49 protein-coding genes (2 of these 49 only partly in view) are annotated in these 57,010 nt (G+C 72.2%); 28 read left to right on the top strand and 21 right to left on the bottom strand.

Annotated features, from left to right (window positions below; genetic code table 11):
* A protein-coding gene (locus EDF50_RS14925; RefSeq protein WP_123520292.1) for a carboxylesterase/lipase family protein crosses the window boundary here: on the bottom strand, positions 1-428 show its beginning. 1,132 nt of this gene lie to the left of the window's left edge; 428 of the gene's 1,560 nt are visible here — the first part of the coding sequence; it begins with the start codon at positions 426-428; the stop codon falls past the left edge of the window.
* Positions 429-572: 144 nt separating this feature from the next.
* Between EDF50_RS14925 and EDF50_RS14920 the strand changes: the two genes are divergently transcribed.
* Together EDF50_RS14920 and EDF50_RS14915 are read left to right on the top strand one after the other, a co-directional pair.
* Positions 573-2,321: a sodium:proton antiporter gene (locus tag EDF50_RS14920; RefSeq protein ID WP_123520291.1), complete on the top strand. Its 1,749-nt coding sequence runs from the start codon at positions 573-575 to the stop codon at positions 2,319-2,321.
* A gap of 82 nt (positions 2,322-2,403) precedes the next feature.
* Positions 2,404-3,753 carry an ABC transporter permease gene (locus tag EDF50_RS14915; protein WP_123520290.1) on the top strand — a complete coding sequence of 450 codons (1,350 nt, stop codon included), beginning with the start codon at positions 2,404-2,406 and terminating at the stop codon, positions 3,751-3,753.
* A gap of 245 nt (positions 3,754-3,998) precedes the next feature.
* Here the strand turns inward: EDF50_RS14915 and EDF50_RS14910 are convergent, their stop codons facing one another.
* Both EDF50_RS14910 and EDF50_RS14905 read right to left on the bottom strand, forming a co-directional pair.
* On the bottom strand, positions 3,999-4,298 hold the full coding sequence (locus EDF50_RS14910) for a hypothetical protein (protein ID WP_123520289.1): 300 nt from the start codon (positions 4,296-4,298) through the stop codon (positions 3,999-4,001).
* A 129-nt stretch (positions 4,299-4,427) separates the two neighbouring features.
* Positions 4,428-4,925 (bottom strand): 8-oxo-dGTP diphosphatase, encoded by a 498-nt coding sequence (locus EDF50_RS14905; protein ID WP_123520288.1) that lies wholly within the window; start codon positions 4,923-4,925, stop codon positions 4,428-4,430.
* A gap of 102 nt (positions 4,926-5,027) precedes the next feature.
* Here EDF50_RS14905 and EDF50_RS14900 point away from each other — a divergent pair, with 102 nt between their 5' ends.
* The 5 genes from EDF50_RS14900 to EDF50_RS14880 all read left to right on the top strand — a co-directional run bounded on the left by EDF50_RS14900 (position 5,028) and on the right by EDF50_RS14880 (position 9,006).
* A complete protein-coding gene (locus EDF50_RS14900; protein WP_233570665.1) occupies positions 5,028-5,381 on the top strand; it encodes a hypothetical protein in 354 nt (117 codons plus the stop codon).
* A 49-nt stretch (positions 5,382-5,430) separates the two neighbouring features.
* Positions 5,431-5,961, top strand: coding sequence for a hypothetical protein (locus EDF50_RS14895; RefSeq protein ID WP_043596432.1), 531 nt, complete (start codon positions 5,431-5,433; stop codon positions 5,959-5,961).
* A gap of 92 nt (positions 5,962-6,053) precedes the next feature.
* Positions 6,054-6,332 carry a hypothetical protein gene (locus EDF50_RS14890; protein WP_148076849.1) on the top strand — a complete coding sequence of 93 codons (279 nt, stop codon included), beginning with the start codon at positions 6,054-6,056 and terminating at the stop codon, positions 6,330-6,332.
* A 20-nt stretch (positions 6,333-6,352) separates the two neighbouring features.
* Entirely contained in the window at positions 6,353-8,461 is a 2,109-nt protein-coding gene (locus tag EDF50_RS14885) for a S9 family peptidase (protein WP_123520286.1), read from the top strand.
* On the top strand, positions 8,431-9,006 hold the full coding sequence (locus tag EDF50_RS14880) for a DUF1697 domain-containing protein (RefSeq protein ID WP_158612742.1): 576 nt from the start codon (positions 8,431-8,433) through the stop codon (positions 9,004-9,006). The genes EDF50_RS14885 and EDF50_RS14880 overlap by 31 nt, the downstream gene beginning before the upstream one ends.
* Positions 9,007-9,131: 125 nt before the next feature.
* Here the strand turns inward: EDF50_RS14880 and EDF50_RS14875 are convergent, their stop codons facing one another.
* Complete coding sequence (locus EDF50_RS14875) at positions 9,132-10,742, bottom strand: CYTH and CHAD domain-containing protein (RefSeq protein WP_123520284.1); 1,611 nt, start codon at positions 10,740-10,742, stop codon at positions 9,132-9,134.
* 75 nt (positions 10,743-10,817) lie between these two features.
* Between EDF50_RS14875 and EDF50_RS14870 the strand changes: the two genes are divergently transcribed.
* The gene (locus EDF50_RS14870) at positions 10,818-12,173 is read left to right on the top strand and encodes a phosphotransferase (RefSeq protein ID WP_123520283.1); all 1,356 of its coding nucleotides are present in this window, start codon (positions 10,818-10,820) and stop codon (positions 12,171-12,173) included.
* Between the two features lie 98 nt (positions 12,174-12,271).
* Here EDF50_RS14870 and EDF50_RS14865 read toward each other — a convergent pair whose 3' ends face one another.
* Positions 12,272-14,029 (bottom strand): pyruvate dehydrogenase, encoded by a 1,758-nt coding sequence (locus EDF50_RS14865; protein WP_123520282.1) that lies wholly within the window; start codon positions 14,027-14,029, stop codon positions 12,272-12,274.
* An 83-nt stretch (positions 14,030-14,112) separates the two neighbouring features.
* Between EDF50_RS14865 and EDF50_RS14860 the strand changes: the two genes are divergently transcribed.
* A complete protein-coding gene (locus EDF50_RS14860) occupies positions 14,113-14,385 on the top strand; it encodes a mycoredoxin (RefSeq protein ID WP_071257214.1) in 273 nt (90 codons plus the stop codon).
* Positions 14,386-14,393: 8 nt separating this feature from the next.
* On the top strand, positions 14,394-15,437 hold the full coding sequence (locus EDF50_RS14855) for an NAD-dependent epimerase/dehydratase family protein (RefSeq protein WP_233570664.1): 1,044 nt from the start codon (positions 14,394-14,396) through the stop codon (positions 15,435-15,437).
* A gap of 90 nt (positions 15,438-15,527) precedes the next feature.
* Here EDF50_RS14855 and EDF50_RS14850 read toward each other — a convergent pair whose 3' ends face one another.
* The gene (locus tag EDF50_RS14850) at positions 15,528-15,923 is read right to left on the bottom strand and encodes a VOC family protein (RefSeq protein ID WP_123520281.1); all 396 of its coding nucleotides are present in this window, start codon (positions 15,921-15,923) and stop codon (positions 15,528-15,530) included.
* Positions 15,924-16,076: 153 nt separating this feature from the next.
* Between EDF50_RS14850 and EDF50_RS16725 the strand changes: the two genes are divergently transcribed.
* Positions 16,077-17,030, top strand: a complete 954-nt coding sequence (locus tag EDF50_RS16725; RefSeq protein ID WP_158612741.1) for a hypothetical protein — start codon at positions 16,077-16,079, stop codon at positions 17,028-17,030.
* Between the two features lie 55 nt (positions 17,031-17,085).
* On the opposite strand, the gene EDF50_RS14835 is transcribed toward EDF50_RS16725, so the two are convergent.
* The 3 genes from EDF50_RS14835 to EDF50_RS14825 form a co-directional block, all read right to left on the bottom strand.
* The gene (locus tag EDF50_RS14835) at positions 17,086-19,218 is read right to left on the bottom strand and encodes a DEAD/DEAH box helicase (protein ID WP_123520278.1); all 2,133 of its coding nucleotides are present in this window, start codon (positions 19,216-19,218) and stop codon (positions 17,086-17,088) included.
* A gap of 409 nt (positions 19,219-19,627) precedes the next feature.
* Positions 19,628-21,100 (bottom strand): FAD-dependent oxidoreductase, encoded by a 1,473-nt coding sequence (locus EDF50_RS14830; protein ID WP_123520369.1) that lies wholly within the window; start codon positions 21,098-21,100, stop codon positions 19,628-19,630.
* 118 nt (positions 21,101-21,218) lie between these two features.
* Positions 21,219-22,415: a phosphotransferase family protein gene (locus tag EDF50_RS14825; RefSeq protein WP_123520277.1), complete on the bottom strand. Its 1,197-nt coding sequence runs from the start codon at positions 22,413-22,415 to the stop codon at positions 21,219-21,221.
* 119 nt (positions 22,416-22,534) lie between these two features.
* Between EDF50_RS14825 and EDF50_RS14820 the strand changes: the two genes are divergently transcribed.
* Entirely contained in the window at positions 22,535-23,611 is a 1,077-nt protein-coding gene (locus EDF50_RS14820; protein WP_123520276.1) for an aromatic acid exporter family protein, read from the top strand.
* A 9-nt stretch (positions 23,612-23,620) separates the two neighbouring features.
* Positions 23,621-24,574, top strand: a complete 954-nt coding sequence (locus EDF50_RS14815) for an alpha/beta fold hydrolase (protein ID WP_123520275.1) — start codon at positions 23,621-23,623, stop codon at positions 24,572-24,574.
* Here EDF50_RS14815 and EDF50_RS14810 read toward each other — a convergent pair.
* Together EDF50_RS14810 and EDF50_RS14805 are read right to left on the bottom strand one after the other, a co-directional pair.
* Entirely contained in the window at positions 24,571-25,287 is a 717-nt protein-coding gene (locus EDF50_RS14810; protein WP_123520274.1) for a triacylglycerol lipase, read from the bottom strand. The genes EDF50_RS14815 and EDF50_RS14810 overlap by 4 nt on opposite strands.
* A 19-nt stretch (positions 25,288-25,306) precedes the next feature.
* On the bottom strand, positions 25,307-25,681 hold the full coding sequence (locus tag EDF50_RS14805; RefSeq protein WP_123520273.1) for a hypothetical protein: 375 nt from the start codon (positions 25,679-25,681) through the stop codon (positions 25,307-25,309).
* 302 nt (positions 25,682-25,983) lie between these two features.
* Here EDF50_RS14805 and EDF50_RS14800 point away from each other — a divergent pair, with 302 nt between their 5' ends.
* Both EDF50_RS14800 and EDF50_RS14795 read left to right on the top strand, forming a co-directional pair.
* Positions 25,984-26,523 carry a Dps family protein gene (locus EDF50_RS14800; RefSeq protein ID WP_123520272.1) on the top strand — a complete coding sequence of 180 codons (540 nt, stop codon included), beginning with the start codon at positions 25,984-25,986 and terminating at the stop codon, positions 26,521-26,523.
* 85 nt (positions 26,524-26,608) lie between these two features.
* Positions 26,609-27,790 (top strand): NAD(P)/FAD-dependent oxidoreductase, encoded by a 1,182-nt coding sequence (locus EDF50_RS14795; RefSeq protein WP_123520271.1) that lies wholly within the window; start codon positions 26,609-26,611, stop codon positions 27,788-27,790.
* Between the two features lie 66 nt (positions 27,791-27,856).
* Here EDF50_RS14795 and EDF50_RS14790 read toward each other — a convergent pair whose 3' ends face one another.
* Positions 27,857-28,729 carry an SMP-30/gluconolactonase/LRE family protein gene (locus tag EDF50_RS14790; RefSeq protein WP_123520270.1) on the bottom strand — a complete coding sequence of 291 codons (873 nt, stop codon included), beginning with the start codon at positions 28,727-28,729 and terminating at the stop codon, positions 27,857-27,859.
* A gap of 239 nt (positions 28,730-28,968) precedes the next feature.
* Between EDF50_RS14790 and EDF50_RS14785 the strand changes: the two genes are divergently transcribed.
* From EDF50_RS14785 to EDF50_RS14775, 3 genes are read left to right on the top strand one after another with little or no spacing between them, the layout of a single operon-like run.
* A complete protein-coding gene (locus tag EDF50_RS14785; RefSeq protein WP_233570674.1) occupies positions 28,969-30,789 on the top strand; it encodes a glycoside hydrolase family 15 protein in 1,821 nt (606 codons plus the stop codon).
* A complete protein-coding gene (locus tag EDF50_RS14780) occupies positions 30,786-33,185 on the top strand; it encodes a phosphoketolase (protein WP_199738820.1) in 2,400 nt (799 codons plus the stop codon). Before EDF50_RS14785 ends, EDF50_RS14780 begins: the two co-directional genes overlap by 4 nt.
* A gap of 41 nt (positions 33,186-33,226) precedes the next feature.
* Positions 33,227-33,505: a Rho termination factor N-terminal domain-containing protein gene (locus EDF50_RS14775; RefSeq protein WP_123520267.1), complete on the top strand. Its 279-nt coding sequence runs from the start codon at positions 33,227-33,229 to the stop codon at positions 33,503-33,505.
* Between the two features lie 9 nt (positions 33,506-33,514).
* Here the strand turns inward: EDF50_RS14775 and EDF50_RS14770 are convergent, their stop codons facing one another.
* On the bottom strand, positions 33,515-34,549 hold the full coding sequence (locus EDF50_RS14770; RefSeq protein ID WP_123520368.1) for a Ku protein: 1,035 nt from the start codon (positions 34,547-34,549) through the stop codon (positions 33,515-33,517).
* A gap of 93 nt (positions 34,550-34,642) precedes the next feature.
* Between EDF50_RS14770 and EDF50_RS14765 the strand changes: the two genes are divergently transcribed.
* The 5 genes from EDF50_RS14765 to EDF50_RS14745 all read left to right on the top strand — a co-directional run bounded on the left by EDF50_RS14765 (position 34,643) and on the right by EDF50_RS14745 (position 45,575).
* Entirely contained in the window at positions 34,643-35,530 is an 888-nt protein-coding gene (locus EDF50_RS14765; protein WP_055973592.1) for an SDR family oxidoreductase, read from the top strand.
* 190 nt (positions 35,531-35,720) lie between these two features.
* Complete coding sequence (locus EDF50_RS14760; protein WP_123520266.1) at positions 35,721-38,312, top strand: ATP-dependent DNA ligase; 2,592 nt, start codon at positions 35,721-35,723, stop codon at positions 38,310-38,312.
* 118 nt (positions 38,313-38,430) lie between these two features.
* Positions 38,431-39,870 (top strand): MFS transporter, encoded by a 1,440-nt coding sequence (locus tag EDF50_RS14755; protein ID WP_123520265.1) that lies wholly within the window; start codon positions 38,431-38,433, stop codon positions 39,868-39,870.
* Positions 39,871-40,032: 162 nt separating this feature from the next.
* Positions 40,033-45,135, top strand: coding sequence for a glycoside hydrolase family 3 N-terminal domain-containing protein (locus EDF50_RS14750; RefSeq protein WP_123520264.1), 5,103 nt, complete (start codon positions 40,033-40,035; stop codon positions 45,133-45,135).
* A gap of 56 nt (positions 45,136-45,191) precedes the next feature.
* A complete protein-coding gene (locus tag EDF50_RS14745; RefSeq protein ID WP_123520263.1) occupies positions 45,192-45,575 on the top strand; it encodes a GNAT family N-acetyltransferase in 384 nt (127 codons plus the stop codon).
* 49 nt (positions 45,576-45,624) lie between these two features.
* On the opposite strand, the gene EDF50_RS14740 is transcribed toward EDF50_RS14745, so the two are convergent.
* From EDF50_RS14740 to EDF50_RS14730, 3 genes are all read right to left on the bottom strand, one after another.
* The gene (locus EDF50_RS14740) at positions 45,625-46,905 is read right to left on the bottom strand and encodes an alcohol dehydrogenase catalytic domain-containing protein (protein WP_148076848.1); all 1,281 of its coding nucleotides are present in this window, start codon (positions 46,903-46,905) and stop codon (positions 45,625-45,627) included.
* A gap of 210 nt (positions 46,906-47,115) precedes the next feature.
* On the bottom strand, positions 47,116-47,601 hold the full coding sequence (locus EDF50_RS14735; protein WP_233570673.1) for a gluconokinase: 486 nt from the start codon (positions 47,599-47,601) through the stop codon (positions 47,116-47,118).
* A 107-nt stretch (positions 47,602-47,708) separates the two neighbouring features.
* A complete protein-coding gene (locus EDF50_RS14730) occupies positions 47,709-49,100 on the bottom strand; it encodes a GntP family permease (protein ID WP_123520260.1) in 1,392 nt (463 codons plus the stop codon).
* A 214-nt stretch (positions 49,101-49,314) separates the two neighbouring features.
* Between EDF50_RS14730 and EDF50_RS14725 the strand changes: the two genes are divergently transcribed.
* Complete coding sequence (locus tag EDF50_RS14725) at positions 49,315-50,049, top strand: FadR/GntR family transcriptional regulator (RefSeq protein WP_123520259.1); 735 nt, start codon at positions 49,315-49,317, stop codon at positions 50,047-50,049.
* Between the two features lie 163 nt (positions 50,050-50,212).
* Positions 50,213-50,524: a hypothetical protein gene (locus EDF50_RS14720; protein ID WP_123520258.1), complete on the top strand. Its 312-nt coding sequence runs from the start codon at positions 50,213-50,215 to the stop codon at positions 50,522-50,524.
* Between the two features lie 22 nt (positions 50,525-50,546).
* Here the strand turns inward: EDF50_RS14720 and EDF50_RS14715 are convergent, their stop codons facing one another.
* The 3 genes from EDF50_RS14715 to EDF50_RS14705 form a co-directional block, all read right to left on the bottom strand.
* Entirely contained in the window at positions 50,547-51,023 is a 477-nt protein-coding gene (locus EDF50_RS14715) for a MarR family winged helix-turn-helix transcriptional regulator (RefSeq protein ID WP_123520257.1), read from the bottom strand.
* Positions 51,020-51,259: a hypothetical protein gene (locus EDF50_RS14710; protein WP_123520256.1), complete on the bottom strand. Its 240-nt coding sequence runs from the start codon at positions 51,257-51,259 to the stop codon at positions 51,020-51,022. Before EDF50_RS14710 ends, EDF50_RS14715 begins: the two co-directional genes overlap by 4 nt.
* 121 nt (positions 51,260-51,380) lie before the next feature.
* Positions 51,381-52,097, bottom strand: coding sequence for a general stress protein (locus tag EDF50_RS14705; RefSeq protein ID WP_233570663.1), 717 nt, complete (start codon positions 52,095-52,097; stop codon positions 51,381-51,383).
* A 211-nt stretch (positions 52,098-52,308) separates the two neighbouring features.
* On the opposite strand from EDF50_RS14705, the gene EDF50_RS14700 reads away from it, so the two are divergent.
* Complete coding sequence (locus EDF50_RS14700) at positions 52,309-53,046, top strand: HAD family hydrolase (RefSeq protein ID WP_123520255.1); 738 nt, start codon at positions 52,309-52,311, stop codon at positions 53,044-53,046.
* A gap of 62 nt (positions 53,047-53,108) precedes the next feature.
* On the opposite strand, the gene EDF50_RS14695 is transcribed toward EDF50_RS14700, so the two are convergent.
* Entirely contained in the window at positions 53,109-54,509 is a 1,401-nt protein-coding gene (locus EDF50_RS14695) for an NtaA/DmoA family FMN-dependent monooxygenase (protein WP_123520254.1), read from the bottom strand.
* 68 nt (positions 54,510-54,577) lie between these two features.
* The gene (locus EDF50_RS14690) at positions 54,578-55,177 is read right to left on the bottom strand and encodes a TetR/AcrR family transcriptional regulator (RefSeq protein WP_123520253.1); all 600 of its coding nucleotides are present in this window, start codon (positions 55,175-55,177) and stop codon (positions 54,578-54,580) included.
* A 119-nt stretch (positions 55,178-55,296) separates the two neighbouring features.
* Here EDF50_RS14690 and EDF50_RS14685 point away from each other — a divergent pair, with 119 nt between their 5' ends.
* Together EDF50_RS14685 and EDF50_RS14680 are read left to right on the top strand one after the other, a co-directional pair.
* On the top strand, positions 55,297-56,427 hold the full coding sequence (locus tag EDF50_RS14685; protein ID WP_123520252.1) for an ABC transporter substrate-binding protein: 1,131 nt from the start codon (positions 55,297-55,299) through the stop codon (positions 56,425-56,427).
* Positions 56,424-57,010, top strand: the 5' portion of a protein-coding gene (locus tag EDF50_RS14680; RefSeq protein ID WP_233570662.1) for an ABC transporter ATP-binding protein. 262 nt of this gene lie beyond the right edge of the window; the window shows 587 of its 849 coding nt (coding positions 1-587); its start codon is at positions 56,424-56,426; the stop codon falls past the right edge of the window. Before EDF50_RS14685 ends, EDF50_RS14680 begins: the two co-directional genes overlap by 4 nt.

The raw sequence follows: 57,010 nt of genomic DNA, 5'->3' as shown, positions 1-57,010 counted from the left end.
ACGTAGACGATGCCGCCCTCGCGGACGAGCGTCTCGCCCTGTCTCGGGAACTCTCGCGACGACCCCACGCTGTACGCGCCTCCGTGGATGAAGACGAGGACGGGCAGCCCGTCGCCCGACGCGGTCCCGTCGGGCGCGATCACGTTGACCGTGAGGCAGTCCTCGCTCAGCGGCGTGGTCGCGTCGACGCCGACGAACTGCACGCGGTCCTGCGGGGCGGCGGGGCCGAACCGGCCGGCGTCGCGGACTCCTGCCCACGCCGCCGGCGGCTCGGGAGCCCGGAACCGGAGGCGCCCCACGGGTGGCGCCGCGAAGGGGATGCCACGCCAGGCGAGCACGCCACGCTCCCGCACGCCTCGGACCTCGCCCGAGCGGGTGGAGCGGACGAGGTCGGGGGCCGGGACGGTCGCCCGGGGCTGTGCGGTCACGCAGCGATGCTACGGGGGGCCCTGCGACGGACCGGGGCCGTTCACCCGACGTTCTCCTAGGGGGTGCCTGAGAGGATGGGGTGAACTTTGCAGTGCGTGCACGACACCCGCCTGCCCGCGACGACTGGACGGAGCCCTGCTCACATGGAACTCGGCGAGCTGCTGATCATCTTGACCGGGTCGCTCGTCGTGACCGCCTTCGCCCGGTGGCGGGGGCTGCCCGCCCCGCTGTTGACGGTGGGCATCGCCCTGCTCGTCTCGTTGATCCCCGGCGTTCCCGACATCGAGATCGACTCCGAGGTCATCCTGACCGTCGTCCTGCCCCCACTGCTCTACTCGGCGGCGCTCGACGTCTCCCTGCTGAACTTCCGCGAGAGCCGCGTCCAGATCGCGCGTCTGGGCGTGGGGGCCGTGGTCGTCACGGCCTTCGCCGTCGGGGGCGTCGCCTACGTGATGATCCCCGACATGACCCTCCCGGCCGCACTCCTCGTCGGGGCGGTGGTCGCGCCTCCTGACGCCGTGTCGGCGGCCGCCATCGGCCGCAAGCTCGGACTGCCGCGCAAGGTGATGACCGTGCTGTCGGGCGAGAGCCTGATCAACGACGCCGCGTCGCTCACCCTCGTCAAGGTGTTCCTGGCGATCGTGGGAGGCGCGAGCCTGACGCTGTGGGACGACCTCGGCATCTTCGGCCTCGCGATCGGCGTGGGCGTGGCGGTGGGTCTGGCCCTCGGCTTCGTCGCCCACCGGGTGCGCATGCGCATCGACGACCCCGTGGTCGAGAACGTCATCGGGCTGCTGTTGCCGTTCATCGCCTACATCGCCGCCGAGGAGTTGAGCGGCTCGGGCGTGCTCGCGGTCGTGGCCGCCGGGCTCTACGTCGGGTTCAACTCACCGCGCACGGGCTACGCGACCCGCCTGCAGGAACGCCCGTTCTGGTCGGCGGCCGACGTGGTGCTCGAGGGCTTCGTCTTCGCACTGATCGGCCTGCAGCTGCGGGCCGTCGTCCTCGACGTCAGCGAGAGCGAGCGCGGCCTCGGCCAGAGCGTCGGCGTCGCCCTCGCCGTCCTGGCCGTGGTCGTGCTCGTGCGACCGGTCTTCGTGTTCGGCACGTACTACGCGGCCCGGGCCGGCCGGTACCTCTTCCTCTCGACGGTGCTGAGGAAGCTCCGGCGCGTGCCCGCCCTCCGCCGACTCCGGCGAGCGCCGGCGCTGCGGACGGTGCGCTACCACCCGCAGCCCCGCATGGACTGGCGACAGCTGAGCGTCATCTCGTGGACCGGCATGCGGGGCGTGGTCACCCTCGCGGCCGCAGTGTCGATCCCGGCGATCACCGAGTCGAGCATCCCCGTGCCGGCGCGCGACACCATGTTCCTCATCGCGTTCATCGTCACGGTCGGCACCCTGCTGCTGCAGGGGCTGACGCTGCCCTTCGTCATCAGGGTGCTCGGCGTCCGCGACGACACCCAGCGCGACCGCGACCTCGCCGCCGAGCTGGCGATCTTCGCGACGAGCACGGACGAGACCATGGCCCACGTCGCCGAGCGTCGCGCCGACTGGGAGAAGCGCTGGGGGCCCGAGCTCACCGAGCGCGCCGTCCAGCTCTCGACGACGCGGCTGCTGCGGCAGAACGAGGCGCTGCAGCGCACGGCCCTCGACGACGCCGACGAACGGGACGCCTCGGGGGCGACCGCCGCCCAGCGCGCGCGCCGTCGTGCCGCGCCCCAGGCACTCGGCTCAATCCGGCGCGAACTGCTCGCCAAGCGACGCGAGGTGGTGCTGCGCGAGCGGGATGCCGGCGCCCTCGACGAAGAGGTCATGAGGCGCGTTCTGCTCGGGTTGGACGCCGAGGAGCTCGCCATGGACACCTCGGCCTTCACGAGCACCAGGTCGTGAGGCCGCCTCGGCGTATCGTGACCCGCACCGGTGGCGGGACGGTGACAGGGTGAGACGACGCAGAGCAGGAGGGCACGGGACGGTGGCGACCACGACGAACCAGGCGACGACCGGTGGCGTGGGCGGACCCCCGAAGCCCGAGCTCGGTCGCTACCGCCGGTGGTACTCGACGCTCCACCCGTCCTTGCAGTTGATCGGTCTGCAGCTCTGGTTGCCGCTCTTCTTCATCGTCGGCTTCTGCCTGTGCTACATCGCGGCCTTCCACGCGCCCCACCCGCACGACGTCCCCGTCGCGGTCGTCGGATCGTCGTCGGTCGCCGCCGACCTGCAGACGGGCCTCGACGATGCCCGCCCCGGTGTGATCGACGTCCGCGCGTACGGCTCGGCCGACGAGGCCGAGCAGGCGGTGCTCGCCGGTCACGTCGCCGTGGCCTACGACCCCGCCGACACCACGATCTACACGGCGAGCGCCCACCAGTACCAGGTCGCCGCGCTGATCCCCGCGACGATCACGCCGGTGCTCGAGGCAGGGGGCGTCACGCCCACCGTCACCGACCTGGCGCCACTGCCGGCGAACGACGAGTACGGCACCGTGTCGATGTACCTGATGCTCTCGTGGTGCATCGGCGGCTACATGGTCGCCATGTTCATCGGGCTGATGGGCGCCCCGCTCCGTCACCGCACCCGGATGACCGTCATCGGCGTCGGGGGCGGCGTCATCTCGCTCGTGACGAACGTGCTCGCCGGGCCGGTGATCGGGGCCGTCGACGGGCACTTCGTGCCGCTCTTCTTCATCGCCTGGGCCTGGATCATCGCCATCGGCCTCGCCGTCAACGGCATCAGCTACTTCGTGGGGCGGTTTGTCGCCTTGCCGGCCATGATCGTCTTCGTCTTCTTGTCGATGCCGTCGTCCGGTGCCGCGTACCCCGCGTGGTTCATGCCCCAGCCGTTCGCCTGGCTCAACGCCGTCGTGGTCGGCAGCGGCATCACCGAGATGCTCAAGCGCGTGCTCTACGGCGTGGGCCCCGGGTACGGCCGCGGGGTCACGATGATGCTCTGCTACGCCGCGCTCGGCGTCGTCCTGATGGTCGTGGGCAAGCGGTGGTGGGAAAACCGTCGCATCGCCCGCATCGTGTCGGGCCGCACCACGATGTTCGCCGACGCCCAGAACGCGAACCGTGAGTTCCTCACGGCCGAGCGCGACGAGGTGCTCGCCCGGCACGGCCTGGTGGCGACCGACACGGGCACGATCAACACGATCCCGGCGGGCGAGCGCGATGACCTCGGCGATCCCGGGGAACGCGGCGACATGTTCCTCGGCGCACCGGGTGGGCTCGAGAACGACGAGCTGTCGACGCGACCCGTCCGCGTCGTGTCGACCGATCGGGTCGAGGCGGCGCGTCCCGGTCACGACCACGGCACGACGGGCTGAGGCGGCACCCTCGACCCTCGTGACCGCCTCTCGGTCACGCTGGCACCGCAGTGCGGTCCCGACGTCGCCGAACGCTTCGTGGGTACGCCTGGATCGCGGTCGTCGGCGCCGCGCTCACGGGCGTCGTCGACTTCTTCGTGCGCGCGGGCCTGTCCCGGACCAGGGCACGGCGCGGAGGCCGACTCCGGGCCGTGCGCCGTCGGGGGCTGCGCGACGAGAGGCAGGACTCCTGGGCGAGGGACCGCTCAGACGAGTCGGGTCTCGGCGGCCGAGGCACGCCGTTCGGCCAGCTCGACGGCCGCGAGGCGCTCGACGCGGTGCCACCGTGCGGCCGTCGCGGCCATCCCCGCGACGAGCGCGACGATCCCCAGGCTCGACAGGGCGAGCAGGGTGCCCCCGAAGGCCGCACCCATGACCACCGCGACGAGGCCGAGGGCCCAGGCGACGGCCGGAAGCCAGATGGGCATCGAGCGGGCCCGGACGGCCTGGGGGGCGCCGTCCAGCGCCCGGAACGGGGTCGTCGTGAGGCCGTCGTAGCTGGTCATGTCGCTCCCCGTGAAGTTCCGTCGGACGGCGGGGGTGTCCCCCGGAAACCATCTCGAAATCGACGATAGGGGGAACGCTCGTCGGCCGCGCCCCCCTCTGCGAGGGGCACCCGTCGGGACACGAAGCCCCTAGGGGCCGGCGTGTCCTTCGGGGAGCGACCCCTCGGAGGCGACCGTCGCGAGGTCCGCCGCGAACACGAACGTCCGGGCGACTCGTCCCCCGGCGAGCACTCCGGGCAGCCAGCGCGACGCGTCGTCCCACATCTCGTCGAGGGGCAGGTCGTCCAGACCGAACCACCGCGGCGCCAGCTCGTCGCTCTCGACCGGCTCGCCCTGCCACCGGGTGCCCACGAACACCGTCGACCGCTGGCTCCAGCTCTCACGGTGCGGGAACAGGTAGAGCAGATCGCCCCGTCGGTCGAGATCGGAGGCGGCCACCTCGACCCCGCTCTCCTCCGCGACCTCGCGGACCGCCGCCTCCTCGACGCGTTCTCCCGGCTCGAGCTTGCCGCCGAGCCCGACCCAGCGGCCCGTGCCGAGTCCACGCTTCTTGCGGCCCAACAGCACCTCGAGACGCCCTTCGTGCTCTCGCAACAAGTAGGTGACGCAGACGCGGTAGACCGGCATGCCGGAAGGCTATCGGCTGCCGTCCCGCCCCACGGCGGACGGCAGGAGGCGCGGGGCGCGTCCCCGGGAACGGCTCGGCGGCTCGCGCGTAGGCTCGTCGGCATGTCCGACGCACGATCGAGCGGGAGGCGACGCCCCGGGCCCGAGTTCCGCGGCGCCGGTCGCAGCCTCGAGGTGCTGCGCGCCGAGGCACACGACGAGCTCGCCGCCCTCATCGAACTGCGCTGCCGCAACGGCGAGGACCCCTGGGACGTCATTCCCGGGCTGCCCACCGTCGACGAGCAGGTCGTCATCTCGTTGCGGGCCGACGCCCTGGGCTCCGACGGCGTGCCGACCGCCACGGGGCTCGGGCTCGCCGACGAGCTCGGCTACCTGCGCACCATCGCGCTCTGGCACCCCGAGTTGTCGCGGGCCGTCTGGTCGCTCATGGGGCGGCTGGACGACGCCTCGCACTGACCGCCGCACCCGCGACCCGGTTGTCGGTGGTGCGCCGTAGCGTGACCCCATGAGCTGGTGGGACGTCGTGACGGTGACCGTGGGTGCCTTCGTGGGTGCCGGGGCGGCGTTCGCGTCGAACCTGCTCGTGCGGCTGATCGAGTCGCGTCGTCGCGAGGCGTCGGCCCTCAACGAGCTCATCACCGAGATCCACTTCCGGCGCGTGCTGCGACGCGTGGCCCCGCGGCTCAGCCCCAACCCACGAGCCCTCGACCCGGTCTACGAGCAGGCGCGCCATTCGATCTCGGCCCTGCGGGGCGAGATCCGACGGGCGCGGCGAGCGCTCCGCCCGCGTTCGTCGGCCCTGCCCGTGCTCAACGAGATGACCCTCGCCTGCAACACCTTCCTCGACGACAGCGACGACGCGCCCGAGCGCTACCGGCTGCACCTCATGCAGCTGCACGCGCGCCTGAACGCCTCGGTGCGCCGGCTGCGTTCCGACCGCCGCTCCATCTCCGACCTCGAACCCGGCGAGGCGCACCTCGGAGCCACCGTGCAGGGGCTCACGGCACCGACCACGGCCTTGCCGGTCGACGACTGACCGTCGGCTTGATGGGTGAGCCGCGGCAGGGCCGGCCGACGACCGACGGGCCGGCCGGGCGACGCCGAGGAGGCGCGGGTAGCGTCCCCGACATGAGCGACCGCGACGAGACCACGACTCCCGACACCACGGCACCCCGCGACGGCGCGTCGGCCGCGCCCGACCCCGCCGGGCACGACGTCGACGCGACGTACACCGTCCGCGGCACGCACTCCGAGTCGGCCGCCGAGAAGGCCGGCACGCCTGAGCAGGCCGTGGACGAGGCGCGCGAGGGCGAGGCGCCCGACCCGGCCGACGTGCACGTCGCCTCGGACGAGTACCCCGAGGTGCCGGCCTTCGGCGGCATCACGGCGAGCGATCGCTCGATCTGAGCCGCCGTTAGGCTCGGGTGATGGCCTCCGTTCCCGCTCCCCGCGCCCCCCAGAAGCCCGTCACCCGCTCGCACCACGGTCACGACTTCGTCGACGACTACGAGTGGCTCCGTGCGAAGGACGACCCCGAGGTCGTCGCGCACCTCGAGGCCGAGAACGCGCACACCGAGGCCGAGACGGCCCACCTCGCCGATCTGCGACGGACCGTCTTCGACGAGATCAAGGGTCGGGTGCAAGAGACCGACCTCGGGGTCCCCGTCCGTGAGGGCTCGTGGTGGTACTACTCGCGGACGGCCGAGGGGCAGCAGTACGGCATCCACTGCCGTGCGCCGATCTCGGGGCCCGACGACTGGACGCCCCCGTCGATCGAAGCCGGCACGGCCGCTGACGGCGAGCAGGTCCTGCTCGACGGCAACGTCGAGGCCGAGGGACACGACTTCTTCTCGATCGGCAGCTTCGACGTCTCACCCGACGGCTCGCTGCTCGCCTACGCGGTCGACGTCGAGGGCGACGAGCGCTACACCCTGCGCATCCGCGACCTGACGACCGGCCGCGACCTCGACGACGTGGTCACCGGCACGGCCGCCGGAGCCCTGTTCGACGCCACCGGCCGCTTCGTCTTCTACCCCACCGTCGACGAGTCCTGGCGGCCCGACACCATCTGGCGTCACGAGGTCGGGCAGCCCGGCGACGACGTCACCGTGTTCACCGAGACCGACGACCGCTACTGGATCGGCGTCGGGCTCACCCGCAGCCGTCAGTACCTCGTCGTCGACGTCGGCTCGAAGATCACGAGTGAGACGTGGCTGCTCGACGCGGCCGACCCGACCGGCGAGTTCCGCGTCGTCTGGCCGCGCCGCGAGGGCGTCGAGTACGACGTCGAGCACGCGATCGTCGCCGGCAGCGATCGCCTCCTGATCGTCCACAACGACGGTGCCGAGAACTTCGAGCTGGTCGACGTTCCCGCCGACGACCCCACCTCGAGGACCGACCGCCGCGTGATCGTCGAGCACCGCGCCTCCGTCCGGCTCGAATCGGTCGACGCGTTCGCCGGCCACCTCGTGGTCGAGTACCGCCGCGACGCCCTGCCGCGGTTCGCCGTCGTACCGCTCGGCCCCGACGGCTACGGCGAGGTCGCCGAGGTCGGGTTCGACGAGCCGCTGTTCGCCGCCGGCGTGGGCGGCAACCCCGAGTTCGAGCAGCCGACCGTCCGTTTCGGCTACACCTCGTTCGTCACGCCGTCGACGGTCTACGACCTCGACGTGCGCACGGGCGAGCGTCACCTGCTGAAACGCCAGAACGTGCTCGGCGGCTACGACCCGGCGGACTACGACCAGGCCCGGGAGTGGGCGACGGCGACCGACGGCACGCGCGTGCCCGTCTCGCTCGTCTGGCGTCGGGACGCCGTCCCCGCCGACGGACCGTCGCCGCTGCACCTCTACGGCTACGGCTCGTACGAGCACAGCATCGACCCGGGCTTCAGCGTGGCCCGGCTGTCGCTGCTCGACCGCGGTGTCGTGTTCGCCGTCGCTCACGTCCGCGGCGGGGGCGAGCTGGGCCGATCGTGGTACGAGCACGGCAAGACGCTGACGAAGAAGAACACCTTCACCGACTTCGTCGCGGTCGCCGACCACCTGATCTCGGAGGGGCGGACGACGCCCGAGCTCATGGTGGCCGAGGGCGGCAGCGCGGGCGGGCTGCTGATGGGTGCCGTCGCGAACATAGCCCCCGACCGGTTCGCGGGCATCGTCGCGGCCGTCCCGTTCGTCGACGCCCTGACGAGCATCCTCGACCCCGACCTGCCGCTCACCGTGATCGAGTGGGACGAGTGGGGCGACCCGTTGCACGATGCCGAGGTCTACGAGTACATGCGCGGCTACAGCCCGTACGAGAACGTCCGGGACGACGTGACGTACCCGCGCATCCTCGCCGTGACCTCGATCAACGACACCCGCGTGCTCTACGTCGAGCCCGCCAAGTGGGTCGCGAGGCTGCGTGAGGTCGGCGCGCCGGTGCTGCTCAAGACCGAGATGTCGGCCGGGCACGGCGGCGTCAGCGGCCGGTACGAGTCCTGGCGCGAACGGGCGTTCGAGATCGCGTGGATCCTCGACGTGCTCGGGCGCGCCTGACCGTCGTGGAGCTCGTCGCCCTGCTGCGCGGCGTCAACGTCGGCACGGCCAAACGGGTGGCCATGGCCGACCTACGCCGCGTGGCCGCCGAGCTCGGCTTCGAGCGCCCCGAGACCCTGCTGAACAGCGGCAACCTGGTCTTCGGCGCGGCGTCGCCACCCGGCCCCGACACCGCGACGGGACTGCGGGCGGCCATCGCTCTGGCCACCGGTGTCGAGGCCGACCTGGTGCTGATCCCCGCCGAGCGGTTCGGCGTGCTGGCCGCGGCGAACCCGCTACGTCACGACGGGCGCGAGCCGAAGCTGTTGTCGGTGGCGTTCGCCGGGGTGCCCGGCGCGCTCGACGGGGTCGCGCCTCCGGACGTCGACCTGGGCGACGAAGAACTCGTGGTCACCCCCGACGCCGTGTACCAGTGGCTGCCCGCCGGGGTGCTCGCCTCTCGGGTGCCCGGCGCGTGGTGGCGCGGCCTGCCGACCCCGGTCACGGCCCGCAACGACGCCACCGTCCGCAAGCTCGAGGCGTTGCTCGCCCGCCGCCCGGCCTGACCTCGTCCCGCACCTCGGGCCTGTGCAGATCGCGACCACCAGGCGCCGACACGCCGCTCATGTCCCCAGAGGCACAGCGTGTCGAGCGGCGGATGTCGGGTCCGGCCCGCTGCCCGGCCCCGCGGTCAGAGTCGTCGGGCCGCGCGGCGGAAGCGGCGGAGGGCGTCGTCGGCCCGGGCGACCTCGAGGGTGGCCAACACGCCGTGACCGAACGTGTCCTCGCCCGCCCGGTGCGCGACCGCCGCGACCTCCCGCAGCGTGCGCACCGCGGCGAGGGCGTCCCGGTGCTCGCCGAGCGCCTCCTGCACGGCCCGGGCACGACGGGCACGGCCACGACCCGATCCGCTGCGGACCCGGTCGGCCTCGAGGGCGTACCTCAACCGTCGAGCCGCCTTCCGGGCGTCGTGCAGGGCGGCGAGGGCCTCCACGCCGCTCTCGTGGTCCGTCGCGTCCAGGGCCGCGAGCCCCGCTCGGACCACCCGCTTCGTGCGCTTCCGCTCGGCCTGCAGCCTCGCGGCCGAGAGCTCGACCGCCGGGTCCGCCGCGTGGTCCCCCGTCGCCGGAGCCGCCACGAGCGCGTCCACCGCGTCCAGCAGATCGAACCAGGTGCCCGAGTCGAGCAGGCGTCGCACGTCGCCGACGGCCTCGCCGAGGCGTTCGCCGAGCCCGACCTCGAGCCGTCCCGTGGCCTGGACGGTCACGAACCCCGTCGGAGCCGAGGAGGCGCGGGTCGCCACCCGCCCCCGGGCCACCTCGACGTCGCGCGCGGCCCCCGACACGTGGCCGACGTGGACCGCACCCGCCACGACGGTCGCGGCCAGCCCGGGGTCGAGGACGTCGTCCCACACCGTCAGGAGGGCGCGCAGCCGCCGCGTCGTCGTCCGGAGCCGGCGCACCGCGTCCGGCTCGTCGTCCCGCACGGCGGCGTCGATCGCGAGCAGCTCGTCGCGCAGGCCCGCCGCGGCGGAGGCGACGAAGGCCGCCGCCGAGTTCTTCTTCGGGGCCCTGGCGGACGAGGACGTCGACGGGTCGACCCCGCCCGTGCCGCCGCCCGACGGGGATCGGCCGCCCGCCGGCTCCGAGCCCAGCCCACGGGCAAGCTTCGACTTCGACGACGACACCGACGCCCCGGCGGCCTCGAGCCGCTCGGCGACCGCGTCGAGCAGTCGCTCACCCTCGGCGCCGTCGACTCCCGACGCCAGTTCGACCTCCCACTCGCGCCAGGTGCGCAGCACGGCGGTGTCGGGGTTCGAGGCCCGCACGACGTCGTCGGCCAGCTCGGCCACGTCGCGACCCGAGCCGTCGAGCAGCCGGGTCGTCGTGCGCGTCGTCTCGAGACGGAGGACGGGATGGAGGGGCCGGCCACGCAGCCGCGCCTCGACGAGGCGTCGGAGGGCGTCCGGCACCGGCTCGTCGGGGTCGCCGAGCGGCCAGTGCACCTCGCGGCGACCGGACGTGCCGGCCGACGGCGGCAGCTTGAGGTGCCAACCGGCGTCGCCACCTCCCTCGCGCCTCCTGAGGGTCGTCCGGGCCCCGAGCAGGGTGTGGTCGACGGTGTCCCAGTAGGTCGCGGCGAGCTCGACGGGGTCGTCGTGCTCGGCACCGCCGACGACGAGCGCGTCGGGTTCGCCGTCGCCACCGGCTCCGACCAGGTCGGGCACGCCGGCGCTCTCGTGGACGTCGTACTTGCGCTCGATCTCGGTCTGTTCGGTGCGGCGGGGGGATGCGGAGCTCATGCCCTCCGTTCTAGTCGAGGGGGCTGGCCGGCCGCCTGCCGGGCCTCGCAGGTCGGCCCGGCGTAGGGTCGTCGCATGAGCGACGTGGCCCCGAGTCTTGCCGGATGGATGGCGCGTCAGCGCTGGTACGCGACGAAGGGCCGCACGCCCGCCCTGCGGGTGATCGGGTCGTTCGAGGCCGAGGTGGACGACGCCCTCGCCATGACGCTGCTGATCATCGACGAGGCCGCGGACGTCCCCGTCCTGTACCAGGTGCCGCTCGTCAGTCGTGCGACTCCCCTGCCCGGTGGCGACGCGGCCTTCATCGGCTCGGCCGACGGCCGCTACCTCTACGACGGACCGCACGACCCGGCCTACGCCCGTGAGCTGCTGCGCTCGATGTCCGCCGAGGCGCACGTCGTCGGTGCGGACGTCACCGTGGACGGCACGCGCATCGTCGACCCCGGGCAGGTGCGCCGGTCGCGCGTCCTCTCGGGCGAGCAGTCGAACACGTCGATCGTCTACGACGTCGAGGGCGGTCCGGTCGACCAGGTCATCGCGAAGGTCTTCCGCGTGCTGCACCACGGCGACAACCCCGACGTCACCACCCAGGCCGCCCTCACCCGGGGCGGATCGACGCACGTCCCCTCGTCGTTCGGCTCGTTGCGGGCCACCTGGCCCGACGTGGGGCGCGACGGCGGCACCGCCACCGGCCACCTCGCCTTCTCGCAGGAGTTCCTGCCGGGTCTCGAGGACGCCTGGCGCGTGGCGCTGACCGCCGCGGCCGACGGCACCGACTTCACCGCCGAGGCGCACGCGCTCGGCGTGGCGGTGGCCGAGGTCCACGCGACCCTCGCCGCCGACCTCGGCACGGTCCCCGCCGGTGGTGACGAGATCGCCGGGGCCCTGACGAGCATGCGTCGCCGCATCACGACCGCGGCGCGCGAGGTGCCGCAGATCGCCGAGCACGCCGACGCCATCGGAGCGGTCTACGACGCCGCCGAGCACCTGCACTGGCCCGACCTGCAGCGCATCCACGGCGATCTGCACCTCGGACAGGCCCTGCTGTCGCCCGAGCGCGGCTGGATGCTGATCGACTTCGAGGGCGAGCCCCTCCGCCCCATGCCCGAACGCTCGCGACCCGACCTGCCGATCCGTGACATCGCCGGCATGCTGAGGTCGTTCGACTACGTGGCAGGGTCCCTCGCCCAGGAGGCCGTCCCGGTCGACGCGAAGGCCTGGGCGCACGACGCGCGCCGGGCGTTCGTCGACGGCTACGTGGCCTCGTCCGGTGTCGACGTGCGGGCCGCCCGTGCCCTCCTCGATGCGTTCGAGATCGACAAGGCCGTGTACGAGGCGATCTACGAGAGCCGCAACCGGCCCGACTGGATCGACATCCCGCTCGCGGCGGTGGCCCGTCTCGCGGCGCGGAGCGCCCCCGCCGCCGGCTGAGCCGGGCGGGTCGGGTCGCCGGGCGTCCCGGCGGTCCGGCACCGCGCCTCCTGAGTTCTCGTCGACGAGGGCGAGGTGCAGGAGGCGCGGCCGCCGCCTCAGGGTCGGGGGACGTTTCGCAGGTTCGACCGCGCCATGGCCACGGCCTCGCCGGCCCCGCCGTTCATGACGATCTTCGACATGGCCAGCGAGAAGGCCTTGACCTGCGCGCCCGTGATCGTCGGCGGCAGCGACAGCGCCTTGGGATCGGTCGCGATGTCGACGAGCGCGGGGCCGTCGTGCTCGAAGGCCGCCTCGTACGCGGCCCGGAGGTCGCGGGGATCGTCGACGTGGACGGCGTGGATGCCGATCGCCCGCGCGACGGCCGCGTAGTCCGTGTAGGGCACGTCGACGCCGAAGTCGGGGAATCCGTCGACCAGCATCTCGAGCTTCACGAGACCGAGCGTCGAGTTGTTGAACACCACGATCTTGACGGGCAGCTGGTACATCTGCGCCGTGACGAGCTCACCCATCAGCATCGACAGCCCGCCGTCGCCCGAGATCGAGACGACCTGGCGGTCGGGGTACGCCATCTGCGCGCCGAGCGCGTGCGGCAGGGCGTTGGCCATCGAGCCGTGCAGGTACGAGCCGAAGATGCGGCGGCGAGGGGTCGGCGTGACGTACCGGGCGGCCCAGACGTTGCCCATGCCCGTGTCGGCGGTGAAGATCGCGTTGTCGGCGGCGACCTCGTCGAGCAACGAGGCCGCGTACTCGGGGTGGATCGGCCGCATCTTCTCGACGTTCTTCGTGTAGGCCCCGACGGCCCCGGTCATCAGCTTCTCGTGCTTCTTGAGCGTCTTCTCGAGGAACTTCCGGTTCTCCTTACGGGTCACCAGCGGCATGAGCGCCCGGAGGGTCGGGGCGATCGCGCCGTGCACGGGCACCTGCACGTCGGCGCGACGACCGATGACGGCGGCGTCGACGTCCACCTGCGCGATGGTCACCTTCGAGGCGTCCGGCAGGAACTGCGGATACGGGAAGTCGGTGCCGAGCAGCACGAGCAGGTCGGCGTCGTGGATGCCGGCGTGGGCGGCCCCGTAGCCCAGCAGGCCGGTCATGCCGACGTCGAACGGGTTGTCGTACTGGATGACGTCCTTGCCGCGCAGGCTGTGCCCGATCGGGGCGCCCACGACGTCGGCCAGCGCGATGATCTCGTCGTGCGAACCGCGGCCGCCCTCACCGACGAAGAACGCCACGGTGTCGGCCCGGTCGATCGCGTCGGCCAGGGCCTGAACGTCGTGCCGGTCGGGCACGAGCTCGGGCGGGCGGACGCTGACGTAGGCAGGCACCTTGCCGCCCGCCTCGAGCTCGGCGACGTCGCCCGGCAGAGTGATGACGCTGACGCCCTCGCCCGCCAGGGTGTGCCGGATCGCGCTCGCGACCACCGTCGGCGACTGCTCGGCCGTCGAGATCATCTCGGTGTACCCCGAGCACTCGACGAAGAGGCGGTCGGGGTGCGTCTCCTGGAAGTAGTCCGAACCGATCATCGTGCTCGGGATGTGGCTCGCGATGGCCAGGACCTTGGCGCGGCTGCGGTGGGCGTCGTACAAGCCGTTGATCAGGTGCAGGTTGCCCGGCCCGCACGACCCGGCGCAGACGGCGAGTTCGCCACTCATCTGGGCGTCGCCCGAGGCCATGAACGCCGCGGCCTCCTCGTTGCGGACGTGGATCCAGTCGATCCCGCCCTTCGCCGAACCACCGGTGCGACGCACGGCGTCGACGATGGGGTTGAGGCTGTCCCCGACGATGCCGTAGATGCGGCGGACCCCGGCGGTGACGAGCTGGGCGATGATCTGGTCGGCGACCGTGTCTGCCATGGTGTTCCCTTCGTGGAGCGTGCTGGTACGCCTCCCAGCCAACTCCCCCGGCGCTCACCGACGACCGGGCTTAGCCTGGGATGATGAGCGACATCGCGAGCACGTACGTCCCCGAGTCCGGCAGCATCACCATGTTCAGCACCTCGTGGTGCGGCTACTGCGCCCGACTCAAGCAGCAACTCGGCAAGCAGGGCATCGCCTTCACCGAGGTCAACATCGAAGAGGTGCCCGGCACGGCCGAGATCGTCGAGAAGGCCAACGGCGGCAACCAGACCGTGCCGACGATCGTCTACCCCGACGGCTCGACGGCGACGAACCCGTCGCTCGCCGACGTGCAGGCGAAGCTCGGGCTCTGACCGCCGTCGTGAGTTCCCTGGCCACGCCCGCCGGGGCGCCCCGGCCCCTGCGACTGCTCGTGCTGGGCGGGACCGCCTGGCTCGGTGGTGAGATCGCCTCGGCCGCCCTCGGTCGCGGCCACGAGGTCACCTGCCTCGCCCGTGGATCGTCCGGCACGGTCCCCGACGGCGCCGTCTTCGTCGGCTCCGACCGGAGCGCCTCCGGGGCCTACGACCCCGTGATCGCCGACGGGCGACGCTGGGACGCGGTCGTCGACCTGAGCCGTGACCCGTCGCACGTCCGCGAGGCCGTCGCGGTCCTCGAGCCGGCCAGCGCCTCCTTCGCCTTCGTGTCGAGCGTCAGCGTCTACGACGACACCGCCACGACCGGGGGCGACGAATCGGCCGCCCTCGTCGACGCCGACGAGTCGGACTACGGCGGGTCGAAGGTCGCCGGCGAACGTGCCGTCGTCGGGGCGTTCGGCGCCGACCGGTCGCTGATCGTGCGGGCCGGCCTGATCGGCGGCCCTGGCGACCACACGGGTCGAACGGGATGGTGGCCGCTCCGCTTCGCCGGGGGCGCCGGAGCCTCCGGGTCCGACCCGGTGCTCGTGCCCGACGTCCCCGGACTCGAGGTGCAGCCCGTCGACGTGCGCGACCTGGCGACCTGGATCGTGGTCTCGGTCGAACGAGGCCTCTCGGGGACGTACGACGCGGTCGGCGACCGGCAGTCCTTGACCGACCACCTCGCCGCGGCTCGGCGGGTCTCCGGCCACACGGGCGAGATCGTGCCCGTCGACGAGGCCTGGCTCGAGGCCCACGAGGTGAACCCCTGGGCCGGGCCCCGGTCGATGCCGCTCTGGGTGCCCGTCAGCACGCATGCCGGCTTCGGCTCGCGGTCAGGAGGCGCGGGCCGGGCCGCGGGCCTCGTGCCGCGCCCCGTGGACGAGACGCTGCGCGACGTCCTCGCCTGGGAGCTCTCGCGTCCCGGCCCGGTCGGCCCCCACGGCGCGGGGTTGACGTCCGCCGACGAACGCGACCTGCTCGTCGCCGCCCGCGACCGCCGCCGCTGACGCCGCACCGCACCGCATTTCGTGCAGCACACACCATCTAGTCGCGGCGCGGCGCACGAGACGCGGTGCGATCCCGGCAGGCGGCCCGGGTCAGCTCTGTGCGGGTGGGGCGAAGAACTCGATCTGGTTGCCGTCGGGGTCCTTGATCATCAGGGCGTGGCCGAAGTCGACGTCCTGCAGGTCGGACTCGATGCCGACCGACGTCGCGTGCTGTTGCCAGGCGACGATGCCGTCGCGGTCGCTGACGGCGAGGCCGATGTGGTCGAGCCCGGGGACGGTCGGGTCGAACGTCGCGGACGACCCGTCGGTGTAAGCCGTCACCCCGAGGATCTGGCCGTTGCCGACGGAGAAGATGCGACGGTCCAGTCCGTCGAGCTCGATGCGGCCGACCGGGCCGGCGCCCAGCAGCTTCTCGTAGAAGGCCAGGCTGGTGTCGAGGTCGGAGACGGTGATGGCGACGTGGGCGTAGCCGGACAGTTCGGGCATGGAGTGCTCCTTCGGTGGTCGGGTGTTCTCCCGCCACCGAACTCGCGTGTCCTGGGAGGGGCCTCTCGTCCCCCGCTCAGTCGTCCCCCGAATCCGTCCACAGGGCGGCCCGATTCGATGTCGGAGTCCTCCGGCGCCCGAGACGATCGACGCGTGCCCACCGACGAACCAGACCTCCGTTCCTTCCTCATCCGGTCACGGTTCGACGACCCGACGGAACGCCGTGCCCACGCACGTGGCGAACTCGTGCGTGTCGCGCCGGGGCGCTACGTCGAGTCGGCGGCCTGGCGCGGCCTGCGTCGGGAGGAGCGCCACGCCCTCCGAACGGTGGCCGCGGTCGGCCGGATGCGCGACGAGGTCGTCGTGTCTCACACCTCGGCGGCCGCCGTGTGGGGCATGCCGGTGCTGGGCCCGCCGCTGGCCCGCGTCTCGACGACCGACCCGTCGCGCACGCGGACCCACACGGGTGCGCACGTGACGAGGCATGCGGCACGGCTGCCGTCGGATGAGATCACCCGTCATCGGGGTCTCTTCGTGACCACGCCGGCCCGGACCGCCGTGGACGTCGCCCTGACCGCGACGCGCAGCCAAGCCGTGGCCGTCCTCGACCACTGCCTGCGACGTCGGTTGTGCACGCTGGACGAGTACCAGGCATGCCTGCTGGGACGCGACCGTGTCCGGGGCTCGACCCGCGCCTCCTGGGTCGCCGAGTTCGCCAGCCCCTTGGCCGGTTCCGCCGGCGAATCGGTCTACCGGGTCGCCCTCGACGGTCTCGGATTCCCGACACCCCGTCTGCAGGACCGGCACGTCGACGACGAGGGGCTCATCGGTTACACCGACTTCGGGTGGGAGGCGTACGGCGTGTACGACGAGTTCGACGGATTCGTGAAGTACCTCGACCGCGAGATGCGGCAGGGGCGTACAGCGGAGGAGATCGTGGTCCTCGAGAAGGTCCGTGAAGACCGGCTGAGGAGTCTGCCTTACGTGAACCGGGTGACACGCACCATCTGGCGCGACCTCGCGCGACCGCAGCGGATCGTCACGCGGCTCGAGCGAGCGGGCGTCCCACGCGTCCACACCGCGAATCGTGCACGGCACCTTGACTAGTCACGGTGCCGTGCACGAAACGCGGTGCGTTGCGAGGCGGCGGGGTGAAGCCGGGTCAGGCCTCGAGGGCGTCGGTGAGCAGGGCGACCAAGGCCGAGAGCTGCACGTCGGCCGAGTCGACGACCTCGGAGTCGTCACCGTCGAGCGCGCGGGCGGCGAGACCGGCCTTGCTGTCGATCAGCTCGGCGATCTTCGTGTCGATCGTCTGTGCCGCGATGACGCGCCACGCGGTGACGGGCTCTGCCTGACCGATGCGGTGCACACGGTCGATCGCCTGCGTCTGCTCGGCGTCCGTCCACGACAACTCGGCCAGCACGACGTTCGACGCGACCTGCAGGTTGAGCCCGACGCCGGCCGCCGTGAGCGAGCAGACGACGACCTCGACCTCGGGATCGTCGACGAAGGCGTCGATCTGCCGCTGACGGACGGCCGGGGTCTGGTCGCCTCGGATCGACGAGTACTTGATGCCGCGCTTGGCGAAGGTGGCCTCGGCGACGTCCATGACGTCGATGTGCTTGGCGAAGAACACGACCTTGCCGACGTTGCGGGCCAGCTGCGCCGTGTAGTCGGCCGCGAGGCCGGCCTTCGCCTGACCGATGCGGCGCACCATGCTGAAGACGTTCTCACCCGTGCTCGACGCGCTGGCGTCCTCGAGCTCCCACTTGGCGACCTGGCGGACGAGGTCGTGGTCGATGCCCTCGACCCGGACCCCCGACGTGCGGGTGCTGAGCGCGGTGCGGTACTTCTGCACCATGCGGCGGGCGAGCTCACGCTCGGCGTCGCGGATCGAGCGGCCCACCTCGTCGTCGAGCTCGACCGGCAGGTCGGCGATGCGGCGGGCGGGGATGTCGGAGGCGACGTCGACCTTCTTGCGGCGGACGATGCCGAGGTCGATCACGATCTCGCGCGCCGACGAGAAGAACCCGGGGTCGGCGGGCGTCAGGCCGACCTCCTCGAGACGTTCCATCAGCTCGGCGTTCGGCTTCTTGTCGCCGATCCAGCCGAGGAACTCCCAGATGGCGCGGAAGTCCTCGATGTCGTTGATCAACGGCGTGCCGGTCAGCGCCATCAGCAACGGGTGCGCGGTGCGCGCACGGATGCGCTGGGCGAGCTGCAGCACGTGACGCGAGCGCTGCGACTCCTTGTTCTTGATGAAGTGGGCCTCGTCGACGATCATGCCCTTGAAGCCCAGGTCGCCGAGCCAGCCGACGTGACGGTCGAGCACCTCGTAGTTCACGATGACGACGTCGGCGAACGCGTCGAGCTTCTCGCCGTCGCCGTGGATGACGGTCGCCGAACGCGTCGGCGTCCACAGCTGCACCTCACGGGCCCAGTTGGTCTTGACGACGTTCGGCACGACGACGAGCAGCGGGTAGGCGGACGCCGCCTGCGCGGCGAGCAGCGCTTGCGCGGTCTTGCCGAGGCCGGGCTCGTCGGCGAGCAGGTAGGTGCGGTGGCCCTGGCGCGCGGACTCGACGAGCTGAGCCTGGTGGTGCATGAGGGTCGCGCCCGCGGGTGCGTCGACGGTGGTCGGCTCGGGCAGCGGCATGCAGGCCGAGCCGCCGCCGGCGCCGTACTCGAACGACTTGAACAGCGGGCCGAAGAGCTCCCAGTTGGCGAGTCGACGCGGGTGTGCCTCACGAGCGACCTCGGCGAGCGCGAAGTCGGGCGGCAGGAACGGGTTCGCCAGCTGACGCGAGATGACCGACTGCGGCACCACCTGCCGCTCGGAGGCCACGGCCACGGGTGCGGCCTCGGTGACGATGATCTGCTGCTCGGGTTCGAGCTCGAGACCGGCCGACATCTGCATGTCGCGCTTGAGGGTCTTGGCGGCCTCGCTGACGGTCGCCGCCTCGCCCAGCAAGGTGATCAGCGACGTGTCGCGGGCGGCGGTCTTGGCGAGGATCTGGGCGACGCCGTCGAGACGCTTCATCTGCTCGGCTCGCTCGGACTCGCTGATGTCCTTGTCGACCTTCACCCGCGCCCGCTCTTCACGCATGAGCAGGGCGATGACCTGGAACTTGGTGCGGCTCGAGGGCTTGACCTGACCGCGTTGCGCGGCGGCCTCGACCTCACGCACGGCACGGGCCAGGACGGGGATCAGCCCGTCGTTGTCGACCTCGCGGCGACGGTTCGGACGCTGGGCGGTGCGGGTGCCACCCGATTGACGCTGGCCTGGTCGAGCCAAGGCTCCTCCTCGTGGTCGACGCGGGACGTCGACGGTGCTGTGCCGCCATGTCGGCGGTGGGTGCTGCGCGGGGCACCGAGAGGCTCGGCGACCCGGACGGACGGCGACCGAGACGGTCGCGCCGGATGCGTGCGGGGCGGGGGTGCCGCGCGGTGGACAGCTGTACCGGCTTCGTGACGGGCGACCTTCGTGGCGGGCAGTCCGACGACGGCACGTGCCCCGAAGCCCCGTCACGCCGAGGTGTCGACTCGCACCGGAGGAGGCGCGGACCGGAGAACACCCGGGCGGTGAAGCTGGGGACAGTTTACGCGTACGACGCGCCGCTACGCCACCAGCGCCTCCTCGTGTCTCGCGGTCCGGTGACGGCGGGTCCGCGGCGGGCCCCTCGCGGCGCGTCGATCGGGAGGCGTCAGCCGCGGCGGCGCAGTCCGCGCGTCGCGGGGCCCTCGAGCACGCTGCCGTCGGCGGCGAAGCGCGAGCCGTGCAGCGGGCAGTCCCACGACCGTTCCGAGTCGTTCCAGGCGACGATGCCGACGAGGTGCGGACAGATCGCCGACACGGTGCAGACCTCGCCGTCGACGGTCGAGCGGGCGACCGGGGCGAAGCCGCCCGAGCGACCGACCTCGCCCTGCCCCTCGGCCGGTGCCACGGCGACCAGCCGGTTGCTCATCGCGCCGGCCCAGCCCTTGGCCGCCCACCAGGCGTCGGCCGCGTTGATCCCGATGCCGGACGCGATCGCGATCGGCGTGGTGACCCGCTTGTGCAGCGTGGTCATCCACGGCTGCGGGTCGCCGAGCACGTCCGAGACGAGGGTCATCGCCGCCTGGACCGCATTCGTCAGCCCCCAGTGCTCGTAACCGGTCGCGAGGTAGATGCGCCCACGACCTCGGGGCAGCCAGCCGACGAAGGGCACGTGGTGCGGCGTGCCGTAGTCCTGGCCGCTCCACGAATGGGTCAGCCGGGCACCGGGCCAGTGGCGCGTCGTCCAGTCGACGAGGTCGTCGACCAGCGCTGTCGTCGAGGAGGCGCGGCCCACCGGGTGCCGGTTGCCCCCGGTCACGAGGCGGTCGCCCACCGCGGAGAACGACCGCGTGGGCCCGTCGACCGCCTGGTACATGCCGTCGGGCAGGTCGTCCGCGCCGTCGAAGGCGAGGCCGTAGGAGCGCTCGCTGCGCAACTTGGCGAAGTAGAGGCCGCGGTCCAGCACCGGGCTGCCGGTCGTGACGTGCACCCGGCGGCTGCGGACGTCGGGGCCGTCGCTGTGGGTCACCGCGGGGCTCGACGCGTCGACCCCGGTGACGCGCACCCCCTCGACGACGATGCCGCCGAGCGCCCGGACGTCCGCCACGAGCGCGGCGATCGCCTGCATCGGGTCGAACTGCGCCTGCTCGGGCAGCCGCAGACCGCCCGTGGTGCCGAACGGCAGGTCGAGGCCGAACTCCTTGACGACGGGTAGACCGGCCTTGCGGGCGACGAGGTACTCGTCGTCCACCGTGGCGATCCCGCCGCGGGTCGTCGCGTAGCTGAACGCGTCCCGGCGCTCGACCTCGACGCCGGCCTCGTCCAGGTAGTCGACCATCCAGTCGAAGCCCGCCCGGTTGCCCGCGACGTAGGCGTCCACGACGCTCTGATAGGTGTTCGTGCGGATGCGCTGGAGCTGCTTGCCCTGCAGCAGTGACATCGACGCCGTGCCGCTGCCGCTCGCGACGCTGCCCACCGAGCGCGCCTCCAGGACGGCGACGCGGTGGCCGCGCCGGGCGAAGAGCAGGGCGGTGACCAGTCCGGTCAGGCCACCGCCGACGATCACGTCGTCGTAGAGGGTCTCGGGGTCGATCCTGTCGGTCGTGACGTCGGGCGCGGCGTCGAGCCAGGGTGACGGCATGGGGGCCTCCGGGGTGCGCGGACGGGTGCTGCGCGCCACGGTAGGCCCGTCCACCGCTCCGTGTGTCTCCTCCGGTCGAGTTGTCCGCCCCGGTCGGACCGGGGAGGCGCGCGACGGGTCAGGCGGGGCGGGCGAGGGTGCCCGCGGCCGCGCCGATCAGTTGAACGGCCTTGCGGCGGCCGGTGTCGGTGCCGAGCGTGGCCTGTCCTCCGGCGTGGGCGAGCAGCTGCGACGCGACGCCGGGTGCGAGCCGGTCGGCGAGGCCGGGCATGCGTTCGACCCAGGCGCTCGTGACGTCGTCGGCCAGGCGCTCGCAGGCCCGGGCCTCCGCCTCGTCCCCGTTGCCGCGATGCCACTGCCCGGTGACGACCAGGTGGGCGACGAGGGCGGCGGCGTCGCGGGCCGGGTGCCCGAGCCCCGCGGTGTCGACGTCGAGCAGCCCGGTGACCCGCCAGGGCTCGGACGGGTGCACGAAGAGCTGCTCGAGGTGCAGGTCACCGTGGATCACGGTCAGGACGTCCGAGGCGATGGAGGCGCGGCGTCGGTCGATCTCGTCGTAGAGACGGTCGATCTCGGTCGCCCGGTCGGGCAGCGCGGCGCGCAACGTCGAACGGTGCCAGGCCCCGTGGTCGAGGGCGTCGGACTGTGCCCGAGCGGTCACGTCGACCCGGGCGATGCGCGTGCCGAGGTCGACCATCTGCTCGACGAAGCGGGGGTCGTCGGCGAGCTCGACGACGCGCCGGCCGGCCGGGACGCCCGGGACGCGCTCGAGCACCAACAGGCCGTCCGGTCGGGACGCGAGCACGGCCGGCACGGGCAGTCCCTGCATCCGGAACGACTCGTGCAGGGCGACGATCGGCCCGACACGGTCCGGCCGGACCACCTTGAGGAAGACGGTCGTCTCGGCCGCGTCGAGTCGGATCACGGCCCGCTTGCCCGGCCGGTACGCCGCGACGCTCAGCCGCGGCTCGGTCACGACGACACCGAGGGCCGCGAGCGCGTCGGCCACGCGGTCGGGGTACGTGGCCCCGGCGAGCGCCGGCAGCATGGGGTCGGCCGGGTAGGCCCAGACCGCGAGCGGCTGTCCGGTGACGGGATCGCGGGTGAGCACGGAGGAGCCGTCGACGGCCCTCGTGTCGGTGTCGATGAAGGTGAGCACGGTCGACGCCCCGCCGGCGGGGTCGACCGTGTCGACCTCGTAGCCGTAGAGGAACCCGGCGCCCGAGGGCTCGACCGAGTGGGCTCGGAAGGCGACGACGGTCAGCCCCGAGTTCGCGAACGCGGCGGGGAGCACCTCGGCGGAGTTGGGCCACACGGGGACGCAGTCAACCAGCACCCGACCCGATCGGCGGGGAGGCGCGGGCGAGGTGACCGTTTCGTGACCTGACGCGACGTCGCGACCGACGCCGCGCCTCCCCGTCTACCCTGGGGGTCGTGAAGATCGTCTCGCGCATCCGCCAGACGAAGCGCACACCTCTGCTGCAGGTGGTGAAGACCAGCGTCGCCGTCATGGCCGCCTGGTTCGCGTCGGTGGCCCTGCTGCAGCAGCCGTTGCCCATCTTCGCGGCGATCGCGGCCCTGCTCGTGGTGCTGCCCAGCGTCAACCAGTCCTTCGTCCGCGGTCTCGAACGCAGCGTCGGCGTCGTCGCCGGCGTGCTGATCGCTTTCGCGGCCGGGCAGCTGTTCGGCGACGCGACGTGGATCCTGCTGGCGATCGTCGTCGTGAGCCTGCTCGTGGCGTGGGCGTTCCGGCTGACCCCGAGCTCGGCGAACCAGGTGCCGATCTCGGCGATGCTCGTGCTGGCGATCGGCGCCCAGACCCCGGACTACGCGCTCGACCGGGTGCTCGAGACGATCATCGGCGCGGCGATCGCCCTCGCGATCAACGCGCTCGTGGTGCCGCCCGTCGCGCTGGCCCCGGCGCACCTCGCGGTCGGCCGCTTGGCCCGCGACATCGCGTCCGTGCTCGACGAGACCGCCGCCGTGCTCGACGAACCGGTCGACGCGTCCCGGCTGACCGCGGGGCTGACGAAGGCCCGCGAGCTGAGGGCCACCCAGGCCCGAGCCGTCGACGCGGTCACCGCAGGCGAGGAGAGCCTGCAGCTCAACCCCCGCGCGAGTCGCAACCGCAGCGTACTCGAGGCCGACGCGGCACTGCTCCGTCGCCTGACGGTGCTGGTCAACCGCGTGGTCGGCATGGTGCGGTCGGTCCACGACAACTACGACCCGGGGCTGGCCGACGACCCCGTGGTGCAGAGCATCGCCGAAGACCTGCGGCGTGCCGCCCACGACGTGCGCCGGTTGGCGCGGACCACCGAGGAGGCGCTCCCCGCCGGGCGCGCCTCCCGCGTCCCCGACCCCGCCGACGGGCACGCGAGGGGCGTCGGGCACGACGACGGCCCTGCCCTCACGTCGCCGGTGAGCGTGCTGCGGCCCGACCCGGACAACTGGGTGCTGGTCGGATCGCTGCTCGAGGACCTGAGGCGCGTGCGGGAAGAGATCATCGGGTAGCATCCGACGATGCGACGGGGCCGGGCGACAGGGGTGGCTCCGACCGTCGACCGGTACGCCCCGTTCGACCTGGTGACCGATCCCCGGGCCCTCGGGCTCACCCGCGAGACGATCGAGACCGCGCACGGCCGGACGATCGTGCACCACGCGGCGTCCCCGGCCGACCGGTCGGCACGACGTCGGGCGACCGTCATGCTCCACGGGGCGGCCGGTTCGTGGACGACCTGGACCCCCCTGCTGCAGGCCGCCCGCGAGGTGGACGCGGTCGTCTCCCGCCCGGTGCTCGTCGACCTGCCCGGCTGGGGCGGCTCGCCCGAGCCCGAGCCCGGTCTCGACGTCGAGTCGGCCGCCGCCGTGGTGGTCGAGGTCGCCGAGGCCCTGGGCGTCACCGAGTTCGACCTCGTCGGCCACTCGATGGGCGCGTTCGTCGCCCTCCACCTGGCCGCCGTCCGACCCGACCTCGTGCTCAGCGTCTCGGTCGTGTCGGCCACCTCCTTCTCGGCGATCGACGCCGTCACCCACCCGGTGCGCGGTCTCGTGCGGTTACCCGCGTTCACGCTGCTGCGCGCCGCCTTCGGGGCGCTGCCCCGCGCCTCCGCGTCCCTGCTGCGGGGTGCCGCCCGCATCGGCCTCCTGCGTGTGCTGTCCTCGCCCGTGTTCCGACACGTCGACCGCGTCCCGAGTTCGGTGCTCCGCGCGTTCGTCGCCGAGCTGCGGCCCCGGGGCTTCCTCGCGGCCTCGCGGTCGGGTCAGGGGTACGACGCCTCGCGCTGGCGCGCCATCGACTGCGACGTGGCCGCGGTGAGCGGGGCCGACGACGTCTTCGCCCGCACGTCCGACCTGGCCCGGCTGGCAGAGGTCGTGCGGCACGCCCGCACGACGTCGCTCGCCGACTGCGGCCACTTCGCCCACGTCGAACGGCCCCACGAGACCCTGCGCGCCCTGGGTTGGGTCGAGGGCTAGGACGCCCCGGCCTCGACCTCGCGCACGATCATCGCCACGCACCGCGCGTGACCCAGCGGCCGGAAGTGCCCGTCGACCGGGAACTCGAGGTTGACCGCCCCCGGCAGCACGCTGCCCTCGGTGACGTGGGCGTCGAATCGCGACGCCATCGACGTGATGGTCCGGTTCGCCTCCCGTCGGTCCGCGAGTCGTCGCAACTCGGCGTCGCGGGGCGAGAACACCCTCAGCGTCTTGTTGGGCAGCACCGTCGACCAGCGGGTGCCCGAGAACGGGCTGTTCACGGCGACCATGCGGGTGATGCGCCGGTCGCGATCCGTCGCGACCATCATCGTCTTGCCGACCAGTCCGCCCTTGCTGTGCGCCAGCACGACCACGTCCCGCAGGTCGTGCGCGTCGAGGATGCGCTGGGCGAGCTCGGCGGTCGCGGCGATCGGGCGACGGTTGTGCCCCATGCCCGGCACGACGACGATCGGGTGACCCAGGTCGTTCAGCCGGTCGGCGACCGGGCGGAGGAACCGCCAGGTCTCGTAGACGCCCGGCAACAGGAGCACCGGTTCGCGGTCGCCGTCGCGATACCGCCTCGGCACGACCCGGCCGGACCGGGTCACGAGGTGCACCCACCAGACGTACCGGTAGTCGAGCACGATGGTGCGGACGAACCGCCAGAGGCCGACCCGGCGCCGTCCGTGCCCGCGCGACGGTGTGGAGCTCATGCCGCCACGCTAGGCGACGTCAGGCGGCCGTGCCCACCAGGGGCAGCTCACCCCAGGGCTCGCCCTCGGGCCAGGCGATCGACCCGACCGCGTCGCGGGCCATCTCGAGCGTGAGGTCCCACCGGCCGCAGATCGACGCCCACGGGGGCGGGAAGGCCGCCGCGTCGTCGAGCAGGGCCAGGGCGAAGCGGCCGAAGCCGGCCCGCGCCGCCGCGCTCGCGGCGTCCGGCAGGGAGTCGGCGAGACCGTGGACGACCCTCACCCGGTGGGCGAAGTCCATCTGCTCGATGTCGTCGAACGCCCCCCAGGCGCTCTCGATCTCGCGTCGCAGCCTCGTGATCTCGACCGCGTCGAGACCGGGACGGTCGGCGCGTCCGGGTACCACACGTGCCATGTCAGCCCCCCTCAGAGCATGGCCACGGATCGGGTACCCACGGCCGGGCGTCGGCTTCGATGCCGATGCAGGCGAACATACCATCCGGTACGGTCCGGCATCCATCGCCCCGGATCACGAGTCGGTCACGGCCGCGGGAGCCTCGTCGAACCACACCGCGGCGCGGTTCGGCGGTGCTGCTCGCGTCCCCCTGGGCGCTGTCCCCCGAAGGCTGAGCCGCTGCCGAGGCCCACGGTCTACCGTCCACGACGCACCCACCGGTGCGACGACTCCGCACGAACCCACGACGAACGGGAGACATCATGTTCCAGGGATCCGACCAACTCCGCGACAACATGCAGAAGGTCCTCGTCGACCTCATCGAACTGCACGTCCAGGGCAAGCAGGCCCACTGGAACCTGCTCGGCTCGAACTTCCGCGACCTCCACCTGCAGCTCGACGAGATCGTCGACGCCGCCCGCGAGTTCAGCGACGAGGTGGCCGAGCGCATGCGCGCCGTCTACCTGATCCCGGACGGCCGCACCTCGACCGTCACGCGCGAGACCAGCCTGCCCGAGTTCCCCGAGGGCCCCGTCGAGACCACCGCGGTGGTCGACCTGATCGTCGACCGCATGTACGCCGTCACCGGCACGATGCGCACGGTCCACGACGACGTCGACGACGAGGACCCCACGACGGCCGACGTGCTGCACAGCATCCTCGAGCGCCTCGAGCAGCTGGCCTGGATGACCGGCGCCGAGAACCGCCACCCCGAGAAGGACGCCCGCCAGGACTCCACGCGTCAGCGCGACGAGGACGCGGCGGCCGAGGGCCTCGACCGCGTCGGCGCCGTCGCCAACTGACCCGACCACCACACGAGGGCACCGTCCAGGACCGCGCGACCCGCGCCTCCCGGGCGGTGCCTTCTCTCGTCGAGAGGACCACCCCATGACCGAATCGTTCGACCACGTCATCGTGGGCGGCGGCATGACCGCCGACGCCGCCGCGAAGGCGATCCACGACGCCACGCCCGACGCGACGGTGTTGATCGTCAGCGCCGACGTCGACGCGCCCTACACGCGCCCGGCGCTGTCGAAGAAGCTCTGGACCGACCCCGAGTACACCGAGGCCGACAACGACCTCGGGACCGTTGCCGACTCGGGTGCCGAGATCCGGCTGCGCACGCTCGTCGAGTCGATCGACCGCGACGCCCGCACCGTGACCACCAGTGCCGGCGACGTGATCGGCTACGGCGCCCTGCTGCTCGCGACGGGCGGCAGCCCCACCGCACTCGACCTGCCGGACGACGACCGCGTCGTGTACTTCCGGACCGCCGGGGACTACCGCCGACTGCGCTCGCTCTCGGGCGGCGGTCGGCACGTCGTCGTCGTGGGTGGCAGCTACATCGGCACCGAGCTCGCTGCGGCCCTCGTGCAGAACGACACCCGGGTGACCCTGGTGTTCCCCGACGACGTGCTCGGCGGATCGGTGTTCCCGACGTCGATCGCCTCGACGTTCGAGAAGGCCTTCGAGGAGGCGCGGGTCGAGCTGGCCCGCGGACGTCGCGTCGAGAGCGGCACGGCCGACGACGCCGGCGTCCATCTGCGACTGGACGACGGCTCGACCCTCGACGCCGACGCGGTCGTGGTCGGGCTCGGCATCTCGGTCGACGACCAGCTCGCGGCCGACGCGGGTCTGACCGTGGACGACGGCATCGTGGTCGACGAGCACCTGCGCACCAGCGACCCGAACGTCTTCGCCGCCGGCGACGTGGCGTCGTACCCGGACGCGATGCTCGGGCGTCGCCGCGTCGAGCACGTCGACAACGCCAAGTCGCAGGGCCCGGTCGTCGGTCGCAACATGACCGGCGCCGACGAGGTCTACGACCACACGCCGTACTACTACTCGAAGGTCTTCGACATCTCGTACGAAGCCGTCGGCACGCTCGACGCGTCGCTCGAGACGGTCGTCGACGAGAAGGGCGACGGGCGCGCGGTCGCGTACTACCTCGGCGACGACGGGGCGGTCGAGGGCGTGCTGCTCTGGAACGTCGAGGAGGCCCGCGACGCCGCCCGGGCCGTCATCGCGGCGGGCGTCACGCCGCGCGACGAGCTGGTGGGGCGCATCTGACGCGTCGACGACGGTACGACGACGCCTGCCCGATCACGTGATCGGGCAGGCGTCGTCGTCTCGGGGTCAGCCGAACAGGAACGGAGGGCGCGCCGCCCGGTCGAGGTCGAGGGCGAAGATGCCGCCGCTCAGGGGGGACTCGGCGAGCTGCTCGTCGCTCAGCCCCTCGCGGGCCGACAGCACGAACAGCGTGCGCAGGTCGTCGCCGCCGAAGCCGATGCCGGTGAGGTTCGGCACGGGGAAGGTGATCTCGTCGACGAGTCCGCCGTCCGCGTCGAGGTGCACCACCGTGCCCTCACCGTAGATGGCGCCCCAGAACTCGCCGCGCTCGTCACGGGCCAAGCCGTCGTGCGCGCCCTGCGACGAGAACGGCACGAGCTCGCCCAAGGTTCCCTCGGCGTCCCACGACGCCCGGTAGATCGTGTCGTCGCCGGTGTCGGTGAGGTAGATCTCGCTGCCGTCGTCGTTCCACTCGAAGCCGTTGGTCGTGGCGAAGTCGTCGCGCAGCCGGGTGAGCGTGCCGTCCGGGGCCACACGGTAGAGACCGGCGATCGGACTGCCCTCGGGGTCGGTCGCGCCGACGACGAAGGCGCCGAACGGGTCACACTTGCCCTCGTTCAGCCGGAGGCGCTCGTCGGCGTGGTCGACCGTCGCGATCGTCCGCTGCTCGGTCCCGTCGTCGCGCATGACGATGACGGTGTCGTCGAGTGCTGCGATCAGGCCGCCGCCGCGACGACGCTGGAAGCTCGGCAACGGCGGGTCGACGACGACCGTCGTGTCGCGCGTGCCGTCGGCCGAGGTCCGGTGCAGGAGCCCGTTGGTGATGTCGGTCCAGACCAGCTCGTGGGCGTCGACGTCCCAGACGGGGCTCTCGCCGAGCGTGGCCCTGGCGTCGAAGAACAGGCGAGGTTCGGACGTGGTTCCGGTCGGGAGGGGCATCCCACCGGTCTACGCGCCCGGCATGTCCACCGGCTCCACGCCCCGCCCACAGGGGTACGGAGGCGCTCCCTTGCACACAGAACACTGCGAGGGACGGGCACGAGGAGGCGCGCCGGGCCACCGTAGGACGGGTGACGGACACCCTCGAGACCACCGACGACACCCAGGCCGAGCACTTCGGCGCGACCACGGCCTCCGCCGGCGAATGGCACCGCCCCGATCCCCGCGACGACGGCTACGTGCCGCTGCGCTCCTACGGCGCGATCGGCGACGGCCGGACCGTCGCCCTCATCGCCCGCGACGGCCAGATCGACTGGCTGCCGATGCCCGACATGGACAGCGACCCGGTGTTCTCCGGCATCGTCGACGCGGGCAAGGGCGGACGCATCGAACTGCGCCCCGTCGACGACGACTTCGAGGTGCAGCGCGAGTACGTCGAGAACACGAACGTCCTCGTCACCCGCTTCCGCACCTCCACCGGCGTGGTGCAGATCACCGACGCCCTCGTGACGGGCATCGCCGGGCGCCTGCCCTGGGCCGAGCTCGCCCGTCGCATCGAGGGCGTCACGGGGTCGGTCGACATGCGTTGGGCGGTCATCCCGGGCAACACGTTCGGCACCCACCCGATCCGCCGGGTCGCGACGTTGCACGGGCCGGTCCTGCGGGCCGCAGACATCAACCTGGCCCTGGTGGGCTTCGAGCACGGCCGCCTCGACTCGGTCGAACCCGGCGACGGCGAGGCCCACGGCGGCCCGCACCGGTTCTGGGGCGAGTTCAGCACTCACGAGGGGTCGCGCTCGTTGATCTGCCTCTGCGGCGTCGAGGACGAACCCCTGCACCTGCCCGACCCCCACGTGGTCGACCAGGGCATCGACCGCACGGTCCGCAACTGGCAGACCTGGTCCGACGAGTTCAACTGGGACGGCCCGTGGTCCGGTGCCGTGCAGCGCAGCGCCCTGGCGCTCAAATTGCTCATCTTCAGCCCCACCGGCGCGATCGCGGCCGCCGCCACGGCGGCCCTGCCCGAGAACTTCACCGGCGACAAGAACTGGGACTACCGCTTCGCGTGGGTGCGCGACCTGGCGTACACGGTCAATGCGCTCGTCCGCTTCGGCCTGCGCGAAGAGACCCAGGCGGCCGTCTCGTGGCTGCTCTCGGCGCTCAAGGCCAACGGCCGCACGATGCACATCTTCCTCAACCTCGACGGCTCGGTGCCGGACGGCACGCACGAGACCGGCTCCGAGGGCTGGCGTGGCATCGGTCCGGTCTACAAGGGCAACCCGGCCGGCGAACAACTGCAGCTCGGCACCTACGCCGACATCCTCGCGATCATGAGCCAGTACGCCGCCGACGGCAACATCCTCGACGAGTCCACCGGCGACCTGCTCGCCGGCTTCGCCGACGACGCCTGCCGCCGCTGGCAGGAGAAGGACTCGGGCATGTGGGAGCTGCAGGACGAGCAGCACTACGTCAGCAGCAAGATGGGCTGCTGGCAGGCCATCGACGCCGCCCTGCACCTGACCGAGGTCGGCCAGATGCACCCCGACCCCGAGGACGTCGTCTTCTGGAAGAAGAACCGTGACCTGATCAAGGACTGGGTCGCCGAGCACGGGTGGAACGACGAGGTCGGCGCGTACGTCATGTACCCGGGCAGCGAGAAGCTCGACGCCTCGGTGCTGCTGCACGCCCCCAGCGGGTTCGACCGCGGTGAGCGCATGTCACGCACGATCGACGCGATGCAGCGTGAGCTCTCCGCCGGCCCCCTGGTGTTCCGCTACAGCGAGGTCGACCAAGAAGAAGGAACGTTCGTCGCCTGCGCCTTCTGGCTCGCCAGCGCCCTGGCCTGCGTCGGCCGTCAGGACGAAGCCGTCGAGCTGATGGACCAGCTCGTGCAGCAGCCCAACGACGTCGGGCTGCTGACCGAGATGATCAGCGCCGACGACGGGCAGTTCCTCGGCAACGTGCCCCAGGGCCTCAGCCACCTCGCCCTGGTCAACGCGGCGATCACCATCGACGAGATGGGCCGCGAGGGCACGACCGACGACCTGGAGGGCCAGTGAGCGAAGAATCCGCAGCCTCCGTGCCGCCGGCGACGACCGACGAGCTCGTGCTCGTCGACGCCTGGTGGCGGGCGGCGAACTACCTGACCGTCGGACAGATCTACCTGATGGAGAACGCGCTGCTCACACGGCCGATCGCGCGCGACGACGTCAAGCCGCGCCTCCTCGGCCACTGGGGCACGTCACCGGCGCTGAGCTTCGTCTACGCGCACCTGAACCGGGTGATCACGCGCGACGACCGCGACCTGCTCTACGTGTGCGGCCCCGGGCACGGCGGACCGGCCATGGTCGCCAACACGTACCTCGAGGGCACGTACAGCGAACTGTTCCCCGAGGTGTCGCAGGACGCCGCGGGGCTGCGGAGGTTGTTCAAGCAGTTCTCGTTCCCCGGCGGCATCCCGTCTCATGCCGCCCCCGAGACCCCGGGGTCCATCAACGAGGGCGGCGAACTCGGGTACTCACTGAGCCACGCCTACGGCGCGGTGCTCGACGACCCCGACCTCGTGGCCGTGTGCGTCATCGGCGACGGTGAGGCCGAGACCGGGCCACTGGCGACGAGCTGGCACGCGAACAAGCTGCTCGACCCCCGGCACGACGGGGCCGTGCTGCCGATCCTCAACCTCAACGGCTACAAGATCGCGAACCCGACGGTGCTCTCGCGCATCCCCGAGGACGAGCTCGTCGAGTTGATGCGGGGCTACGGGCACGAGCCGCTCGTCGTCGCGGGCGGTTTCGACGGTGAGGACCCGATGCGGGTGCACGAGCGCATGGCCGCCGCCCTCGACCACGCCTTCGCGCGCATCGACGAGCTGCAGCGCGAGGCCCGTGCGGGCGACGGCACCGAACGCCCGCGGTGGCCCATGATCGTGCTGCGCACCCCGAAGGGGTGGACCGGCCCGAAGATCGTCGACGGCGAACGCATCGAGGGCACCTGGCGAGCACACCAGGTACCGCTGAGCGGGGTCCGCGACGACGACGCGCACCGCTCGCAACTCGACGAGTGGATGCGGTCCTATCGCGCCGACGAGCTCTTCGACGAGACGGGTCGACCGGTGTCGTGGCTCGAGGGACTACGACCGGTCGGTGAGAAGCGCATGAGCGCGATCCCGGCGTCGAACGGTGGCCTCGTGCGCCGCGACCTGTCCCTCACCGACTACCGCACGCACGCGGTCGAGACCTCGGACGACCGCCGCACCCAGGCAGAGGCCACTCGGGTGCTCGGTCGGTGGCTCGCCGAGATCGTCCGCGACAACCCGTCGACCTTCCGTCTCTTCGGGCCGGACGAGACCGTCTCGAACCGGCTCGACCCGGTGTTCGACGTGACCGAGCGGGTGTGGGCGGCCGACATCTGGCCCGAGGACGAACACGTGGCCCGCAGCGGCCGCGTGATGGAGGTGCTGAGCGAGCACCTGCTGCAGGGCCTCATGGAGGGCTACCTGCTGACCGGGCGCCACGGACTGCTCAACACCTACGAGGCGTTCGTCCACATCGTCGACTCGATGTTCAACCAGCACGCGAAGTGGCTCGAGAGTGCCGACGAGATCGACTGGCGGGCGCCGATCTCGTCGTTCACCTACCTGCTGTCGTCGCACGTGTGGCGACAGGACCACAACGGGTTCTCTCATCAAGACCCCGGGTTCCTCGACGTCGTCGTCAACAAGCAGGCGCACCTCGTGCGCATCTACCTGGCCCCCGACGCCAACACCCTCCTCGCCGTCGCCGACCACGCTTTCCGGACGACCGACACGGTCAACGTCATCGTCGCCGGCAAGCAGGAATCCCCCGCCTGGCTGTCCCTTTCCGAGGCCGAGGAGCACGTCCGGCGCGGCGTCGGCATCTGGGAGTGGGCCGGCACCGAGGGCACCCCCGTCGACGGCGTCGACCCCGACGTCGTGCTCGCCTGCGCAGGCGACGTCCCGACCCTCGAGACGGTGGCGGCCGCCGACCTGTTGCGCCAGGTGCTGCCGTCGCTGAGCACCCGCGTGATCAACGTGGTCGACCTCATGCGCCTGCAGGACGTGCGCGAGCACTCGCACGGCCTGACGAGTGACGACTTCGACGCGCTCTTCACCACGTCCACGCCCGTCGTGTTCGACTTCCACGGCTATCCGTCGCTCGTGCACCAGCTGACCTACCGGCGGACGAACCACGAGAACCTCCACGTGCGCGGCTTCCAGGAGAAGGGCACCACCACCACGCCGTTCGACATGGCGATGCTCAACGACATCGACCGGTACCGGCTCGTGCTCGACGTGCTGCACCGCGTGCCGGGCCTGGCCGACGAACACCCCGACCTGGTGGCCGACGTCGAGTCGCGGCGCGAGGCCGCCCGGGCGTACGCCTACGAACACGGCGAGGACCACCCCGACGTGACCGGCTGGCAGTTCGGCGCCTGAGGCGTGCGACAGGTCGACCGCCCGGGCGTACGGTCGGGCGCATGACGCCGAAGGACGACACTCCCCCGCAGCTGAAGAAGCCCGACATGTACGAGGCGCTCCGCGACGAGGGCGCGTCGAAGGAGAAAGCCGCGCGCATCTCGAACGCCGCCGCCCAGAAGGGCAACAGTGAGAAGAAGGTGGCTGCCAAGGGGGGCGAGGCCGGTTCGTACGACGACTGGACGGTGGACGAACTCAGAGGCCGCGCGAAGGAACTCGGCGTCACGGGCTACTCCGACCTGAAGAAGGCCGACCTGATCGAGGCGCTCCGCGAGCACTGACCGCTGCGGTCAGCCGGCCTTCTTTTCGGGAGCGGGCTCGTTCTCGGGAGCGGGCTCGTTCTCGGAGGCGGTCGAGGCGGGCTTCTTCTTGGCGGCCGGTTTCTTGGCGGTAGGCTTCTTCGCGGCCGGTTTCTTCGCGGCAGGCTTCTTCGCGGCCTGCTTCTTCGCGGCCGGCTTCTTCGCGGCCGGCTTCTCCGCAGCCGCCGACGCGGATGCTGCCGCCTTCTTGGCCGGCTTGCGACGGCCGCCCGATCGGTTCGTCTCGACGGACCGGCGGAGCGCCTCCATCAGGTCGATGACCTCGCCACCTTCGCCGTCGTCGTCGTCGTCGGGCCTCTCGCCGAAGGTGGTGTCGGTGTCGAGCGACTCGCCTTCTTCGAGCTTCGCGTCGATCAATTGCCGCAACTCCTCCTGGTAGTCGTCGCTGAAGTCGGCGGGCTCGAAGTCGTCGCTCAGCGAGTCGACGAGCGAGGACGACATGTCGAGCTCCTTGTCGCTGATGCGCGTCTGCTTCTCGAGCGCAGGGAACCGTGCCTCGCGCACCTCGTCGTCCCAGAGCAGGGTCTGCAGCATGAGAACGTCGCCGCGCACGCGCAGGGCGGCGAGGCGGGTCTTCTGCCGCAGCGAGAAATGCACGATCGCGGTGCGGTCGGTCTCCTCCAGGGTGCGGCGCAGCAGGACGTAGGCCTTGGGCGAGGTGCCGTCCGGCTCGAGGAAGTAGCTGCGGTCGAGCATGATCGGGTCGACCTGGTCGCTCGGCACGAACTCGAGGACGTCGATCTCGCGCGAGCGTTCCTCGGGCAACGACTTGAGGTCGTCGCCCGTGATCACCACGGTGCGGTCGCCGTCGTCGTACGCCTTGTCGATGTGCTCGTAGTCGACGACCTTGCCGCAGATCTCGCACTTCCGCTGGTACCGGATGCGCCCGCCGTCCGCGTCGTGCACCTGGTGCAGCGACACGTCGTGGTCCTCGGTGGCGCTGTACAACTTGACGGGCACGTTGACGAGCCCGAACGTGATCGCGCCCTTCCAGATCGATCGCATGACGCTCATCTTTCTCCGCGTGCGCTCCGAATGACCGCCTGCGGGGTACAGCCCCCCGAGCGGGGGAGGCGCGGTGCGGGCACCGTGGACGTCATGAGCCAATACGACAAGAAGAACCCGGTCGACCTCTACCCCGCACCGCCGTTCCCGAAGCAGGAGCAGTCGTTGCCGGGTGAGGCCTGGAAGATGGACCCGAAACCCGACCACGGCGAGACCAGCTACGTCGGCAAGGAGCGCCTCACCGGCTTCCGCGGCATCGTCACCGGTGGTGACTCGGGCATCGGTCGTGCCGCCGCGATCGCGCTCAGCCGCGAGGGCGCCGACCTCGTGCTCAGCTACCTGCCGAGCGAGCAGAAGGACGCCGAAGAGGTGCGCGACCTGCTCGAGGGCGAGGGCCGCAAGGCCGTCCTCGTCCCCGGCGACATCTCGGACGAGCAGTACTGCAAGGACCTCGTGCAGAAGGCCGTCGACGAGCTCGGCGGGCTCGACACCCTCGTCATGGTGGCCGGCCGCATGAAGAGCAACGACGACATCCTCACGCTCACCACCGAGGACATCGACTCGACCATCAAGACGAACGTCTACTCGCTGTTCTGGCTGACCCAGGCCGCGATCCCCCACCTGGAGCCCGGCTCGTCGATCGTGACGACCGGCTCGGTGCAGGGCACGCAGCCCAGCCCCGACAAGATCGACTACGCCCTGACCAAGGGTGCGATCGGCGTCTTCACCTCGGGCCTCGCCCAGCAGCTCGCACCCAAGGGCATCCGCGTCAACCAGGTCTCGCCCGGCCCGGTGTGGACTCCCCTGCAGCCCGGTTCCGACGACGCCGAGACGGTGTCGGAGTTCGGCGGCCAGGCCCCGTTCGGCCGTCCGGGTCAGCCGGCCGAGCTCGCCGCCGCCTACGTGCACCTGGTCAGCCCCGAGTCGAGCTACACCTCGGGCGCGACCATCACGATCGCCGGAGCGATGCCCGCGGTCTGACCCCGCGCCTCCTCGGCTCCGTCGTCTCGTCGACACCGCGGCCCGTCGTCCCGTTCGCGCGGGGTGGCGGGCCGTGGTCGATGCGGCGGGTTCCCGTCCTCCGCGGCGGATCGGCGCCGACCCGCCGCCGAGGACACGGACCCGCCGCAGCCGGGTAGAACGAGAAGCACACGAGGCAGGGAGGCGCGCGATGGCGGGCAAGGGACGCGGCGAGACCGTCGAGGTCGGCGGGCACCGGCTGCAGCTGACCAACCTCGACAAGGTGCTCTACCCCGACGCGGGCACCACCAAGGCCGACGTGCTGGGGTACTACGCCTCCGTCGCCGAATGGATGCTGCCGCACGTCGAGGGCCGCCCGGCCACGCGCAAGCGCTGGGTGAACGGCGTCGACGGCGAGGTGTTCTTCGAGAAGAACCTGCCCGACTCCGCACCCGACTGGGTCGCCCGGCACACCATCGAGCACAAGGACCACGCGAACGTCTACCCGATGGTCAACGACGTGGCGACGCTCACCTGGCTGGCGCAGGTCGCCGCGCTCGAGGTCGACGTGCCGCAGTGGCGGTTCGGGCCGAAGGGGGCGCAGCGCAACCCCGACCGGCTGGTGCTCGACCTCGACCCGGGCGAGGGCGTCGGCCTCGCCGAGTGCGTCGCCGTGGCACAGCTGCTGCGGCCCATCGTCGAAGGCATGGGCCTCGAGCTGATACCGGTCACCAGCGGCAGCAAGGGCGTGCACCTCTACGCCCGGCTCGACGGGAAGCAGACCAGCGCCCAGGTCGGCGAGGTCGCCCACGAGCTGGCCCGCGCGATGGAGGCCGACCACCCCGACCTCGTCCTCAGCACCATGGGCAAAGCCGACCGCCGGGGCAAGGTGCTGCTCGACTGGTCGCAGAACAACGGGAACAAGACGACGGTGGCGCCGTACTCGCTGCGCGGTCGGTCCCGACCCACCGTGGCCATGCCGCGTACCTGGCGCGAACTCGCGTCGAAGGCGCTGGTGCAGCTCGAGTACACCGACGTGCTCTCGCGGCTGAAGAGGCGTGGTGACCCCCTGGCCGACGTGTCGGCGCACGTGCCGGTGCCGTCCGGTGAGCTGGGCGAGGACTTCCGCAACACCGAGTCCGCCGACCACGACCCCGTCGAGAAGACGCGCGACCGCCTCGAGGTCTACCGGTCCAAACGGGACGCGTCGAAGACCGCCGAGCCCGTGCCCGCCGACGCCCCGGCCTCGACCGACGGCACGAGCTTCGTCATCCAGGAACACCACGCCAGCTCGCTGCACTGGGACTTCCGCCTCGAGCACGACGGCGTGCTCGTCAGCTGGGCGCTGCCCAAGGGCGAGCCCGACGACCCCGGCACGAACCACCTCGCGGTGCAGACCGAGGACCACCCGCTCCAGTACGGCACGTTCGAGGGCACGATCGCCAAGGGCGAGTACGGCGCCGGCGAGGTCACGATCTGGGACTCGGGCGAGTACGACCTCGAGAAGTGGCGCGACGGCAAAGAGGTGATCGTCGTGCTCCACGGCGAGCAGCGCGGCACCCGGCGCGTGGCACTGATCCACACCGGGCACGGCGGTGGGCGGGCCGAGTCGAACTGGCTGATCCACCGCATGAAGGACGACGCCGACGACGGCGACGACGGCGGGCACGGCGGGCAGAGCGCTCACGGCCGCGGCCACGGAGCAAGCGGCCACGACACCAGCGGCCGCAGCGCGCGGTCGCGTGTCGGCAACTCCTCCCGTGCGTCGTCCACGACCGGCGGTTCCCCCGGGAAGCCGGGCCGCGCCTCCTCGGCTCGCGACACGGAGCAGGAGTTGCCCGCACCCGACCCGGTCGCGCCGATGCTGGCGACGACGGGCGACGCGCACGACGTGGCCGAGGGCGGGTGGGCGTTCGAGATGAAGTGGGACGGCATCCGCGCCGTGGCGGTCGTCCACGACGGCGCCGTCACGCTGACCAGCCGCAACGGCAACGACCTGACCCCGGCCTACCCCGAGCTGCAGGTGCTGGCCGAGCGGGTCGACGGCGACGGAGGCGCGGTGCTCGACGGTGAGATCGTCGCCGTCGACGAGAAGGGTCGCCCCGACTTCGGCCTGCTGCAGACGCGCATGGGGCTGACACGGCCCCGCGACGTGACCCGGGCGGCGAAGGGTGCACCCGTCAAGCTGTTGCTCTTCGACGTCATGCGGGCCGAAGGGCGCTCGCTCGTGAAGGACGAGTACGACGACCGACGCGAGGTGCTCGAGCGGATCGTCGAGAGCGGCGGGGCGATCGACGTGCCCCCGGCGTTCGACGGCGACCTGGAGGCGGCGGTCGCCACCTCGAAGCGCCTCCGGCTCGAGGGCGTGGTCGCGAAGCGACGTGACGCGGCCTACAGCGCCGGCCGCCGCTCGCGGGCCTGGATCAAGATGAAGCACCACCAGACGCAGGAGGTCGTGATCGCCGGCTGGCGCCCCGGAGCCGGCCGGCGGGCGGACGGCGTCGGCTCGCTGCTGATGGGCGTGCCCGGCGACGACGGGCTGCGCTACGTCGGCCGGGTCGGCACCGGGTTCACCGACCGCGAGCTCGACGAGCTGCTGCCCTCGTTGCGGGCGGCCGAGCGGAAGACGAGCCCGCTCGTCGGCGTGCCCGCGGTCGACGCGCGGGACGCGCACTGGGTCACCCCGTCACGGGTCGGCGAGGTGTCCATCGCCGAGTGGACCTCGACCGGGCGGCTGCGACAGCCGAGCTGGCGCGGGTGGCGGCCCGACAAGTCGCCGGACGACGTCGTCCGCGAGGGGTGAGGCCGCACACGACGCCAGAAGATGGGCATGACACCAGGAGAAAGCCTGGCGCTGTGCCCATCTTCTGGCGTCGTGTCGTGGGGGTATCGGTCTGCGCCCGTCGGGTGTTGAGTGCAGCATGAGCACACCTCCCCCCGCTCCGGCCCCGACCGACCCCGCGACCCTGCGCGGCCGGCGCGTCGTGCTCGTGGTCGCCGTGCTCGCCTCGTTCGTGGCGTTCCTCGACGGGTCGATCGTCACGGTGGCCCTGCCCGCGATCGCCCGCGAACTCGGCGGGGGCACGGCCGGTGGTGGCGCGGCCGGCGACGGCGCGGCCCTCGCCCTGCAGCAGTGGGTGGTCGACGCCTACCTGCTGACGCTCGGGTCGCTCATGCTCGTGGCCGGCTCGCTCAGCGACACGTTCGGCCGGGTGCGGGTGCTGCGCGCGGGGCTGATCGGGTTCGCCGTGACGAGCGTGCTCGCCGCCCTCGCCCCCGACCCGGGCCTGCTGATCGCCGCCCGGGCCCTGCAGGGCGTCACCGCGGCCCTCCTCGTGCCGAGCAGCCTCGCCCTGATCACCTCGACGTTCAGCGGCCCCGCCCAGGGCAGGGCCATCGGCAGCTGGACGGCCTGGACGGGCGTCGCGTTCCTGATCGGCCCGCTCACCGGCGGCGCACTCGTCGACACGCTCGGCTGGCGGTGGGTGTTCGCCGTCGTCGTCGTACCCGTCGTGCTCACCCTCGTGCTGATGACCCGGCTGCCGGGCGACGCGCACCGGGGACGCGAGGGCGCTCCCCCGCGGGTCGACGTGGCCGGCGCCGTGCTCGCGGCGGTCGGCCTCGCCGGGCCCGTCTTCGCGCTGATCGAGGGTCAACGGGTCGGGTTCGACGCCTGGTACGTCGTCGTGCCGCTCGTGGTCGGCCTCGCCGCGCTCGCCGCCTTCGTCTGGTGGGAGCGCCGCACGCCCGCCCCGATGATGCCGCTCGCGCTGTTCCGCACGCGCACCTTCACGGTCGGCAACCTGGCCACGGTCGGCATCTACGCGGCCCTCAGCCTGGGTACCCTGACGATCCCGCTGGTCGTGCAGGAGCTGGCCGGGCTGCCGGGGACCCTGGCTGGGCTCGTCACCCTGCCGACGACGATCGTGTCGCTGGCGTTCTCGACCCTGTTCGGGACGCTCGCCGCGACGCACGGCCCCCGCCTCTTCATGACGGTCGGGCCGCTGATCACCGCGAGCGGGTTCCTCTGGATGCTGCTCGTGCGGGACCCGATCGACGTCTGGTGGCAGGTCGTGCCCGGCGTGGTCCTGTTCGGCTTCGGCCTGTCGGTGACCGTGGCACCACTGACCTCGACGGTGCTGTCGCAGATCCCGCCGGGGCAGTCGGGCATCGCGTCGGCCGTCAACAACGCCATCTCGCGGGTGGCCGGCCTGGTCGCGGTCGCCTTCCTGGGCGTCATCGCAGGAGGCGCGCTCACGGTGGGCGGGTTCCACCGCGTCGTTCTCGTCGTCGCCGTGCTGCTCGGGGTGAGCGCGCTGGTGTCGTTCGTCGGCCTGCGCCACCGCACCCGCGCCTCCTGAGCCGGGCAGCGCGGACGGTGGCCCGCACGACGTGTCAAGCCCCGTCCCCACCCATTGCCCTCGAGTCGCCTGTGACCCTACGATGAGCCACACGTGAGCCGCCCTCGTTCGGGGGTGGCTCCAGCTCTGTCGTGAGACAGCCGTGATTACAAGGGAGTAATCGTGTCCGCTGCCCCTGCCCGCTCCTCCTCGACCCCTCGATCGCGACCGGCCCGTCGTCCGCGCCGCGGTCTCGCGATCGCCGCCGCGACCGCGGCCGCGGCCCTGCTGCTCAGCGGCCTGCCAGCGATCGCCGCGCAGGCCGCCCCGGTCGACCTCGCCCGCTTCGGCACGGTCACCGCCTCGGCGAGCCAGGCCGACGGCGACGGCACGTTCCCCGCCGAGGACCTCATCGACGGCGACGCGGCGACCCGTTGGGCCAGCGGCAACGGACCCGACGAGGACGTCGAGTTCACCGCGTCCGTGATCGTCGACCTCGGCGGCACCGCCCGCGTCGACGCGATCGGCCTCGACTGGGAGACCTCGTACGCCACCGACTACACCGTCGACCTCACGTCGGGCGACCCGACCCTGGCCGAGAGCTGGACCACCGCGCAGACCGTCACGAGCGACGGAGGGCGCGACGACGTCGCCCTCTCGACCCCGACCGACGCCCGCTACGTGCGCGTGAGCATGCTGAAGCGCGCCGCCGCCACCTGGGACGCGCCCCGCGAGCACTTCTACGGCTACTCGGCCTTCGGCCTGCAGGTCTTCGGCGAGGCGCAGACGCGCTCGGTCACCTTCGACCGGTCGACCGCCACCGTCGCGGCCGGCCAGACGCTGACCGCCGGTCTCAGCCTGACCGGTCCGAGCGACGAGCCGGTCACGGTCCGCGTGCGCTCCACGGGCGGCACGGCCACCGCCGGCACCGATTACGCGTCCCTCGACGAGACCGTGACCTTCGCACCCGGCGAGACCAGCGCCTCCGTCGCCCTCGTGACGACGTCGACGGGCGCGCTCAGCCCCCGCAGGACGATCGAGCTGACCGCGTCCGAGCCGAGCGAACCGACCGTCGTCGGCACGCGCGCCACGCTCGCCGTGACGCTCACCCCGACCGGCGCCCTGCCGAACGTCGGCGCGACGACCGTGCTCGACGACTTCGAGGGCGGCGTGCCGACCGGCTACTTCGGCTGGGGCCAGAGCCCGGCCGTCACCCCGGCGCTCGACACCGTGGAGGCGCAGCGCGAGGGGGCGACGGGGGTCCAGGCCCTGCGTGCCACCGTCGCCGGCCCGACCACCGCCGAGAGCTGGTTCGGCTTCTCGCACGACGTCCCCGCCACCGACTGGAGCGACCACGACGGTTTCTCGTTCTGGTTCCGGGGCACCGCCTCGGACCTGCCCCTGCACTACGAGCTGAAGAACGGCGACGGCGCCCTCTTCGAGCAGACCGTCGTCGACGACAGCGCCGACTGGAAGCAGGTCAGCGTGCTGTTCGCCGACCTGCGGCAGAAGGGCCAGCCGTCGAGCGACCTACGCTTCGACCCCTCGGCCTCGACCGGCTTCGCCGTCACCCTCACCGGTCTCGGTGCCGGGGCGTGGCAGTTCGACGACGTCGCCCTCTTCGACCGCGCGACGATGATCGAGGACTTCGAGGGCGACGTGCCGCTCGGCACGACGGCCGACCCGGTCGGTTTCTTCACCTGGGGCTCCCCCGCCCCGCTCGAGCCCACGATCAGCCGCGACGTCACCGTGCAGGAGCGTGACGGCCGCGCTGACAACCACGTGCTGAGCGGTACCTCGTCGATCCCGGCCGGTGGCTACGGCGGCCTCAGCCACAACCTGGCCGACAGCCAGGACTGGTCGAGCTATCAGGGCCTGCGCTTCTGGTGGTACGCCTCGCAGGCGAACAATCCGGCCTCGCCGACGGCGGGCGCCGACATCAAGGTCGAGATCAAGGACGGCAACCCGGCCGGTGGCAGCACCGCGGAGACCAGCGAGCTGTGGGCGACGACCTTCAAGGACAACTGGGGCAGCAGCACCAGCCGCTGGAAGCTCGTCGAGCTGCCGTTCTCGGCGTTCACCCCGTCGGGCTACCAGCCGGGTGACACGGCGACGACGAACGGCACGCTCGACCTGACGAGCGCGTTCGGCTACTCGTTCACCTTCACCCCGGGCACGCCCGCCCCGGTCGGCTACGCCATCGACGACACGCAGCTCTACGGCACCCCGGCGAGCGCCGCGTCGGTCACGGTCGACCCGTCGCAGGACGTCTACCTGGTGGACGCCGGCGGCTCGGTCGAGATCCCGCTGACGGTCACGACGGCCGGTGACGAGCCGCTCGCGTCCGACGTGTCGGTCGACTGGTCGACCGGCGACGGCACGGCCGTCGAGGGCACCGACTACGACGCGGCATCGGGCACCGTGACGTTCGCGGCGGGGACCGCCTCGGGGACGGCACAGCCCGTGACCGTGTCGACCCGCGCCTCCTCGGGGGCCGCCGAGTCGAGGGAGTTCGCGGTGTCGCTCGCGTCGACCACGGCCAAGGTCGGCGACGGCCCGCGCGTCGTGATCGGCGCGCACGACCTGCCGTACCTCGACCCTTCGCTGCCGACGGCCGACCGCGTGGCCGACCTGATCGGTCGGATGACGCTCGACGAGAAGGTGGGGCAGATGGCGCAGGCCGAGCGACTCGGCCTGTCGTCGCCGCAGGACGTCAGCGGACGCGCGCTCGGCTCGCTGCTGAGCGGCGGCGGCTCGGTGCCCGAGGGCAACACCGCGGTGGCGTGGGCCGACATGGTCGACGCGTACCAGCGTGAGGCGCTCTCGACCCGGCTGCAGATCCCGATGGTCTACGGCGTCGACGCCGTGCACGGCCACAGCAACGTGGTGGGCGCGACGATCTTCCCGCACAACACCGGCCTCGGCGCGACCCGCGACCCGGCCCTCGTCGAGCAGATCGCCCGGGTGACGGCGACCGAGGTGCGCGCGACGGGCGTCCCGTGGACCTTCGCTCCTTGCCTCTGCGTCTCACGGGACGAGCGCTGGGGTCGCAGCTACGAGTCGTTCGGTGAGGACCCCGACCTGGTGCGCACCTTCGCCGCCCCGTCGGTCATCGGCCTGCAGGGCGAGGACCCGACCGACATCGGCGGTGCCGACGAGGTGCTCGCCACGGCCAAGCACTGGGCCGGCGACGGCGGCACGAGCTACGACGACTCGGTGGCCGGCACGGGTGCGTACCCGATCGACCAGGGAGTCACGCACGCCGACTCGCTCGAGGACTTCACCCGGCTGCACGTCGACCCGTACCTGCCGGCGCTCGAGGCGGGCGTGGGGACGATCATGCCGTCGTACTCGGCGGTCGACCTGGGCGACGGGCCCGTGCGCATGCACGAGAACGCGGCGCTGAACAACGACCTGCTCAAGGGCGACCTGGGGTTCGAGGGCTTCCTCATCAGCGACTGGGAGGGCATCGACAAGCTGCCTGGCGGCAACTACGCCGACAAGGCCGTGCGCTCGGTCAACGCTGGACTCGACATGGCGATGGCGCCGTACAACTACGGTGCGTTCATCGACGCGATCGTGGCGGCCGTCCGCTCGGGCGACGTGGCCGAGTCGCGGGTCGACGACGCCGTGCGGCGCATCCTCACCCAGAAGTTCGACCTCAACCTGTTCGAGCAGCCGTTCGCCGATCGGACCAACGTCGACGGCGTCGGTTCCGCCGAGAACCGTGCCGTGGCCCGTCAGGCCGCCGGCGAGTCGCAGGTGCTGCTGAAGAACCAGGGAGGCGCGTTGCCGTTGGCCGCGGACGCCGACCTGTACGTGGCCGGCTCCACCGCGGACGACCTCGGCCGCCAGATGGGCGGCTGGACGATCAGCTGGCAGGGCGGGTCGGGCGACACGACGACCGGCACGAGCATCGCCGAGGGCATCCGCGAGGTCGCGCCCGGTGCGTCGGTCACGCTCAGCCCCGACGCGTCGGCACCGATCGGCGCCGGTCAGACCGGTGTCGTGGTGGTCGGCGAACGCCCGTACGCCGAGGGTCAGGGTGACGTGCCGAACAACGGGTCGAGCCTGTCGTTGACCGCGTCCGACCAGGCGATCGTCGACGAGGTCTGCGCCGCCACGGAGTCGTGCGTGGTGCTCGTCGTCTCGGGCCGCCCGCAGCTGCTCGGCGACGTCGTGAGCGTGGCCGACGCGGTCGTCGCGTCGTCGCTGCCCGGCTCCGAGGGCGCGGGCGTCGCCGACGTCCTGTTCGGCGACCGTCCGTTCACCGGACGCCTGCCCGTGACCTGGGCGGCGAGCGCCGACCAGGTGCCGATCAACGTCGGCGACGCCGACTACGAGCCGCTCTACCCGTACGGCTGGGGTCTGCGCACCGACGGTGCCCGCGAGCGTCTGGAGGCGCTGGTCGGCTCCCTGCCCGAGGGCACGACCCGTCAGGCGGTCCAGGCCGTGCTCGACGCCGACGTCTGGGACGGTGACGGTGCGGTGACGGACGCTGCCGCCGCGCTGCGCCTCCTGCTCGCCGCCGTCGCCCCGGTCGGCGGGACCGACCTCGGCACGATGGCCACCGCCGACGACCTCGTGTCGGTCGCCCGCGACCTCGCCCAGGCGGCGATGGTCGACGGCAGTGCGGCCGACGGGTCGGCGTCCCTGACCGCCGACGCCGAGAACGCGCTGCAGCGCGGGCTGCCCGACGTGGCGCTCGAGGGCTTCGCCTCGGTGCTCGGCGTCGACCTGGGCGTCGTCGAACCGACGAAGGTCGTCGTGCCGGGCACGCTCGACCCCGCGACCGCCCGCCCGGGCGACACGGTGTCGATCACGGCGACCGGCTTCGTCGCCGGTGACGGCCTGGCGGGCACCGTGTTCTCGGAGCCGCAGTCGATCGGCGAGACGACCGCCACGGCGGCCGGTGTCGGCGTGCTGCGGTTCGTGGTGCCGGCCGATCTCGAGCCGGGTGCGCACGTCGTCGAGCTCGAGGGGTCGGGGCAGATCGCCCGGGCCACGCTCACGGTGCTCGCCGCGGCCGGACCCGGTGACCCGGGGACGCCCGGTGGCGGGACGCCGGGCACGCCGGGCACGCCGGGCACGCCGGGTACGCCGGGTGGCGGCGGGCCGGGCAGCGGCTCGGGCTCGGGCTCGGGCTCGGGCGGCACCGTCGTGGCGTCGCCGGTCGGGCTCGCCTGGACCGGATCGGGCGAGTGGATCGGCATCGCCGTCGCGGCGTTCCTGATCGTGGCGCTCGGGGTCGCCCTGCGGCTGCGTCGCCCCCGCGACCGGAGCTGACGCCCCCGCGCCGCGCCTCCGCCGGTCGTTGCTCCCCAAGAACCCCGTTCCGGACGATGAACCCCGATTCTTCGGGGTGCATCGTCCGGAACGGGGTTCTTCGTCGCGACTCGAGGGCCTTCGTCGGACTGTCCCGCCCGGCGTTCGACCCGGCGCTCGCCGGGCAGGTCGAGATCGGTTGGCGGCTCGCCCGCGAGGCCTGGGGCCAGGGGTTCGCGACCGAGGCCGCGCGTGAGGCCGTCCGGTTCGCGTTCGACCCGTCCGGTGCCGACCTGCCCGCCCTGATCAGCTTCACGGCGGCGGTCAACGAACCGTCCCGCCGCGTGATGCTCTGCCTCGGCATGACGCACGACCCCGCTGACGACTTCGAGCACCCCGCGCTGCCGCCCGGCCACGCGGTGCGATCGCACGTCCTGTACCGGCTGCGCCGCCCCTCCTGACCCTCGCCGGCACACCGGTTCCGTTCTGTGGACCGCGACGGCACGGGGTTCACCGCGCTGCGGGCCCGACGCCGATCAGCCCGTCGTCCGCGTCCGCTCCCGCGCCCCCGGCGGCGAACGCCTCGCCCACCTCGTCCAGCGGGATCGTCCCGCCCACGAGTGACTCGAGCGGCCACCTCCGCCAGGCCTCGGACGACCACGCGACGGCCGACGCCAGCCGCTCGGGTGCGGCGTCGTGCGCGCCGGTCAGCGTGACGAGCCCCTCGGCGAGCCGACCACCGGCCACGACGACGTCACGCCCGCCCGCCACGGCGCGCCCACCCGACACGGTGCGCCCACCCGCAGGGGAGCCCGTCCCGGACGCAGCGCTCCCCGGCACCACGACGCTCCCGAGCACCACGACTCCCCCGACGGCCACGTGATCGACCAGTGCCGATGCCGCCGCGCCTCCGTCGAACGCGAGCCCGACCGTCCGGTGGCGCCCCGACCGGTCGACCGACGCGAGCACGCGCGACAGGGTGTGCGACCCGGTCGACGCCGAGGGGTCGGCCACGGCGACGGCTCCGAACGCGTGCGCCCGCTCACGCCGCGCCTCCCCGGGGTCGACGACCACGACGCGTGCCCCGGCGTCGGTGGCCATCGCCGTCGCGACCAGTCCGGCGGCACCGGCTCCCGACACGACGACGACCTGATCGACGAGCGACGGCACCCCGCCCACCGCGAGAATCGAGGAGGCGCGGTGCAGCACCTCGGCGGCCGTCGCGCTCGTGCCCGCCACCGACGCGGACACGGCCGCGGGCACGTCGTCCGCGACGACCACCACGGTGGTCCCCCGGCGCAGGTGGACGTGGCTGGCGAACGCACCGGACAGCTGCCAACTGCGGCGCGTGCGCTCGTGACCGTAGCGCTCGACCGACGCGCACGCCGAGGTCATGCCCCGATGACACGACACACACCGTCCGCACGAGACCGTGCACGACCAGACCACGCGCATGCCGGGTCGCAGTCGCCGCCCGTCGTGGGCCCGCGCGTGGTCGTCGGCCTCGACGACGCGCCCCACGGCCGAGCTCCCCAGGACGACGGGCGGCGTCACGCCACCCCGGAAGGCGACGGCCCGCCGATCGTCGGGACCGAGCACGGCCGACTCGACGGCGACCAGGGCGTCCCCTCGGGCGAGACGCACCCCGGGCACCGCGACGTCGCTGAACCCGAGCCCGGTGCCGAGCCAGACCTGCGCGGTCGCGGGCGGGTCGAGGCACACGTCACGGCCGTCGAGCACGGGACGCATGGGGTCGGCCGGCAGCCGCCCCGCCTGCGTCGCCCTCGACATCGTCCCCGCCCCTCGCGCCCGGTCGCCGGTGCACGCGACGACCCTACGCAGGGCAGGTGGCGGCCCGGCGAAGCCCCGGCGTCCACCCGGTGAACGCACCGAGCCGTCGAGTGGGCCGAAGATGCTGTCGCTCACCTCATGACCAGCATCTCCTGCCCACTCGAGCACCGGTCGCGAGTTCCGGCAGCAGCGCAGGAGGCGCGGGACGGGTCAGGCGACCGGCGCCAGCCCCAGCGCCCGGATCACGTCGTCGGCCTCGTCCTCGGGCGACCGGCCGGCGTCGACCACGACGTGTCGTTCGTCGGCCTCGGGCGGTTCGAGCGTCGCGACCTGCGAGTCGAGCAGCGTGGTCGGCATGAAGTGGCCCTCGCGGGCGGCCATGCGGTCGCCGAGCAGGTCGCGGCTGCCCCGCAGGTAGACGAAGACGACGTTGTGCTCGCGCAGCACGTCGCGGTACTTCCGCTTGAGCGCCGAGCAGGTGATGACGCCCGGCACGCCCGCCATGGCGTGTTCGACGATCCACGACGAGACCGTGTCGAGCCAGGGCGCCCGGTCGTCGTCGTCGAGCGGGGTGCCGGCCGCCATCTTGGCGACGTTCTCGTCGGGGTGCAGGTCGTCGCCCTCGTACGAGTCCCAGCCGAGCCGCTCGGCGAGCAGGGCCGCGACCGTGGACTTGCCCGAACCCGACACGCCCATGACGACGAGGACGGGGTCGGCGGCGTACGGCCCGCCTGCCGGCACCGCGCCTCCTGCGGTCGCCGCGAGCCCCGAGGAGGCGCGGCCGGCGTTCTCGAGGACGGCCATCAGATGAACACGCTCGCGAGCATGACCCCGGCGAGGGCCGTGAGGCTGAGGACGCACTCCATGAGGCTCCAGGTCTTGACGTTCTGTCCGACGGTGGTGCCGAGGTACTCCTTGATGAGCCAGAAGCCGGCGTCGTTCACGTGCGACAGGAACACCGAGCCCGCGCCGATGGCGAGAACCAGCAGCGACGCCTCGGGGGTCGACATGTCGGCGGCTAGCGGGGCCATGATGCCGGCGGCCGTGACCGTGGCGACGGTGGCCGACCCGGTGGCGACGCGGACCAGGGCCGCGACGACCCAGGCGACCAGCAGGACGCTGACGCCCGACTCCGAGACGGCGTCGCCGATCACGGTGCCGATGCCGGTGTCGATCAGCACCTGCTTGAACCCGCCACCGGCTCCGACGATCAGCAGGATGCCCGCCACGTCGGGCAGCGACGACCCGAGGGTCTTCGACACGGCCGCCTTGTCCATGCCGCCGGCTCGGGCGTAGAAGACCATGGCGTAGAGCACGGCCACCGTCAGCGCGACCACGGGCGTGCCGAGGAACTCGAGCAGGTCGACCCAGGTGCCCGTGGCCGTCGGCAGCGCCGCCTCGCGGATCGATCGGGCGAGCATGAGCGCGACGGGCAGCAGGATTCCGACCAGGGCGTTCGCGAAGCTGGGGCGCTTGCGCGCCGGTCCCTCACCGCCGTCCTCTTCTTTCGAGACGAAGAGGTCGGGCACCGGCACGGGCGCCCACTTCGCGGCGAGCGTCGAGAACAGCGGACCGGCGACGATGACGGTGGGGATCGCGACGAGCACGCCGAGCCCGAGGGTGAGGCCGAGGTCGGCACCGACGGTCGACACGGCGAGCAGCGGCCCGGGGTGCGGCGGGACGAGGGCGTGCATCGCCGAGAGGCCGGCGAGCGCCGGGATCGCGATGCGCATGAGGGGCAGGCCCGAACGGCGCGCGACGAGCACGATGACGGGGATCAGCAGCACGAGGCCGACCTCGAAGAACATGGGCAGGCCGATCAGCGCGCCGATCAGGGCCATCACCCAGGGCAGTGCCCTCTGAGACGAGCGCGAGATGAGGGTGTCGACGATGCGGTCGGCTCCCCCGGAATCGCTCAGCAGCTTGCCGAACATCGCGCCGAGGCCGATGAGGATGCCGACGCTCGTCATGGTCGAGCCGAAGCCGGTACCGAAGCTCGTGACGGCGTCGCCGGGCGCGAGGCCCGCGCCGATGCCGACCCCGACGGCGCCGAGCAGCAGCGCGAGGAACGGGTGGACCTTGAGCCAGGTGATGAGGCCGACGATCACGACGATGCCCACGAGGGCCGCGATGATCAACTGCGCGTCGGTGCCCGAGGGCGTGGGGGCGGCGGTCGCCGCAGCGAGGAGGTGCATTCCGTCGCGTCCTTCCGAGGACGCGTCACTGCGACCTCTTCGTCGTGGGCCGGAGCCCGTGGGGTTGTCGTCCGGATGAGCCCGACGGATGTCTGGCAGTCTTGTCTCGCGGACGAGTCGGATTAGTGTGAATAATCAGACTTATGGAGTGTGCCACAGTCGGCACGACCGCGCCACCCCGCCTTCCGCCCCCTTTCTCCCCTAGGAGTCGACGATGACCCCCGGTCTCTCCGCATCACGGGAGCGCGGCCTGCACGCCCGCGTGGTGGACGTCCTCGGCACCGAGATCGTCGACGGACGGCTCGTCGTGGGCTCCATCCTGAACCTCGACGACCTCGCCGTCCGCTTCACCGTCTCGCGCTCCGTGCTGCGCGAGGCCCTGCGGGTGCTGCAGTCCCTCGGCATGGTCGAGCCACGTCAGCGCATCGGCACGCAGGTGCTCCCCCGGACGTCGTGGGACCTCATGAATCCCCAGATCATCCTCTGGCGGGGGCGCAGCCCCGAGTACTTCGTGCAGATGCGTGAGCTGCTCGAACTGCGGCTCGGCCTCGAGCCGGTGGCGGCCCGGTTGAGCGCGCGAGCGTTCACGCCCGACCAGGCCTCGGCCGTCGAGGACGCGGCCCGCACGATGGTCGCGGCCGCGGCGTCCGGGGACGGCCGCGCCTACCTCGAGGCCGACGTCGCGTTCCACGGTGCCGTGCTGCGCGGCTCGGGCAACGACGTCATCGGGCACTTCGCGTCGACCGTCGAGGCCCTGCTGCGCACCCGGACCGAAGAACGCCGGTTCACCATCACCGAGTACACGCCCGCGGCGGCCGAGTTACACCTCGACCTGGCCCTGGCGATCCGGTCCGGCGACGCGGACGCCGCCTTCTCGCGCTCGTGGCAGCTGATCGACACGACCGTGGCCGAGTTCGTCGCCGAGTCCGGCGGCTCCCCCGCGACCTGACCCGCGCCTCCCGCCCCACCGCCGCGCGCCTCCCGCCCCACCGCCGCGCGCCTCCTGCCCTCTCGGCGCGCACGGCGGACACACCGAGGAGGCGCGGTGGACGCACAGCCGCCCGTCACGTCCCGTTCACGCACCGGTCGCCCCCGGGGTGGAGCATCGACGCATGATCTCGCTCAGCGCCCTCGTGAAGCCGAAGGACGGAATCCACTCGGTCCGCCTGCTCGAGAAGAGCCTCCGCGACCACTACGAGAACGTGCCCGTCAAGGATCACCAGTACCTCGTCCGCTTCGCCGACGGCCCCGCCCTGGTGACCGACGAACTCGCGGGCCTGCGGGTCGACGTCGTCGTCTCGGACGAGCGGGCCGCGACGCACTTCCGGGAGGCGCTGGCCGGCGAGATCGCGACCCGCGTCCTCGGGCGGTCCGTCGACGTCGTGTGGTCGCGTCCGGCCACCGTGCCCGCACCGCTGCGCTGAAGCACCACGGGCCCGTCCGGGGTCAGCCGCCCTCGGCGTCGGCCGCGACGATCAGCTTGGTCATGGTGCGGTGCAGCACGACCAGTTCGTCGTGCGTCACCCCGAGCCGCGCCATCATGCGCCCAGGGATGCTCTCGGCCTCACGCCTCAGCTCGCCACCGGCCGGGGTCAGCTCGATCGACAACGCCCGCTCGTCGTCGGCCCGTCGCCCGCGGGTCAGCAGCCCTTGGGCGTCGAGCCGCTTCAGCAGCGGACTGAGCGTGCCCGGGTCGAGACGGAGCAATCGGCTGAGCTCACGACCCGACAGCGGTGCGTGCTGCCACAGGGCGAGCATGACGAGGTACTGCGGGTGCGTCAGCCCGAGCGGCTCGAGCACCGGCCGGTAGGCCGCCACGACCCCCCGCGACGCGACGGAGAGCGCGAAGCAGATCTGACTCTCGAGCTCGAGCGGGTCCGCGCCCGCGGTGCCGACGGCGACCGCGGCTCTGTCAGCGCTCATGCCCGGGGCGCCGGGCAGTGGACCATGGTGCGGACGCCCGTGCGGTCGACGACGTGCTCGTCCATCGGCGCACCGCAGAGCGGGCAGGCACCGCCGTGCTGAGGCGCGACCGCCGGAGCCTCGTTCTTCAACCCCAGCTGCGCACCGCCGATGTACGGCCGCAGCCGGGCGTTCATCCGCTCGACCAGGTCGCCGAACCTGCTGCCGTGGTCGTGGTGCCGCTCAGGTCTCGTCATGGTCTTTAGCCTACCAACGATTGGTGCACCAACGACAGATCTCGAAGACCTCGCGCACACGTTCGCGCCCGCCCCGACGAACGGGACGGGCGCGAGATCGAGGAGGCGCGGGTGGCGCCGGTCAGGCGACCTTGCGCCCCTGCGCCAGCGTCTGGTGCGCCCGGGCGGCGAGTTCGCCGCGGACGAGCACCTCGTACCGGCCGGCTTCCATGGTGCGCACCGACGAGAAGTCCCGACGACCGCGCAGCATCTTGTGGCCGACGAAGCCCCACAGGGCTCCCCACAGCGCGCCGAGGCCGACGGCGACGAGCAGCACGCCGATCCAGGCACCGGTCGGGGCGAAGATGCCGAAGAGCAGGCCCAGCAGCAGGCCGAACCAGGCCCCGCCACCGGCGCCGCGCCCCGCGGCCTTGCCCGAGGTCAGACGGCCCGAGACGTTCTCGACGGTGCGGATGTCGTGTCCGACGATCGAGACGCTCTCGACGGGGAACCCCTCGTCCGACAGCAGGTCGACGGCCGACTGGGCGTCCTCGTACTTGGTGAACGAGGCCAGCACCTGGGGGTAGCCCGCACCGGCGAAGGCGCCGATGCCGCCGGGGCCGGGCGTTCCGGTCGTCGGGGGCGACTGAGGCCCGGGCTGGCCGTAACCCGGCTGGCCGTACGGGGCACCCTGCTGGCCGCCCTGACCCGACGTGGCACCCGGCTGACCGGCGGCCTGACCGGCCTGCTGACCCTGTTCGGGCTCGGGCTGCTGTTCGACGCCCTGCGGCGCGTACTCGCCGTAGGCGGGGCGCGGGCGGTCGTCGGGGGTGGGTGTGGTGTCCTGCTCGTTGCTCATGATCCCGTTCTATCGCGCGCACGTCGGCGCGGAGGGAATGCACAGGCGGCCCACAGCATTCCTTGGCCCGCTCCCAGTCGCATCGCCCGCACCGCGGCCCCGGCAAGCACTCCAGGTTCGGCGGGTTCTTGTCCTCGTCGGCGGGTCAGCGCTGACCCGCCGACGAAGACCGTGACCCGCCGACTCCGGCCCCGTGCGGCAGGATCGGGGGATGACCACCACCCACGTCCTCGTGCTCGACTTCGACGGGACCGTCTGTCTGGGCGACGGCGCCGTCCTGACGTACGCGCGCCTCCTCGACGAGGCCCTCGCGGCGACCGACGAGCAGCACCCGCCCCGGCTGGTCGAAGCGGTGCTGGCCCGGTTCGTGGGCAGCCCCCTGGGCGACGAGCCGGCCGGGGTCGACGAGGCGATCGCGTATGCCGACGGGTCGCCCGACGGGTACGTCGTCGCCGAGCGGGTCTCGCGAGCCCTGGGCATCGACGACGTGGCCCGCTCGGCCGCCTACGCCGGGGCCCGAGCGGCCCTCGCGGACGGCCGCCTCGAGACCACGGCCCCCGCGGGGCTCGCCGAGCTGCTGGACTCGCTGCCCGACGCCGTGCACGTCGTGCTCGTGACGAACTCCCCGGAGCACGGCGTCGTCCAACCGCTCGAGCGCCTCGGCCTCGCCGACCGCGTCGACGAGATCGTGACCGACGCGCGCAAGCCGTCCGGACTGGCCGCTGTGCTCGACCGGCTCCGCGTCGACGCCGGACTCGGCGACCGGCCCGACCGTCTGCTCAGCGTGGGCGACATCTGGCCGAACGACCTCGAGCCGGCCGCCGCCCAGGGCTCACCGACGGCACTGGTCGAGCGGTTCCCCGCCCCGGACGCCCGCCCGACGCACCGGGCACCGACGCTGCCCGAGCTGTACCCGGCGATCCGCGCCTGGGCGACCCGCGCCTCCTGAATCGCGTCGCGCCTCCGCGAGACGACCTCACGAGGAGGCGCGCCGCCCGCCGCGACGCCGGTTCAGACCGTCGCCGGCACCACCGCGAAGCGTGCGCCCGGATGGTCCGCCGAGAGGTGCGGGCCGGGGCGACCGAGCATCTGCTCGCGCAGCGTGCCCGTGGCGGGCTCGGCCGGCATCCGACCGCGGCGGCGCAACTCGGGCACGACCAGCTCGGCGAAGTCGGCCAGGTCGGCCGTGCCGAAGATCGGCTCGAGCAGGAAGCCGTCGAGGTCGGTCTCGTCGACCAGGCGCTCGAGCTCGTCCGCGACCTCGACGGGGTCGCCGACCAGCTGCAGGCCCCGCGTGCCCTTGCCCCTGAGGTCGTCGAGGATCTCACGGACGGTCGGCGCCGGTGAACCGTCCTTCGGCAGGAAACGGTCGATGTTGCTCTGACCCATCTGCCCGACGGGCCCGCCGTCGTCCTGCAGCTGGGACAGGTCGCGCGACGGGTCGAGCGAGAGCAGGTCGATGCCGGTGTTGCCCGCGTACAGCACGGCGACGACCTCGTCGGTCTGCAGGTCGTCGAACTCCTTCCGCAGGGCGACGGCCTCGTCGTGGGTCGGGGCGACCGTGACGGTCAGCCCGACCATGATCTTGACCGACTCGGGGTCACGGCCGAGGGCGGCCGCCTTGGCGCGGATGTCGGCGACGTTCGCGGCCGTCTTCGGCACCGTGGTGCCCTGCACGAAGACGCATTCGGCGTTGCGCGCGGCGTAGGCGCGGCCCCGGTCGGACGTGCCGGCCTGGAACAGGACGGGCGTCCGCTGCGGCGACGGGGCGACGGTGAAGTAGCCCGACGACCGGAAGTGCTCGCCGTCGAATTCGACCCGGTGGATGCGGTCGCGGTCGGCGAGGACGCCCGCCTCGGCGTCGCCGCGGAAGGCGCCGTCCTCCCAGCAGCCCTCCCAGAGCGTCATCGCCAGGTCGACGTACTCGTCGGCCTGGTCGTAACGGGCGTCGTGGCCGCGCATCCGGTCGTGGCCGAAGAGCTCGGCGACGGTGTTCTGCGAGGCACCCGTGACGATGTTCCAGCCGATGCGACCGCCCGTGAGGTGGTCGAGCGTGGCGAAACGGCGAGCCGACTGCACGGGGTGGTCGAGGCCGGTCGACGAGGTGACGACGAAGCCCAGGCGCTCGGTCTCGCGGGCCAGCGTCGGGATCAGCAGGGCCGGGTCCATGCCGGGGAAGTTGATGCCTCCGCGGGCCGCGGTCTCGGGCAGGTCGCCGTCGATCGACGGGTAGCCGAACCCGTCGGCGAAGAACAGGAAGTCGAAGCCGGCCCGGTCCAGCAGCTTCGCCATGCCGATCCACAGGTCGAGCCCGTGGTAACCGAGCGAGTCGCTGCGCGGGTGGGACCAGCTGAGGGTGCCGCCGACCTGGGGGCCGGCGACTTCGAACACACCGAGACGGATCTGCTTCATGGCGTCAGTGAACCGGATGGTTCATCCGGAGTCCAGCCCCGAAACAAGCTCTTAACACGGGTGGCCCGTCAGCGGGCGACGGAGGCGGCGCGGACGCGGGTGACGAGCGCCTCGGTCGCGTCGACGGCGGCCCGGTCGACGGCCGCGCTCGAGCCGGCGCTGAGCAACGTGGACTGGAAGCCGCGCCAGAGCGCGACCGTCTCGTGCGCGAGCGACTCGGCTCGCGCCTCCTCGACGCCCTCGGCACGGTACGCCGCCGCGACCTGGCCCACCCACTCGGTGCCGATGTCGCCGAGCAGCGAGGCGTAGCGCTCGCGGTCGAAGCTCGCGAGGCCGAACACCTCGAAGAACAGCCGGTTGAAAGGCTGGTTGACGGGGTCGGACACCGTGCGCCAGACGGTGAGGAGGCGCTGGTCGAGCGGCAGGTCCGGCCCGGCCAGGTGGTCCACGACCCCGACGATGCCCGGGAACCGTCGTTCGGCGCCGTGCAGCGCCGCGACGACGAGTTCCTCCCGGCTGCCGAAGTAGTACAGCAGCATGCGGTTGTTCGAGCCGACCGCCGTCGCGAGGGCGCGCAGGGTGAGCTGGCCGACACCGTTCTCGAGCACGTGGTCGACGACGCGCTCGAGCAGTTCGGCCCTCTTGTCGGACGACTCGCGCGTGGCCATGACCCCGAAACTAACGTCTCGCGAGGTCGGCGACGACGGCAACACGACCGAAACGACGATGAAACAGTCCGGGTCTAGCTTTTCGACACCTCACCCGAACGACCTTCCAGGAGACCCACATGAGCCCCCTCTCCGTACCTCCCGCGTTCCGCGACTCGTCCCTCGACCGCCGCGGGTTCCTGCGCCTGGGTGGTTCGGCCGCCCTCGTCGTCGGCACGACCGCCCTGCTCGCCGCCTGCACCGACTCGTCGGCCGGCACGGGCGCGGCGACCGGCGGGGCAGCTTCGGGCGGATCGTTCGGGACCATCGCCGTGCAGCTCTCGTGGATCAAGAACATCGAGTTCGCGGGCGAGTACTTCGCCACGGAGAAGGGCTACTACACCGACGCGGGCTTCAGCGAGGTCACGCTGCTGGCCGGTGGCGGACAGACCGGAGCCGAGGAGGCGCTGCTCGCCGGACAGGCCAAGGTCGGGTTGTCGTCCGCCTCGCTCACCGGCCCCTCGGTCGCGCAGGGTGCGGCGCTGAAGATCATCGGCACGACGTTCCAGAAGAACCCGTTCTGCCTGCTCTCGCTCGAGGAGGGCAAGCCGATCCGTACCCTGGCCGACCTCAAGGGCAAGAAGATCGGCGTGCAGTCGGGCGGCAACCAGACCATCTTCGAGGGCTTCCTCAAGGCGAACGACATGACCCTCGACGACGTCGAGCTCGTCGCCACGCAGTACGACATCGCCCCGCTCGAGACCAACGCGTACGACGCGCACATGTCGTACATCACGAACGAGCCGATCCTCGCCGAGATGGACGGCTTCACCCCCGTCGTGCTGGGCTTCGCCGACAACGGGCTGCCGTTCGTCGCCGAGACCTTCACCGTCACGCAGGAGACCATCGACAACGAGCGCGACATGCTCAAGGCCTTCCTGGTCGCCGAGATCAAGGGGTGGACCGACGCGGTCAAGGACCCGGAGCAGAGCGCGAAGTACGCCGCCGAGAAGTACGGCAAGGACCAGGACCTCGACGTCGAGGAGCAGACCGCCGAGGCCGAAGCGCAGAACACGCTGATCCTCACCGAGGACGTCAACGCCAACGGCCTGTTCACGATGACCGACGAGCTGGTCGCCGAGAACATCGCCTCGCTCAAGGCGATGGGCACCGACGTGTCGGCCGACGACCTCTTCGACCTCAGCATCATCAAAGAGGTCTACGACGAGAACCCCGACCTCGTCACGGCCTTCACGATCCCCACGGCATGACCATGACGGACGGCACCACGACCGCACTGACGACGGCGACGGGTGACCCTGCCGGTCGGCCCGAGCTCGCCACGGGCATCAACATCCAGGGGCTGACCAAGTCGTTCCAGCTCGGCCGGAAGAGCGTGCAGGCGCTCACGCGGATCGACCTGGGCACGAAGAAGGACTCGTTCCTCAGCCTGCTCGGTCCGTCGGGCTGCGGCAAGTCGACCATCCTGCGCATCCTGGCCGGCCTCGAGACACCCACGTCGGGCAGCGTCGTGATCAACGGCAAGACCGCGGCCGAGGTGCAACGCGGCCACGAGACGGGCATCGCGTTCCAGGACTCGGCCCTGCTGCCCTGGCGCAGCGTGGAGAACAACATCCGGCTGCCGCTCGAGGTCGCCGGGCTGACTCCCCCGGCCGGCCTGATCGACGACCTGATCGACCTCGTCGGTCTGAAGGGCTTCGAGAAGGCCAGACCGGCGCAACTGTCGGGCGGCATGCGACAGCGCGTCTCGATCGCCCGCTGCCTCGCCGTGCAGCCGACCATCATGCTGCTCGACGAGCCGTTCGGTGCGCTCGACGACATGACCCGGCAGCG

Source organism: Frigoribacterium sp. PhB24 (assembly GCF_003755185.1).
In the GTDB taxonomy this organism is placed as follows: Bacteria; Actinomycetota; Actinomycetes; order Actinomycetales; family Microbacteriaceae; genus Frigoribacterium.
Note: the sequence above shows the minus strand (reverse complement) of the source record. Positions and strands in the feature narration are given on the sequence as shown.

What these genes read in the sequence shown, in the direction of transcription:
- EDF50_RS14920 (WP_123520291.1), top strand. Translation starts at nt 573, where the DNA reads ATGGAACTCGGCGAGCTGCTGATCATCTTGACCGGGTCGCTCGTCGTG.
- EDF50_RS14910 (WP_123520289.1), bottom strand. Translation starts at nt 4,298, where the DNA reads ATGACCAGCTACGACGGCCTCACGACGACCCCGTTCCGGGCGCTGGAC.
- EDF50_RS14905 (WP_123520288.1), bottom strand. Translation starts at nt 4,925, where the DNA reads ATGCCGGTCTACCGCGTCTGCGTCACCTACTTGTTGCGAGAGCACGAA.
- EDF50_RS14900 (WP_233570665.1), top strand. Translation starts at nt 5,028, where the DNA reads ATGTCCGACGCACGATCGAGCGGGAGGCGACGCCCCGGGCCCGAGTTC.
- EDF50_RS14895 (WP_043596432.1), top strand. Translation starts at nt 5,431, where the DNA reads ATGAGCTGGTGGGACGTCGTGACGGTGACCGTGGGTGCCTTCGTGGGT.
- EDF50_RS14890 (WP_148076849.1), top strand. Translation starts at nt 6,054, where the DNA reads ATGAGCGACCGCGACGAGACCACGACTCCCGACACCACGGCACCCCGC.
- EDF50_RS14885 (WP_123520286.1), top strand. Translation starts at nt 6,353, where the DNA reads ATGGCCTCCGTTCCCGCTCCCCGCGCCCCCCAGAAGCCCGTCACCCGC.
- EDF50_RS14875 (WP_123520284.1), bottom strand. Translation starts at nt 10,742, where the DNA reads ATGAGCTCCGCATCCCCCCGCCGCACCGAACAGACCGAGATCGAGCGC.
- EDF50_RS14870 (WP_123520283.1), top strand. Translation starts at nt 10,818, where the DNA reads ATGAGCGACGTGGCCCCGAGTCTTGCCGGATGGATGGCGCGTCAGCGC.
- EDF50_RS14865 (WP_123520282.1), bottom strand. Translation starts at nt 14,029, where the DNA reads ATGGCAGACACGGTCGCCGACCAGATCATCGCCCAGCTCGTCACCGCC.
- EDF50_RS14860 (WP_071257214.1), top strand. Translation starts at nt 14,113, where the DNA reads ATGAGCGACATCGCGAGCACGTACGTCCCCGAGTCCGGCAGCATCACC.
- EDF50_RS14850 (WP_123520281.1), bottom strand. Translation starts at nt 15,923, where the DNA reads ATGCCCGAACTGTCCGGCTACGCCCACGTCGCCATCACCGTCTCCGAC.
- EDF50_RS14830 (WP_123520369.1), bottom strand. Translation starts at nt 21,100, where the DNA reads ATGCCGTCACCCTGGCTCGACGCCGCGCCCGACGTCACGACCGACAGG.
- EDF50_RS14815 (WP_123520275.1), top strand. Translation starts at nt 23,621, where the DNA reads ATGCGACGGGGCCGGGCGACAGGGGTGGCTCCGACCGTCGACCGGTAC.
- EDF50_RS14810 (WP_123520274.1), bottom strand. Translation starts at nt 25,287, where the DNA reads ATGAGCTCCACACCGTCGCGCGGGCACGGACGGCGCCGGGTCGGCCTC.
- EDF50_RS14805 (WP_123520273.1), bottom strand. Translation starts at nt 25,681, where the DNA reads ATGGCACGTGTGGTACCCGGACGCGCCGACCGTCCCGGTCTCGACGCG.
- EDF50_RS14800 (WP_123520272.1), top strand. Translation starts at nt 25,984, where the DNA reads ATGTTCCAGGGATCCGACCAACTCCGCGACAACATGCAGAAGGTCCTC.
- EDF50_RS14795 (WP_123520271.1), top strand. Translation starts at nt 26,609, where the DNA reads ATGACCGAATCGTTCGACCACGTCATCGTGGGCGGCGGCATGACCGCC.
- EDF50_RS14790 (WP_123520270.1), bottom strand. Translation starts at nt 28,729, where the DNA reads ATGCCCCTCCCGACCGGAACCACGTCCGAACCTCGCCTGTTCTTCGAC.
- EDF50_RS14775 (WP_123520267.1), top strand. Translation starts at nt 33,227, where the DNA reads ATGACGCCGAAGGACGACACTCCCCCGCAGCTGAAGAAGCCCGACATG.
- EDF50_RS14770 (WP_123520368.1), bottom strand. Translation starts at nt 34,549, where the DNA reads ATGCGATCGATCTGGAAGGGCGCGATCACGTTCGGGCTCGTCAACGTG.
- EDF50_RS14765 (WP_055973592.1), top strand. Translation starts at nt 34,643, where the DNA reads ATGAGCCAATACGACAAGAAGAACCCGGTCGACCTCTACCCCGCACCG.
- EDF50_RS14760 (WP_123520266.1), top strand. Translation starts at nt 35,721, where the DNA reads ATGGCGGGCAAGGGACGCGGCGAGACCGTCGAGGTCGGCGGGCACCGG.
- EDF50_RS14755 (WP_123520265.1), top strand. Translation starts at nt 38,431, where the DNA reads ATGAGCACACCTCCCCCCGCTCCGGCCCCGACCGACCCCGCGACCCTG.
- EDF50_RS14745 (WP_123520263.1), top strand. Translation starts at nt 45,192, where the DNA reads ATGAACCCCGATTCTTCGGGGTGCATCGTCCGGAACGGGGTTCTTCGT.
- EDF50_RS14740 (WP_148076848.1), bottom strand. Translation starts at nt 46,905, where the DNA reads ATGTCGAGGGCGACGCAGGCGGGGCGGCTGCCGGCCGACCCCATGCGT.
- EDF50_RS14735 (WP_233570673.1), bottom strand. Translation starts at nt 47,601, where the DNA reads ATGGGCGTGTCGGGTTCGGGCAAGTCCACGGTCGCGGCCCTGCTCGCC.
- EDF50_RS14730 (WP_123520260.1), bottom strand. Translation starts at nt 49,100, where the DNA reads ATGCACCTCCTCGCTGCGGCGACCGCCGCCCCCACGCCCTCGGGCACC.
- EDF50_RS14725 (WP_123520259.1), top strand. Translation starts at nt 49,315, where the DNA reads ATGACCCCCGGTCTCTCCGCATCACGGGAGCGCGGCCTGCACGCCCGC.
- EDF50_RS14720 (WP_123520258.1), top strand. Translation starts at nt 50,213, where the DNA reads ATGATCTCGCTCAGCGCCCTCGTGAAGCCGAAGGACGGAATCCACTCG.
- EDF50_RS14715 (WP_123520257.1), bottom strand. Translation starts at nt 51,023, where the DNA reads ATGAGCGCTGACAGAGCCGCGGTCGCCGTCGGCACCGCGGGCGCGGAC.
- EDF50_RS14710 (WP_123520256.1), bottom strand. Translation starts at nt 51,259, where the DNA reads ATGACGAGACCTGAGCGGCACCACGACCACGGCAGCAGGTTCGGCGAC.
- EDF50_RS14705 (WP_233570663.1), bottom strand. Translation starts at nt 52,097, where the DNA reads ATGAGCAACGAGCAGGACACCACACCCACCCCCGACGACCGCCCGCGC.
- EDF50_RS14700 (WP_123520255.1), top strand. Translation starts at nt 52,309, where the DNA reads ATGACCACCACCCACGTCCTCGTGCTCGACTTCGACGGGACCGTCTGT.
- EDF50_RS14695 (WP_123520254.1), bottom strand. Translation starts at nt 54,509, where the DNA reads ATGAAGCAGATCCGTCTCGGTGTGTTCGAAGTCGCCGGCCCCCAGGTC.
- EDF50_RS14690 (WP_123520253.1), bottom strand. Translation starts at nt 55,177, where the DNA reads ATGGCCACGCGCGAGTCGTCCGACAAGAGGGCCGAACTGCTCGAGCGC.
- EDF50_RS14685 (WP_123520252.1), top strand. Translation starts at nt 55,297, where the DNA reads ATGAGCCCCCTCTCCGTACCTCCCGCGTTCCGCGACTCGTCCCTCGAC.